The sequence below is a fragment of the Pseudomonas sp. 203-8 genome, from assembly GCF_020708595.1.
In the GTDB taxonomy this organism is placed as follows: domain Bacteria; phylum Pseudomonadota; class Gammaproteobacteria; order Pseudomonadales; family Pseudomonadaceae; genus Pseudomonas; species Pseudomonas aeruginosa.
This window is the reverse complement of sequence record NZ_JAJFDF010000009.1, coordinates 335,012-390,852: the sequence shown is the minus strand read 5'-3', so window position 1 is coordinate 390,852 and position 55,841 is coordinate 335,012. Positions and strand designations below refer to the sequence as shown.

The window sequence follows — 55,841 nt, the reverse complement described above, 5'->3', positions numbered from 1 at the left end:
ATTGAGCATGCGGCGCACCGTGGCTTCGAGTGCTTCGGCGGGAATCGCGTCGAGTCGTTCCTGGCGCTGGCGCAGCAGGGCCAGGAATTCCAGCTCGGTGGCTTCGAGCTGGCCGGCGCGGCCACGGAAGCGCTGGTAGGCGACCAGTTGCGGTAGCGCCTCGCGCAGGCGGCCGAGGGCCGGCAGGTTGCTCTGGTTGCCGGCGATGGCGCGGTGCAGCTGTTCCAGCAGTTCGTCGCCGAGCCAGTCGGCGAGCACCTTCAGTTTGTCCAGGCTGAGCTGGCGTGCGGCCTGGCGGATCAGCGCGGCGTCGAGGTCGCCGAGCAGCGCTTCGAAGCGCTGTTTCTCGCCGGTGAGGAGCACCGCGTCGAGCTGCTCGGCGCGCGGCGCTTGGGCCAGGCCACGAGCCAGGGTCTGGATCTCGCGCAGCTGCTGGCTGGCGTGGCCGGCCAGGCCGGTCAGTTCCGGACCGGCATCGGTGGCGACTGTCGCCAGCCCCAGGCTCTGTTGCAGCGCCGCCAGTTGCCGGCGCAGCGGCCGCCACTGGCGCTCCAGGTCGCAGGCGCCGAGGAGGGCGGCCAGGCGGCTGTCGTCGTCGGCCTCGCCGTGCTCGCGCAGGAAGCGCCGCAGGCGGCCGCGCCGCAGCAGGCGCAGCGGGTTGAGCCGAGCCAGCCAGGTGCGTGCCTCGAGCACCTGGCGGGCGTGGGCCTGGAAGCGTTCGAGGTTGTTCTCTTCGAGCATGGCGAGGGCCGGCGACAGCAGCGGCGCATGCCGTTCGAGGTCGAGCTGGCGCAGTTGCCGTTCGATCTGCTCGGCCTCCGCCAACAGGCCGTCGCCACGGCTCGGCTGTCCTGGTGCGGCGTCGCGGAACAGCGGCAGCCAGTGGGCCAGGCGCTGGCGCTGCTCCTCGCGCAAATTCAGCAGGGTACCGACCTGGCTTGCCAGCCAGGCGCGGTAGGGCGTCGGGTCGTCGACCTCGAAGCTCGCCGGGTGTTCGTCGAGGGCTTTCTGCCGGGCGTTCTCCGCTTCGCCGAAGGCGCGCAGGCTGTCGGCGAAGGCGTGCAGGGTGGCCTGGTCGGTGGCGAAGGCGCGCAGTTGCGCCAGCGGGCTGCCTTCGTAGCGGGCCGGTAGCCAGAGGCGGACCAGCGGCGCGCAGTTTTCCTCCAGGCGCGCCAGGCTGCCGATGTCCAGCGCCGCCAGGCGCTGGCGCAGGGCCGGGAAGTCCAGCGGCGGCGAGCCTTTCTCCAGCTCGATCAGTTCGCCGAGCAGGCGCCGGTAGCTCAGCCCGGTGGCCTCGTCCACGCGGTGCAGGCTCTGGTGGTAGCGGTCCAGTTCGCCTTCCAGCGCCTCGATACGCGCCGCCAGGCGCTCGCGCTGGCGCTCCCAGCCCTGGGCGCCGCCGGCGTCGGCGAACAGCGCTTCGAGTTGCTCGCGGATGTTGCGGATCACCGGTTCGCGGTCGCGGTTGACGTCGTTGAGCATGACGATGCGCTGGCCCAGGCCCTCGGCCACCAGGCGCTTGTGCACCACTTCCAGGGCGGCGTGCTTCTGGCAGACGATCAGCAGGCTGCGCTGGCGGCCGATGGCGTCGGCGACCATGTTGACGATGGTCTGGCTCTTGCCGGTACCGGGCGGGCCTTCCACCAGCAGCCCCGGGCTATGCCGGGCCTGCAACACGGCGGCCTCCTGGGACGGGTCGCTGGCCACGGTGAAGTAGCGCTGCAACTCCGGCGGGCTCTCGCGGGCTTCCGGCTCGCCGTTCTCGCGCAGGCGCAGCGCGGTCTCCAGGCCGGTGCCGGAGGGCGGCAGGCTCTTCAGCTGGCGCAGGTCCTCGCCGATCGCCTGGCCCATGAAGGTGACGTGGAACAGCACCGCGGCGCAGGCCAGTTGGTCCTGGTAGGGCGTGACCTCGGTGGAACTCGGCGGCAATCCTTCCAGCACCCGCGCACGCGGGGTGGCGAGCAGGCCGAAGGCATCCATCACGTCGGCGGCGCGCAGCGCGGAGCGGCCGAGCAATTCGTCGGCGACCTTGCGCCAGCGCTTGCACGGCTCGGGGCCGAGCAGGCTTTCCAGGGCCGGGTTGAGGCGCACTTCCTCGCGTTCGCCGTCGAAGGCCAGCGCCACCTGGCCGCGGCTGCCGACTTCCAGTTGCAGCTTCAGCGGCCACAGTAGCAGCGGCACGATGCGCGTGCGGGTGGTGCCGCGCGGGTCGCGGTTGAGCAGGAAGGGGAAGCCCAGGTAGAGGCCGTCGATGCCGGTGTCGCGCTTGTACAGCGAGCTTTGCCGGGACAGCGCGTTGAGCCGCACTTCCAGTTGCGGGTTGGCGAGGAAGCTGTCCGGGTCGAGGCTCACCGCGCGGGCGTTGCGTTGCAGCAGGTGGTCGAGCAGGGCGGCGGCGGGGCGTCGCGCGCTGTGCAGTTCGTTGAGGTCGATGCGTGGGGTGCTCTTGCCGATGCTCATGCGCACCAGCGGCCCGCGCATCACCGCGGCGACCACTTTCTTCTCGAAGAAATCGAGGATCTGCGACACGTACTGCTGCTTCTGCGGTTCCAGCCACTGTTCCGGCGGGATCGCCAGCAGCACCAGGACCCTCGCCAACGGCATGCGCCGCTCCAGGCGGAACTGCTCGGCCCATTCGTCGACCCTGGGCACGCCGCTGCGGGCGAAGCCGCTGATGCGTTCGTCGACGCGGCGGTACAACTCCTGCCGCGAGTGCTGCAACAGGCCGCGCGCGGTCTCCGCGTCGAACAGGTGCACATCGGCGTCGCGGGCCAGGCCGGCGGCTTCCTCGACGATCGCCTCGGCGGCACGGAACTGGCCGATGTTGGCGCTGAGCAGGACGATCAGGTCTTCCTCGGCGATCACCCGGCGCTCGGCCAGGGCCAGCAGGCCGGGGTGCTCGGTGTCCGGCAGGAGGCGCTGGCGCTCCTGCCACTGCGCGGCGAGGCGCGCCCGCGAGGTCGACAGCAGGTAGATGCGCAACTGTTCTTCTGCGAGTTCGATGTGCTGGTGCAGGGCGCGCTGGCGGACGTTCTCGGCGCGGGTCTTGAGCCGCGACAGCCAGCTTTCGGTGTGCAACTGTTCGAGCAGGTCGGGCACCGAGCCGCTGATCAGCCGGTAGCCCTCCAGCGGATGCTCCAGCAGCCAGCCGGGGGTGACGATCTCGCCGCGCTGGATCAGCGGGATTTCCGGGTTCAGCAGCTTGAGCGCCAGCATCAGCCGGAAGTCGTCCTCCAGCCCCTCGTGCTGGGCCACCTGGCGCAGGCCGGCGAGCAGCCTGGGCGACAGGCCGATGTGCTCGGCCCAGGTGACGATCGCCCCGCGCAGCAGGTGGTCGAGGGCCTCCGCCCAGTGCTCGGCCTGGGCCGCGGCCAGGGCGAAGACCGTCGGCTTGCGGAAGCGCCGTGCGCCGAGGGCGATGCTGGCGCCTTCGGCGTCGTCCTTTTCGCTGTCCGCCGAGGCCGGCGCGTCCACCGCCTCGCCGTTCAGCCAGGCCTGTACCTGCGGCCACTGCCAGCGCTGGTGGCGGTCGCGTGCAAGCAGGCCGCGCAGCAGCAGGTGCAACTGCGGGTCGAGGTCGTCGGGCAGCGCTACGCCGTTGGCCAGCACGTGGATCAGGAAGGCGTTGGCGTTGACCCCTTCGAAGCAGGCGCCGCGGGTCAACTGCTCCAGCAGGATCATGCCCAGGCTCCACCAGTCGGAAGCCGCCGCCACGCCGCCGGCGATCGCCTCGGGGGCCATGTAGCGGCTGGTCTCCAGCGGCGAGACGATATCCAGGTCGAATTCCGACAGGCGCGCCGAGCCGAAGCCGCTGATCACCAGGTCCAGCGGCTCGTGGCTGCGCACCAGCAGGCTGGCCGGGCGCAGGTCGCGGTGGCGCAGGCCGGCCTCGTTGAACACGTGCAGGGCGTGGCCCAGCTCGCGGACCACGTGGCGCACCGCCTCGCGGTCCTCCAGCACGGTGCCGAGCTCGGCGAGGCTGCCGCCGGTGAGTTCCTCGACCACTTCGTAGGCGCGCTCGTCCCAGCGGCCGGTGGCGAGGATTTCCGGCACGTGTTCACGCGGCAGGCGGCGGATCACGTCGTAGATCGCCGGGTCCGGCTCGGCGCCCGGGCGATACAGGGTGAGCACCGCCTGGCGGGCGCTTTCCGCATGTTCGGCCAGGTAGCGCTCGCGCACGCCGTCGCTGCTGGCGATCTGCCGCAGCAGGCGCCAGCCGTCGATCAGGGTTTCCGTGACGGCGGGCTGCGGCGTGGCCTCGGCCTGCATCGGCAGCGGGCCTTCGGCCGGCGCGGCGCCGCACTCCAGGCACATCAGGTCGCCGGGTTGCAGCGGGTGGCCGTTGGCGCAGAGCGGGGCGGACGCCGCTGGCGGCTCGCTGGCGGGCGGCGCGATGGCTTCCTGGGTCAGCACCGGCTGTGGTCGCCAGCCGGCGGGATGGATGGCTTCGGCGGAAAGGTCCCAGCCGCAGGGCTGGCCCTGGATCGAGCCTTCGCAGAAGATTTCCGAAAGCGAGCGTTCGCTCTGGCAGTTGGGGCAGAAACGTATCATCGGTATCGATCCATTCAGCGCGGCCGATGGGCGCTGACGCTAAGTTGGTGGCCCTGTTCGCGCAGCAGGTCCTGTAGCCGCAGCAGGTCGTCGCGGCGCGGGATGCCGGCCATCCACACGCTGCCGTCGTGGTCGAACATCAGGTCGAGGGCCTTGTCGTCTTCGCGCAGTGGCCGCTGGTAGCCGCCGAGGCGCGCGCGGCCGAGGTCGGTGAGCAGGCTCAGGCGCTGGTTGTCGCTGCCGCGCAGGGCCAGGCTCTGTTCGGCGTGCTGTTGGTAGGGGTCGCTGATCAGCGCGTCGATCAGCCCGGCGGCCTGTTCCAGTTGCGCGTGCAGATGTTCCAGCGGGTAGCCGCTGTAGACCAGGATGTCGGCGCGGCTGCGCTGGCGCAGTTCGCCGAGCAGGGCGAGGAGGGCAGCGAACTGCTCGAAGGGTTCGCCGCCGGAGACGGTGATGCCCTCGGCCTGCTCCAGCCATGGCTGGATGTCGGCGAGCAGGCGTGCCAGGGCGATGCGCCGCTGGCCCGGCCCCCAGGTATCGGCGGAGATGCAGCCGGGGCAGCGGATGCTACAGCCCTGGAACCAGATGCCCAGGCGCCGTCCCGGGCCCAGGGTGGTCACCGGGAAATGCACCCGCGACAGGCTCAGTTCCATCTCAGCGGCGTTCCAGGGTCAGGCCGTCGGCGTCCAGGGCGCTGATCAGGAAGCGCTCGCCCGGCTGCGCGTCCTGGTCGAACAGCGCCCGCGACAACGGGTTGAGCAGGCGCGCTTCGAGCTGGTTGCGGATGCCGCGGCCGCCGTTGGACAGGTCGCCCAGGCAGAGGTCGTGCAGCGCCTGGCGCGGCGCCTCGGCCAGTTCGATGACGAGGCGCTGCTCGCGGAGGTCGGCGAAGGTGCCGTCGACCATTTGGGTGAAGATCTGCTCGGCGACGTCGGCGCGGATGAAGTCGAAGACGATGATGTTCTCGCCGATCCGGTTGAGGATTTCCGGGCGGTTGAGAACCTGCTTGAAGTAGCGCTCGATCTCGCCGTGGACCTTGCCCTGCACCGCCTCGAAGGGCTCGCCGGGGAGCACGTTGGCGACCCGTTCGCCGTTCTCCCCCTGGCGGTAGATGCCCAGGTTCGAGGTGAACACGATCAGCGCCTCGGAGAAGTACACGCGATCGCCGCGCCCGGAGGTGAGCACGCCGTCGTCGAGGATCTGCAGGAACTTGTCGAGGATCCGGGGGTGGGCTTTCTCGATCTCGTCGAAGAGCACCACGCTGAAGGGTTTTTCGCGGATCGCGTTGGTCAGTTCGCCGCCGACGTCGTAGCCGACGTAGCCGGGCGGCGCGCCGATCAGGCGCTGGTCGGCATGCTCGGCGCTGAACTCGGACATGTCGAAGCGGATGTAGGCGCTCTCGTCGCCGAACAGCAGGCTGGTGACGGTCTTCGCCAGCTCGGTCTTGCCGACCCCGGTGGGCCCGGCGAGGAAGGCCACGCCGCGCGGGCGGTTGCCCTTGCGGCTGGCGCCGACCCCGGTCATCGCGCGCTTGACGATGTCCAGCATGTGGGTCACCGCGTGCTGCTGGCCCTTGACCCGGCGGCGGACGATCTCGTCGGCCTGGCGGATGCGCTGGCGGTCGATCTTCAACCAGGGGTCTTCGGTGACGCCGACCTTGTAGCGGCGCACGGCGTCGGCGATGCGTTCCATGGCCAGGCCTTCCACGCGCGCCAACTGGACGATGGCGTTGAGATCGAGGAGCAGCAGGCCTTCGGTGTTCTCGACGAAGGTTGCGGCGGCCTGTTGCAGGGCCTCCTCGGCGACGCCCGCGCCGCCGAGCCCGCGGAGCAGCGCCGGGGCCAGGGCCCGGCGCGCCGGCTGGTCGGGCTTCGACACCGGGATATGGCGCAGGCGCGGGTTGTCCACCAGCAGCCAGTCGGGCAGGTCGCCTTCCTTTTCCACCACCCACAGCACGCTGTTGAAGAACGGTTTGCGCTGTTCCCCGGCGGGACGGCTGCGGGCCTGGTGGGAGAGCACCAGGGCCTGGGTGAACAACTGATGCTCGGCGGCGCTCAGGGCGTCGTTGCGCACCGCCAGGCGCGAGGCGAAGTCGACGATCAGGGCGATCGGCTCGCCGCTACGGTTGACCAGGCGTTGCAGGGTCGCGCCGAGTAGGTCGATGCCGGCCGGCGCGGCGCCGTCCACCGGGGTCAGGCCGAGGTCGAGAAGCACCTGCGGAGTGGCCCCCGCCTCGCTGCCCGGCCGGCCGAGCACACGGAACCCGGCCAGCGGATCCCAGGCCAGCACCTGGGCGTAGCCGGCGTCCAGCAGGGCGTCGCAGAGGGTCTGGTTGAAGCTCTGCGCGGTGACCGTACCCGGCACCACTTCGCAGGCTTGCAGGTCGCGGATGTTCCCGGAGAGGACGAATTGACTCTTGAGGGGCAGGAAGCGCAGGAGGTCGCGCAACCAGCGTGGCTTTTCGAACAGTGCAGTCCCTGGCATCGATAGTCGCTCACAGCGTGTGTCGTGGCCACAGCATATTGCCCCGAGGGCCATGTCTCCAACCCTGATCTCGCCGGAGGCGACGAAAACCGCTACGAGTTCCGGGTGCCAGGCTTGGCGGAGCGCCTGCTCAACCGTCGTAGCTCCGGCAGCCCCAGCGGAACGCCTGCGCCGCCGCCTCGATCCCGCGGCCGATCACCAGGCGCGGCGGGCTTTCGTCGAGGCCGGGACGCGGCGGCAACGGACGGCTGTAGAGCACCTCCAGCTCGCCGAAACCATCCAGCGCGGCGCGTTCCGCCGGGTGCGGCGTCGCGCCCTGGCGCCGGGCGAAGTCTTCGAGGTCGCCCTCGGCGTAGGCCATCACCAGCACGCCGCTGTCGCCGCGTACCCGCACCGCGTTCACCAGACTGCCGTCGATGCGCAGCGGGGTGGCGAAGCGGTAGAGCAGGTCGAGGGTCTCGCCGGGCGCGCGATCCAGCACTTCGACGCCCTCGGCGCGCAGGCGCTCGGCGGTTGCGCGGTCGCGGCCGTCGGGGAAGTCGACGCGGCAGTGCAGGGCGTCGGCGAACAGCGCGGTCAGGTTCGGTGCTGGCGGGGCAGGGGACGTGCAGGCGGCCGGCAGGAGCAGCGCCAGGCCGGCGGCGAGACGGAGCAGGTAGGGGCGGGTCATGTAGCCTTCCGTTGGCGGACAGTGCGGTGGGAGAAATTGCCAGCAGACGCTTCCGCGATACTGGCGGCCTGCGCTCAGAGCAGTACGGGCAGCGCGTCTTCGCCCAGCCCCGCTTCCCTCAATCGAGCCCTGGCCCTGGCGGTCGCGCGCACGGCGTCTAGGTCGCAGCCGCGAGGAACATAGACCGGATCGAAGCCTTCGAGCACCAGGTAGGTGGAGGCCTGGCCGCGGGCATTCAGGTAGGCGTTGAAAGCCTGGTCGGCCGGGCGCAGAAAGACATCGCACCAGTACGGCAAGCGCTGCGCGAAGAGCGCCTTGGCGATCTCCAGGTGCTCTTCGAACAGTTCGTCCATGCTGCCTCTCTTCTCCTGCTGGAACAACGTCACTCTTCGCTGCGTCCGTCGCCTTCGCGATCCCTTTCATAGTGCCGTGCCAGCGGAAACGCCGGCAACCAGCCCTCGCGGCGGACGGTCCAGAGTTCGTAGGTGGGCTGGAACCGGTCGGGAGCGTCGAGGGCGCCGAGGCTGACCTCGATCTCGTCGGCGCTGCGTGAGAATACCGAGGAGCCGCACTGCGGACAGAAGAAACGCCCGGCATAGTCGCGGGTCTCGCCTTCTATGCTCACCGCCTCCTCGGGAAAGATCGCCGAAGCGTGGAATAGCGCGCCGTGGTGCTTGCGGCAGTCGAGGCAGTGGCAGAGCCCGACCCGGTAGGGGCGGCCGCTCGCCACCAGGCGGACCTTGCCGCAGAGGCAGCCGCCGGTGAATCGATCCATTTCGTGACTCCTTTGCAAGGCGTTGGGGCGTTCAGCCCTTGAAGGCCTTCTCTATGGTGGCGATATCGATCCTGCCCATCGTCATCATCGCCTCGAAGGCGCGCCTGGCCGCCGCGCGGTCGGGGCTGGCGATGGCTTCGCTGAGTACGCGCGGGGTGATCTGCCAGGAGATGCCCCACTTGTCACGGCACCAGCCGCAGGCGCTTTCCTCGCCGCCATTGTCGACGATAGCGTTCCACAGGCGGTCGGTCTCGGCCTGGTCGTCGGTGGCGACCTGGAAGGAGAACGCTTCGCTGTGGCGGAAGGCCGGGCCGCCGTTGAGCCCGAGGCAGGGAATGCCCATCACCCGGAACTCCACCGTCAGTACGTCGCCCTCCTTGCCGGAAGGGTAATCGCCGGGCGCGCGATGGACAGCCAGCACGGCGCTGTCGGGAAACGTCTCGGCGTAGAAGGTCGCGGCCTCCAGGGCGGCGCTGTCGTACCAGAGGCAGATGGTGTTCTTGCTGTTCATGGCCAGGTCTCCACGGGCGGGGTCGACCCCGCCAGTCTAGTCGGCTGGCGTGCGGCGACCTGGGCAGGCGCCGAACGGGAGGTCGCGCCGCGAGTGCCGATCTGCGCTACCCTATGCCGCGTTTCGCCCAGCCTCGCCGGGCTTTCCGGGCAGCGCCTCGGCGGCGCGCCCTCGACCATGCAAGGACAACCCATGGAAGCGGTCTCCGTCTCGCAGCATCTGGCTGCTCTGTTCGAATCCCACCGGATCGACTGCGTCGTGCACGGCGAATGGGTGGCGCCAGCCGGGCGGCTACCGGCGATCCGCGCCACCTGGTATGCGGGGGAAAAGACCGGACGGCTGGACGTCGATGTGCTGCTGGAGGACGAGCGCCAGTTGCAGGAAGCCTTCGCCGGCATCGGCAGCGCCGAGGACGGCTTGCAGGAAGCGTTGCGTAACTTCGCCTCCAACTCTTTCCACGTGCTGCTTTCCGCGCTCTGGGGTCAGGCCGAGGAGGACCAGGTGATGGTGGAGACCTGGGAGATCGGCGAGCGGCGTTTCGAGGTGCATATCGGCAACCTCGGCCTGCGCGGCGCCGAGGGCAAGGCGCCGCCGCTGCCGGCCGGGCTGTTCCCGAGCATCGAGCGGGCGATCCGCGCCGAGCCGCTGGACGCGCGCCTGCACTGGTTCCGGCATTTCTTCTGTGCCTTCGGCAACCAGCGCACGGTGGAGGCGCTGTTCGACAACCAGCCGTGGGAGGCCGGCATGCAGAACCTGGCCGCTCTCGACTGGCAGGATTCGCAGGGTTACTACAGCGTGCGCAACTTCCTCATGCTCAAGCCGCTGGCGTAGGCCGCCGCGTCGCCCTTCGACGAGTTCGACCCCTACCACACGACCAGCACTGCGACGATCCTGCGGCCCCTGGCCGACGGGACGATGCAGAATCGTTCTTCATCGGCAAGCGGCGCCATGACTTCCAGATGAGGCGCGCGCAGGACTGACACGCCGCGTTCAGCCGAGCAGGGCGGCCACCTGCTCGGCCGTGGCCTTGGCCGACTGCGGGTTCTGCCCGGTGACCAGGCGGCCGTCGACCACCACCTTGCTGGTGAACGGCAGCAGGCTTCTTTCGTAGAGCGCGCCGCGTCGTTTCATTTCTTCCTCGACGTTGTACGGCACCTTGCGGGCGACCCCGGCGAGCACTTCCTCGATCCAGGAGTAGCCGGTGAGGCGGCGCCCGGCGACCAGCAGGCGGCCATCGTCCAGGCGTGTGTTGAGCAGGCCGCAATAGCCGTGGCAGACCGACGAGACGATGCCGCCGCGCTGGTAGATCTCGCGGGTCAGGTGCTGCAGCCCGGCGTCGTCGGGGAAGTCCCACATCACGCCGTGGCCGCCGGTGAAATAGATGGCGTCGAACGCCTCCGCGTCGACCTGCTCGGGAGCGGCAGTGTCGGCCAGCAGCGCCAGGCGCGTCTCGTCGGCCAGCCAGGCCTTGGCGCTGGCGTCGGCGTGGGGCCAGCCGAGGGCGCGCGGCTCCAGCGGCGACTCGCCGCCGCGGGGGCTGACCAGGCGTTGCTGGTAGCCCCGAGCGGCGAAGATCTCGTAGGCATGGGTCAACTCCGACAGCCACAGCCCGGTGGGCTGGGTCGGATCGGCATAGTGGGCGACGTTGGTGACGACGTGCAGGATGCGCTTGGTCATTGCGTTGACCTTCCTCGGTGAGTGATCCCGTCGGCAGCCGGTTTCGGCAGGCTGTCCGGGTGGGTTGGCGTCACTCTAAGATTCAAGTCGACTTCAAGGTCAAGCGTCGGAAAGCCGCTGCTCCGCCGGCGTGGGAGAGGACGCCCGCGAGCGGGTTTGCCGTGGACGCCCGACCGTCTGTGGAGGGCCTTCCTCGCGCAGGCGCTCCAGCACGCGCTGGGTGTTTTCCGTGCACTGCAGACCGTCCGGCTTGTTCTCGATGCTTTCGATGGCCACCAGCAATTGTGCCTTGTTCTGTTCCAGGCGTCGTTGCAGGGCCTCGATCTCGGCCACCTTGCGACGCAAGCCTTCGAGCAGCTCGCCGTGCTGCCAGGCGCCGTCGCCGCTCGGCAGCAGGCGAGCGATCTCCTCCAGGGAGAAGCCGGCGCCCTGGGCGCCGGTGACCAGCTCCAGGATCCACACGGTGTCTGCCGCATAGTCGCGGTAGCCGTTGGCCTTGCGCTGCGAGCGGATCAGGCCGCTGGCCTCGTAGAAGCGGATGCGCGATGTCGCCAGGCCGGTGAGCTTGGCCAGTTCGCCGATTTTCATGTCGCACCTCGAAACGCGTTGACCTTCAAGCCTACTTCAAGCCTAGGGTGGTTTCACGGCCGGGCGACGAACTCGCCTCCATCGACGGGTTCGCCAGGCCGCATGGGCGCTACCGCCGGTCGCGTTTTCCTCGTCCAGGCGGCGCAACGCAGGCGGCTTTCTACTCTACACAGGGAACGGCGGCCGCAGGGTGGCGCCGTTGCCTGCATCCACACCGATCGGGAGAAGCGACATGGGTTACGTGACAACGAAGGATGGCGTCGAACTCTTCTACAAGGACTGGGGGCCGCGCGACGCCCAGGTGATCTACTTCCATCATGGCTGGCCACTGAGTTCCGACGACTGGGATGCACAGATGCTGTTCTTCCTCGCCGAGGGCTTTCGCGTAGTGGCCCACGACCGCCGTGGCCACGGTCGCTCCAGCCAGGTCTGGGACGGCCATGACATGGACCACTACGCCGACGACGTGGCGGCGGTGGTCGAGCGCCTCGGGGTGCGCGGGGCGATCCATGTCGGCCATTCCACCGGCGGCGGCGAGGTCGTCCACTACATCGCCCGCTATCCCGACGACCCGGTGCCGAAGGCGGCGATCATCAGCGCGGTACCGCCGCTGATGGTGAAGACCGAGGGCAATCCGGGCGGCCTGCCGAAGAGCGTCTTCGACGATCTCCAGGCGCAGCTCGCGGCCAATCGCGCGCAGTTCTACCAGGACATTCCCGCCGGCCCGTTCTATGGCTACAACCGTCCCGGGGCGCAGCCCTCGGAAGGGATCGTCCGCAACTGGTGGCGGCAGGGCATGATGGGCGGCGCCAAGGCCCACTACGATGGGATCGTGGCCTTTTCCCAGACCGACTTCAGCGATGACCTGAAGCGCATCGACATCCCGGTGCTGGTGATGCATGGCGGCGACGACCAGATCGTGCCCTACGAGAATTCCGGCGTACTCTCGGCGAAGCTGTTGCGCAACGGCACGCTGAAGATCTATCCGGGGTTCCCGCACGGCATGCCGACCACCCAGGCCGAGGTGATCAACGCCGACCTGCTGGCCTTCATCCGCGGCTGAGCGCGCCGGGTGCCGGGGCGCGCTCCCGGCACCCGGTCGGGGCCCGGGCTGCGCGGCAAAAAAAGCGTTGACCTTGAAGTCGACTTCAATCTTATCGTCGGGCCACTGTCCTCATGAGGTAGGCCCATGAACCTGTTCGACACGCTGACGCTTCCCAACGGCTCGACCATTCCCAATCGCCTCGCCAAGGCCGCCATGGAGGAGAACATGGCCGATGCCGCGCAGGCCCCCTCCGAACGCCTGATGCGCCTCTACCAGGCCTGGGCCGACGGCGGCGCCGGGCTGCTGATCAGCGGTAACGTGATGGTCGACAGCCGTGCCATGACCGGCCCCGGCGGGGTGGTCCTGGAAAACGACGCGCAACTGGAGAAATTCCGCCGCTGGGCGCGCATCGGGCGTTCCGCCGGCGCGCAGTTCTGGTTGCAGATCAACCATCCCGGCCGGCAGATGCAGGCCAATCTCGGCCAGCAGGCCTGGGCACCCTCGGCGGTGCCGCTGGAACTGGGCGGGATGTCCAGGCACTTCGCTACGCCGAAGGCGATGGACGAGGCGATGATCGCCGAGGTGATCCAGCGATTCGCCCGCAGCGCCGGCCTGGCCGAGCGGGCCGGCTTCAGCGGGGTGGAGATCCATGCCGCCCACGGTTACCTGCTCAGCCAGTTCCTCTCGCCGCTGAGCAACCGCCGCAGCGACGCCTGGGGCGGCTCCCTGGAGAATCGCGCGCGCCTGCTGCTGGAGATCGTCCGGGCGGTGCGCGCCGAGGTTGCCCCTGGCTTCGCGGTGGCGGTGAAGCTGAATTCCGCCGATTTCCAGCGCGGCGGCTTCAGCGCCGACGATGCCCGCGAGGTGGTACGGATGCTCGATGGCCTGGGCGTCGACCTGGTCGAGCTGTCGGGCGGCAGCTACGAGGCGCCGGCCATGCAGGGCGAAGCGCGCGACGGGCGGACCCTGGCCCGCGAGGCCTACTTCGTCGAGTTCGCCCGCGACATCCGCGCGGCGGCGCGGATGCCGGTAATGGTCACGGGCGGCATCCGCCGGCGGCCGGTGGCCGAACAGGTGCTGGCCAGCGGGGTGGACATGGTCGGCATCGGCACGGCGCTGGCGATCGAGCCGAACCTGCCGCGCGACTGGCGCGCCGGCAAGGATTCGGCGCCGCAGTTGCGGCCGATAACCTGGAGGAACAAACCCCTGGCCTCGCTGGCGAACATGGCCGCGGTGAAGTTCCAGCTGCGCAAGCTGAGCCGGGGCAGGGCGACCAACCCACGGGTGTCGCCGCTGTGCGCGTTGCTCGCGCAGCAGGCCGGCGCGCTCCTGCAGACCCGCCGTTACCGGCGGCTCATGCGTTCGCGCGCCGAAGCCTGAGCACCGTCAGCGCCTCAGGCGCCGTTGCGGTCGAGTTCGGCCAGCTTGCCCGGCAGGCCGAACCAGGCGTCGTGGTCGTCGGGCGCCGGCTTCTTGCGGGTGATCTGCGTCCAGTTGGGATGCGTGGCGAGTTCGCCGTTGAGGGCGATGAACTGCCGTTGCCCGAGCGGCACCTCGTCCTCGGCGCGAATCGCGGCGACCGGGCATTCCGGCTCGCAGAGCGCGCAGTCGATGCATTCATCGGGGTGGATGACGAGGAAGTTGGGGCCTTCGTAGAAGCAGTCCACGGGACAGACTTCCACGCAGTCGGTGTGTTTGCAGCGGATGCATTCTTCCAGCACGACGAAGGTCATGATCGTCCTCCCTGGCTCAGGCGTTCGTAGCGGCGGGCGTCGCCAGCCGTTCCAGGCGCGCCGGCACGTACTTGTGCCAGGGCGTGCCGGCGAGGAAGTCGCGCTGGGTGCAGTCGGTCACCTCGTTGGGCGCCACGCCCCGGCGCACCACCTCGCCCTCGGCGTTGCGGTAGTCCAGGCCCTGGCCGTTGGGCAGGGAGATATTGCCCGGCTGCATCATGTCGCTGATCTCCACTTCCGCCTCGACGTCGCCGCGGCGGGTCACCACGCGCAGCACCTCGCCGTCGGCGCAGCCCAGCGCCTCGGCGTCCTGCGGGCTGATGCGCAGGGTGCCGTAGCGCCCGCGGCGGTGCCAGCCGGTGTCGCGCACGGCGGTATTGCTGGTGTCGCTGCGCCGCTCGCCGGCGGCGAGGATGAACGGGTAGGCCGGATCGTGGGGTGGCGCGCTGTGGGCGAGCTTGGCCAGTTCCGGCAACAGTTCGGGGATGTGCAGGTTGATCCGCTGTTCGGGACGGGCGACGGCCTGCCAGCTTTCGGCGTAGGTGGTTTCGGCGAAGACCACCCCGGACGGGTTGTCGAGCATGGCCTGGAACAGGCGGTCGGCGGCCAGCGGCGGCAACCCGTCGAAGCCGGCGCGGGCAGCGGTCTTGCGGTTGTTCAGCACGTGCAGTTGGCAGATGCCCCAGATCGCCGCGGCCGCTTCCATGCCGGCGGGCAGGGTCGGGCCGAGGGTACGGTAGAGCAGGACCGGCGCGTATTTCATGACCTTGGGGCGGGTCGCCGCGGCGGCGAGGAAAGCCGCCGAGAACGCCTTGCGCCCGAGCTTCAGGGCCAGGCGCAACGGCCGGTAGTCTTTCTCGCCGAGCACCCCCATGGCTTCCAGCAGGCGGGCGTGGATCTCCGCTTCCGGCAGGGTGCCGGGGCGCGCCGGGAACAGCGGCGCGCGCAGATGGAAGGCGTTGCGCGGGAATTCCAGGTTGAAGAAGGTCGCCTCGGCTTTTTCGAACTGGCTCGCCGCCGGCAACACATAGTCGGCGTGGCGCGCGGTCTCGGTCATGGCCACGTCGATCACCACCGACAGCTCCAGGGCGCGCATGGCTTCGCGCATGCGCTGGCTATCGGCCAGCGAATGCAGCGGGTTGCCGGTCTCCACCAGCATGGCGCGGTAGCGCTTGGGATGGTCGGTGAGGATTTCCTCTGGAATCACGTTGCAGGGAATCAGGCCGATGATGATCTTGGCATTGGCCACCGGGCTGCGCTTCTCGACGCGTGGCGCGCCCTTCTTGCCCATCGAGGTATCGCCTTTGCTGGCCTTGGACAGCGAGAGGAAGGGCACGAAGGCGTTGCTGGTGCCGGGGCGCCCGTAATGGCCGGTGAGCAACCAGACCAGGCGTTGCAGGTAGCTGCCGAGGGTCGAGTGCAGGTTCATCTGCATGCCCAGGTCTTCCAGCGCCGATACGCTGCTGGCGCTGGCGATCCGCCGGGCGGCGGCGCGCAGCTTGTCTTCCGCCACCCCGCAGGTCTCGGCGCAGTAGGCCACCGGGATAGCGTTCAGTTCGTCGACGATGTGCTCGTAGCCGCTGGTGTGCTCGGCCAGCCAGTCGCGCGCCAGCAGCCCGTCCTGGACGATGATCCCGACCAGCGCCGCCAGGCACCAGGCGTCGGTGCCCGGACGGATCTGCAGGTGGAAGTCGGCCAGGGCGGCGGTTTCGCTCAGGCGCGGATCGATCACGATGATCGAGCGTGCGGGGTCCTTGGCCATGGCGTTGAGCAGCACGCGGGCGCGGGCGAAACCATGGGATTGCCAGGGATTCTTGCCGATCAGGATGGCCACCTCGCAATGCTCGAAGTCGCCGTGCACGCCGGTACCGAACATCTTGCCCTGGACCCAGAACTCGCCGGTCTTTTCCTGGGCCAGGGCGTTGGAGCGGTACTTCACCCCGAGGGCCTTCAGCGTGCTGTCGCCGTAGGCGCCGCCGAGGTGGTTGCCCTGCGCGCCGCCGCCGTAGTAGAGGATGCTTTCACCGCCATGCCTGCGCTTGATGGCGAGGAATTTCTCCGCCACCTCGCGGATCGCCGTGTCCCAGTCGATGGCTTCGTAGCTGCCATCGGGGCGCCGGCGCATCGGCGTGTCCAGGCGGTCGGCGCCGTTCTGGTAGTAGTCCATGCGCTGCGATTTCTCGCAGACGTAGCCCTGCGAGGCGGGGTGGTCGTCATCGCCGCGGATCTTGCTGATGCGGCCATTCTCGGTCTGCACTTCCAGCCCGCAGTTGAGGCTGCAGAGGATACAGGCGGTCTTCTTCCATTGCGGGGACGGCGTAGTCACGGTGTGTTCCTCGTTGTTGTCGTTGCCGGCGCAACCTGGGGCGCACCCCAGCCGTGCGGGCTTCGTTCTTTCGGGACTGCCTGACGCTGTGCTGCAAGGACGACGCGCGGGCGGCACACGGAACCCCGTCGTATCGGCCTTTCCCTCTCATGCTCGACGCTTCTACAGTTCCGAATCGGAACTTACTATGCGGGCGCTGATATGGGACCCGTCCGTAGTGCTGGTTTGTCCGATCCTGCCAGGAGCGCGCCGGGTCCATGACCTTTTCGGCCGGATACTAAGTTCCAATTTGGAACTGGTCAAGCTCCGAAGCGGCCCCCTAGAATGGACGGAGGTTTTTCCGGGAGAACCCCATGAAATGGCAAGAAGTCGGCGAAACGCCCTGTTCGATGGCGCGCAGCCTGGCGATCCTCGGCGACCGCTGGACGCTGCTGATCCTGCGCAACTGCTTTCTCGGCATGCGCCGCTTCGATGAGTTCCAGGCCAGCCTCGGGGTCACCCGTCAGGTACTGGCCGACCGCCTGAGCCGGCTGGTGGAGGCGGGCGCGCTGAAGAAGGTGCCTTACCAGGAGCGACCGCCGCGCTACGAGTACCGCCTCACCGAGATGGGCCACGACCTGCATCCGGTGCTGCTGGCCCTGGCCAACTGGGGCGACCGCTGGCTCGACGAGGGCCGCGGCGCTCCGGTGGAGTACGTGCACAAGGCCTGTGGCCACAAGTTCCGGCCGACCATGGTCTGCCCGGAGTGCGGCGAGCCGGTGGGGTCGCGCGATGTGACGGCGGTGCCGGGGCCGGGGTTCGCGGCGATGGCTGGCAAGCTCGCGCAGAACTGAATCCGCGCGCGCTCTGCCAAGGGCGGGCCGCGACCCGCTCGGTTCGCTCAGCCGGCCTTGCGGAAGACGAACATCAGCCCCACCACGATCAGCCCCATGCCCAGCAGGCTGAGCCAGCCGAGGCGGTTGCCGAAGACCATGAAGTCCATGATCGCGGTCACCGCCGGCACCAGGTAGAACAGGCTGGTGACGTTGACCAGGTTGCCCTGGGCGATCAGCCGGTAGAGCAGCAGGGTCGCGCCCACCGAGACCACGACGCCCATCCATAGCGCGGGGACCAGGAAGCCGGCGTTCCATTCGAACTCGAACGGCTGGAAGGGCACGAACGCCAGGCACAGGCCGAGGCCGGCGAGGTACTGCAGGGGCAGGGTGCCCAGCGGGTTCTCGCGGATGCCCTTCTGCATGATCGAGCCGCCGGTGACGCCGGCCAGCGCCAGCAGTGCGCAGAGGATGCCGGCCGTGGACATCCCGGCCAGGCCGATGCCCTGGTAGACCACCAGCACCAGGCCGGCCAGGCCCAGCAGCAGGCCGAACAGGCGCGCCGGCGACTGCCGGCGTTCGAGGATGACGGCGGTGAGGATCGGTTGCACGCCGAGGATGGTCGCCATCATGCCGGGAGTGACCTGCAGCTTCAGCGAGAAGATATAGAAGATCGGATAGACCCCCAGCATCACCAGGCCGGTGAGCAGGGCCTTGCCGCGCTCACGCGCGCTGCGCGGCGTGCGCAGCCTGAGCAGCGGGGCGAGCGGCAGCAGGCAGGCGAGGGCGATGCCGAAGCGGAACACCAGGAAGGCGAACGGCGAGGAATGCGCCAGGCCCCATTTCGAGGCGATGGCCCCGCTGCTCCAGAGCAGGACGAAGAGGCTGGTGCTGGCCAGGCCGGCCAGTGCGGATTTGTTCAGTGCAAACATGGATCTGCCACCTTGTAGTCGGGCATGCCGCGGGCTCGGGCCGGCGGCGGACGGCACGCTTCGGCAGCGGATGGCGCTGCTTGCGGCGGGCTGTGGAAGGGCGTTGGGGCGCTACCGCGCTCGTCAGGGACTGACGCCCGGCGGCGGGCAGGCGGCCGAACCGGGAGGGGGAGGCGGCGGCGAGGCGACTACAGGAGGGGAAACGCAGCCCAGGCTGGCGCACGGCTGGAGCGCGCCGACCTCGCCGGTGGCTACCGGAAGGGCGGGGAGCGAGCTGTGCGAGCGCTGGTTCATGGAGGCTATCCGGTCGATGAAGACAACGAGAGGGACTATAGCGGGCCGTCCGGGATTTGACGAGCCTGTGGGCGAGCCTTGCGCTAAAACGCCAGCCCGGCGACAAACCGGGCCGGCGCCGGGCTTCACTTGCCGGTCTTCACCGTGTTCCAGGTGCGCGTGCGCACGCGGTCGATCTTCTGCGGCATGGACTCGAGGGCGAACAGCTTGGCCATCTTCTCCTGCGGCGGGTAGATCGCCGGGTCGGCCTTGATCTCGGCGTCCACCAGCGGGTCGGCGGCCAGGTTGCCGTTGGCGTAGTGCACATGGTTGCTGATCGCGGCCATCACCTCGGGACGCAGCAGGTAGTTCATGAAGGCGTAGCCGGCCTTCTCGTCGGGCGCGTCGACCGGCATCGAGACCATGTCGAACCACAGCGGCGAGCCTTCCTTCGGCGTCGAGTAGCGCACTTCCACGCCGTTGTTGGCCTCCTTGGCGCGGGTCGCGGCCTGCAGGATGTCGCCGGAGAAACCGACCACCATGCAGATCTCGCCGTTGGCCAGGTCGCTGACGTACTTCGAGGAGTGGAAGTAGCGGATGTACGGGCGCACCTTCAGCAGCGCCGCCTGGGCCTGCTTGTAGTCGTCGGCCTTCTGGCTGTGGTGTGGCAGGCCGAGGTAGTTGAGGGTGATGGGCAGCAGCTCGGGGCCGTTGTCCAGCACCGCCACCCCGCACTTGCTCAGTTTCTGCATGTATTCGGGCTTGAAGAATATATCCCAGGAGTCCAGCGGCGCGTCGTCGCCGAGCACCGCCTTGATCTTCGCCGGGTTGTAGCCGATGCCGGTGGTGCCCCAGAGGTAGGGGAAGCCGTACTGGTTGCCCGGATCGTTGACCTCCAGGGCCTTGAGCAGCACCGGGTTGAGGTTCTTCCAGTTGGGCAGCTGGGACTTGTCCAGCTTCTTCAGGGCGCCGGCCTGGATCTGCTTGGCCATGAAGTGGTTCGACGGGAATACCACGTCGTAGCCGGATTGGCCGGTCATCAGCTTGCCGTCGAGGGTCTCGTTGCTGTCGTAGACGTCGTAGGTGGCCTGGATGCCGGTTTCCTTGGCGAAGTTCGCCACGGTTTCGGGAGCGATGTATTCGGACCAGTTGTAGATCTTCAGGTTGTCCGCGGCGAGGGTTGCGCCGCTGCCGCAAGCGAGGGCGAGGAGGGTGAGGGAAGCGATGCGGGTCTTCATTGTTGTAGGTGTCCTGTCGGCTGACGACAGCGTCGGCGACGGACTGGTTCGCCGCCGGCGCTCAGGGGGCGCCGGCAACGCTGGCCGGCACCCGGGTTTTATCCCGCGTTGCCGGAAGCGAGGAAAGGGGCGGCTTTTACCTGCGGGCCCGCAGACAGGCGCCGGCACCGCAGCGGGGCGTCGCTCCGCCCGCCTGCCTCAACTCAGGGCGACCTTGACCCCGAGGGCGATCAGCAGGCCGCCGAGCAGCTTGTCCACCACCCCCTGGGCCCTGGCCAGGCCGCGGCGCACCACCGCGCTCTGGATCAGCACCACCAGCAGCGGCCACCAGAGTGCGGCGAGGCCGACGATGATGCCGGCGTACCAGAGCTTCTCGGCGAAGCTGGAGTCCAGGCTCAGCACCTGGGTGAACACGGCGAGGAAGAACAGCGTGGCCTTGGGGTTGAGCAGGTTGCACAGGTAGCCCTGGAGGAACGCGCTCCAGTGGCCGACGCGCTGCACGCCGCCGACCGCCAGGTCGAGCGTGCCGCCGCCGCGCGAGCGCAGGGCCTGGATGCCGATCCAGATCAGGTAGACCGCGCCGGTGTACTTCAGCGCGTTGAACAGCCACGGCGTGGTGGTGATCAGCACCGCCAGGCCGGCGACGCAGTAGGCCATGTGGGTGGCCACGCCGAGGATCACCCCCAGCGAGGTCATCATCGCCGCCGAGCGCTGGTAGCGCGCCGCGTTGCGGATGATCAGGAAGAAGTCCGGGCCGGGCGAGAGCATGCCCAGGGTGGCGAGGGTGGCTACGAAGAGCGAGGTTTCCAGCATGATTCGATACGCCTGGCGCAAGGCGGCGCCGGTTCGCTGCGGCGCCGCGGGTCGGTGGTTACTGGGTCAGTTCCTGTTCGCTGAACAGGCCGTCGAAGAGCATGCTCGAAAGATAGCGCTCGCCGGAATCGGGGAGGATCACCACGATGGTCTTGCCCTGCATGTTCGGCTCCTCGGCCAGGCGCACCGCGGCGGCCATCGCCGCGCCGGAGGAGATGCCGCAGAGGATGCCTTCTTCCTGCATCAGGCGCAGCGCCATGTTCTTCGCTTCGTCGTCGCCGATCTTCTCGACCCGGTCGACCAGCGACAGGTCGAGGTTCTTCGGCACGAAGCCGGCGCCGATGCCCTGGATCTTGTGCGGGGCGGGCTTGACCTCCTCGCCGGCGAGGGTCTGGCTGATCACCGGCGAGGTCACCGGCTCCACCGCCACGGCGAGGATCGGCTTGCCCCGGGTGTTCTTGATGTAGCGCGAGACGCCGGTGAGGGTGCCGCCGGTGCCGACCCCGGAGACCAGCACGTCCACCGCGCCCTCGGTATCGTTCCAGATCTCCGGGCCGGTGGTCTTCTCATGGATCGCCGGGTTGGCCGGGTTGTCGAACTGCTGCGGCATGAAGTACTTCCCGGGATCCCCCGCGACCAGTTCCTCGGCCTTCTGGATCGCACCCTTCATGCCCTTCGCCGGTTCGGTCAGGACTAGCTCCGCGCCCAGCGCCTTGAGCACCTTGCGTCGCTCCAGGCTCATCGACGCCGGCATGGTCAGGATCAGTTTGTAGCCGCGTGCGGCGGCGACGAAGGCGAGGCCGATGCCGGTGTTGCCGGAGGTCGGCTCGACCAGGGTCATGCCGGACTTCAGTCTGCCGCTGGCTTCGGCATCCCAGATCATGTTCGCGCCGATCCGGCACTTCACCGAATAGCCGGGGTTGCGCCCTTCGATCTTGGCCAGGATGGTGACGCCGCGCGGGGCGATGCGGTTGATCTGGACCAGCGGCGTGTTGCCGATGGACTGCGCGTTGTCTGCGAAGATGCGGCTCATGATGGTGTCCTTGTCGCATGGAGAAAGATCAATCAGCCTATTCCGCCCCCGCCCGCGCGTCCAGACGCGTTCGAACCAGCGGCGCGCCGCGCGTGTCCACTGTCCAGGAGGGCCGTACCGATGAAGAAACGCTATGCCATTCCCCTGGGCAGCCTGGCGGCGCTGCTTCTGTTGTTGCTGGCGCTGCACCTGGCGCTGCCGTACCTGGTGCGCGACTACCTGAACGGCAAGCTGGCCGACATGGGCGACTACCGTGGGCACATCGCCGACGTCGACCTGGCGCTCTGGCGCGGCGCGTATCGGATCGACGGGCTGAGCATCGTCAAGGACAACGGCAAGGTGCCGGTGCCGTTCCTCGACGCGCCGAGCATCGACCTGTCGGTGAGCTGGCAGGCGCTCTGGGATGATCACGCAGTAGTGGCGCGGGTGGTCTTCGAGCGTCCGCAGCTCAACTTCGTCGATGCCGGCGGCGACCGCGACGCCTCGCAGACCGGTGCCGGCACCGACTGGCGCGAGCAACTGGACAAGCTGCTGCCGATCACCCTCAACGAGGTGCGGGTGGTGGACGGCACCCTGCGTTTCCGCAACTTCACTTCGAAGCCGCCGGTGAACCTGCACGCCTCGGCGCTCAACGCCAGCATCTATAACCTGACCAACGTGGCCGACGCCCGGGGCGAGCGGCCGGCGCATCTCGAAGGCACGGCGCGGATACTCGGCCAGGCGCCGCTGGAAGTGGCGGCGCATTTCGACCCGCTGAGCGACTTCGAGGACTTCGACCTGCGCCTGCGGGTCACCCGCGTCGAGCTGAAGCGGCTCAACGACTTCGCCAGCGCCTATGGCAAGTTCGACTTCAATGCCGGCACCGGCGACCTGGTGCTGGAGGCCCAGGCTAAGCGCAGCCAGTTGGATGGCTACATCAAGCCGCTGCTGCGCGACGTGGACGTGTTCAACTGGCGGCAGGACGTGGAGGATGGCGACAAGAACCTGTTCCGCTCGGTGTGGGAGGCGCTGGTCGGCGGTGGCGAGACGGTGCTGAAGAACCAGCGCAAAGACCAGTTCGCAACCCGTGTGAACCTGAGCGGTAATATCCACCAGCGGGACGTCAGCGCGTTCCAGGCGTTCCTCGGGATTCTCCGCAACGCGTTCGTCGAGGCGTTCAACGCTCGTTTCGAGCGTTCCCCGGCGACGCGCGACGACGACGGCTGAAGACGCGGGCGGAACGGCGGGTCGCGAGGTGGCCGGGCATTCAGTGACTGAATGACCCGTCTGCGTTCACAGTGCGCTTGTCCCCGCGTTATAGTCGGGTTTTCAAACAATACTGAACTGCCCGGTTTTCCAGCCAGGGCGTTACCGTTCGAGGATTTCCTGATGAAGTTCGAAGGCACCCAGTCCTACGTCGCCACCGACGACCTCAAGCTCGCGGTCAACGCCGCCATCACCCTGCAGCGGCCGCTGCTGGTGAAGGGCGAACCGGGCACCGGCAAGACCATGCTCGCCGAGCAGTTGGCCGAGTCCTTCGGCGCCAAGCTGATCACCTGGCACATCAAGTCCACCACCAAGGCCCACCAGGGCCTCTACGAGTACGATGCGGTAAGCCGCCTGCGCGATTCGCAGCTGGGCGTGGACAAGGTTCACGACGTGCGCAACTACATCAAGAAGGGCAAGCTCTGGGAGGCCTTCGAGGCCGAGGAGAGGGTGATCCTGCTGATCGACGAGATCGACAAGGCCGACATCGAGTTCCCCAACGACCTGCTGCAGGAACTCGACAAGATGGAGTTCTACGTCTACGAGACCAACGAAACCATCAAGGCGAAGCAGCGCCCGATCATCATCATCACCTCGAACAACGAGAAGGAACTGCCCGACGCCTTCCTGCGCCGCTGCTTCTTCCATTACATCGCCTTCCCCGACCGCGAGACGTTGCAGAAGATCGTCGACGTGCACTACCCGAACATCAAGCAGTCGCTGGTCAGCGAGGCGCTGGACATCTTCTTCGACGTGCGCAAGGTGCCCGGCCTGAAAAAGAAACCTTCGACTTCCGAGCTGGTCGACTGGCTGAAGCTGCTGATGGCCGACGAGATCGGCGAAGCGGTGCTGCGCGAACGCGACCCGACCAAGGCGATCCCGCCGCTGGCCGGCGCCCTGGTGAAGAACGAGCAGGACGTGCAGCTTCTCGAGCGCCTGGCGTTCATGAGCCGCCGCGCCAGCCGCTGAGTGCGTCGGCCCTTTCCGGGGAAAGGGCTGCGGGGCGGCACGCCAGACAGCGGAGGAACATCCCATGCTCAGCGGAAGTTGCCTGTGCGGCGCGGTAAGCTATGAAATCGACGCGCCCATCGAGTCGGCCAGTCATTGTCATTGCAGCCAGTGCCGCAAGGCCCACGGCGCGGCGTTCGCCACCTACGGCAAGGTGCGCCGCGAGGCGTTCCGCTATGTCGCCGGAGCGGACGCGGTGGCCGAATACCACTCGTCGCCAGGCGTCACCCGTACCTTCTGCCGCCACTGCGGATCGAACCTGCAGTGGCTTGGCGGCAACGAGGACCCGACGTACACCTCTATTGCCCTCGGCACCCTCGACTCGCCGCTGCCATCGGTAGCGCAGCGGCACATCTACGTGGGTTCGAAAGCCGACTGGTACGTCATCGCCGACGACCTGCCGCAAGAACACCAATACTGACCGGCGCTCGCGCGCCGGGATCAACGGACAACAGACGAGGTCGCAGCCATGCTGCTCAACCTGTTCAACGAAATGCGCGCAGCCAAGGTGCCGGTGTCGGTGCGCGAGCTGCTCGACCTGATCGATGCCCTGAAGCACCGCGTGGTGTTCGCCGACATGGACGAGTTCTACTACCTGGCGCGCACCATCATGGTCAAGGACGAGCGCCACTTCGACAAGTTCGACCGGGCCTTCGGCGCCTACTTCAAGGGCCTGGAGAAGCTCGACGACCACCTCAAGGCGCTGATCCCCGAGGAATGGCTGCGCAAGGAGTTCGAGCGCCTGCTGACCGACGAGGAAAAGGCGCAGATCCAGTCCCTCGGCGGCCTGGACAAGCTGATCGAGGAGTTCAAGAAACGCCTCGAGGAACAGAAGGAGCGCCATGCCGGCGGTAACAAGTGGATCGGTACCGGCGGTACCAGTCCGTTCGGCTCCGGCGGTTTCAACCCGGAGGGCATCCGCGTCGGCGACGCCGGCAAGCGCCAGGGCAAGGCGGCCAAGGTCTGGGACCAGCGCGAATACAAGAACCTCGACGACCAGGTCGAACTGGGTACGCGCAACATCAAGATCGCCCTGCGGCGCCTGCGCAAGTTCGCCCGTGAGGGCGCGGCGGAGGAGCTGGACATCGACGGCACCATCGACCACACCGCGAAGGACGCCGGGCTGCTCAACATCCAGATGCGCCCGGAGCGGCGCAACACGGTGAAGCTGTTGCTGCTGCTGGACATCGGCGGCTCGATGGACGCCCACGTCAAGGTCTGCGAGGAGCTGTTCTCGGCCTGCAAGACCGAGTTCAAGCACCTGGAGTATTTCTACTTCCACAACTTCATCTACGAGTCGGTGTGGAAGAACAACCTGCGCCGCAGCAGCGAACGCACCGCCACCTTCGACCTGCTGCACAAGTACGGTCCGGACTACAAGGTGGTGTTCGTCGGCGACGCGGCGATGGCGCCCTACGAAATCACCCAGGCCGGCGGCAGCGTCGAGCACTGGAACGAGGAAGCCGGTTACGTCTGGATGCAGCGCTTCATGGAGAAGTACAAGAAGCTCATCTGGATCAACCCCTATCCGAAGGACACCTGGAACTACACGGCGTCCACCGGCCTGGTCCGTGAACTGGTCAAGGAACAGATGTATCCGTTGACCCTGAGCGGCCTGGAGGAGGGCATGCGCTTCCTCTCGCGCGGTTGAGCCAACTGCCTGCGGGACCGGCGACAGGCGCGGCGGCACGCAACTTGCCTACCCTGTGTATCCCGTCCGCGCGGTAACAGCGCGGCGCGGCCACCGGTAACGATGGGCACGCCATGATCGACTCGACCTTCTCCCGCGCCACCTGGCTCAACTCGCTGCACATGTCGACCCTCACTCTCTCGCTGCTGGAGAAGGAAGGGTTCGCCCGCGAGCAACTGCTCGAAGGCAGTGGCATCACCCCCGCCGACCTGCTCGACCTGCGGCGCCTGATCAGCCCCTGGCAGGAGCAGCAGGTGTTCGCCAACGCCTGCCGGCTCAGCGACGAGCCGGCCCTCGGCCTGCGCCTGGGACTGCGCACGCGGATTTCCGCCTACGGCCTGCTCGGCTACGCGCTGCTCTCCGCGCCGACCCTCGGCGAGGCGCTGCGCATCGGCCTCAGCTATCCGGTCTTGCTCGGCACCTACTTCCACCTGTCGCTGGAAGTCGCCGACGGCCGCGCCTGGCTGGTGGCCACCGGCTACGGCGAGGACGAGGCGCTGCGGCCATTCAACACCGAGCTTTGCCTGGGCTCGCTGAAGGTCACCTGCGCCGACCTGCTCGGCCAGCCGCTGCCCTTGCTGGAAGCGGCCTTCGACTATGCCGGCGACGAGGCGATGGCGCGGGCCTACGCCGAGGGTTTCGCCTGCGAGTTGCACTTCGAACGCGAGCGCAGCGCCATCGGCTTCGCCGCCGAATGGCTGGAGCGCCCGTTGCCGCTGGCCGACCCGGTGACCCACCGGGAGATGCTGGAACAGTGCCGGCGGCAGAACATCGACCTGGCCGCGCGTCGTGCCTGGCTGGACAAGGTCCGGGCGATCCTCGCCGAGCGCTTGCAGGACCCGCCCGGCCTGGAGGAACTGGCCAGGCGCCTGAACTGTTCGTCGCGCAGCCTGCGCCGGCACCTTCAGCAGCAGCGCACCAGCTACCAGCAATTGCTCGACGAGTTGCGCTTCGCCCGCGCCAAGGAGTTGTTGCAGAGCGGCGACATGCCGATCTACCGGATCGCCGAGGAACTCGGCTTCAGCGAGACCGCCAGCCTGCGCCATGCCTTCCAGCGCTGGAGCGGCCAGCCGCCGAGCCATTTCCGCGCCTGAGCGCTCGCTCAGGCGGAGGGGCTGGTGTCGGCGTGGCGCCGTCGCCGTTCGTCCGCCACCTCACTCAGGGATTTTGCCGCGCCGTCGCCAATCCAGGCCATGAAGGCACGATCGAAGCGGAAGTCGGCGCCGCACAGCCCGACGAGGAAGCGCCGTACGTCCTGGGCGTTGCGCTAGTCGCGGCACACTGCGGTGTCGCGGGTGATGGTGTCGCCGTGCCAGCCGAAGACCATCTGTCGTTTCTCTGCGCGCGCTGGAGCGGGCAGGCCAACGATGGCCTGCCCACGGGCCGTCAGGATGCCGGCTCTTCGATCAGCCGGTCATAGGGCGGCAGGCCGCTGTATTGGCCCAGGGCTTGCTCGTAGGCGTTCTTCAGGTCGTCGGCGGCGAGGTCGTAGCCGACCAGCAACTGTTCGAGTTCAGCGGCGTTCTGCGGGTCGTCGTTCTGCAACTGCGCGTCGAGTTCGCGGGTGCGCGCGGCGACGCACTGGATCGCCACCATCAGGGTCTGGGGTTTCAGGTTCATGGTTCACTCCTAGAGCCCGCGGGCTTTTTCCCATTGGCGGCGGATGGCGTTGCGCACGAAGTTGTCCAGTTGGCCCATGAGGACCTCCCGGTACATCGGCTTGGCCGGCATGATGGTGTAGTGGGTGGCTTGCAGGCGCTTGTTGTAGCTGTCCTGCTTCACCTTAAGGTCCGGCGGGATGTCGGTGCCGTCGGGTATCACGAAGTCGCCGTCGGCGCGGCGCAGCACGCCGGCGCGGTCGAACACCGAGGTGCCGCCGGTGTCCGGGGCGTAGAGGCCGTCGCGGCCGGCGACGATGTCCGGCGCGCGGGCGGGGACGCCAGGGGTGTTGGGGCTGTCGAAGGTCGGATGCAGCAGCGGGGCGACTTCCGCAGCCTCGGCGAGTTCCTTGTCGGGATGCAGGTAGCGACCGACGTCGCCGTCGTAGTTGGCCTTGAATACCGCCCGGTAGAGGGTGAGGCTGGTTTTCTCGTAGTCGTAGGACATGCGTGGACTTCCCTGTGGGTTGCGTTCGCGGCGCCGCGGGTGCGCGGCATCGCTACCGGCCACCGTCCTTGTGGCGCCATCGGCGAGCAGGATAACAGCCGTGGGCGGATCCGCCAGGGGCAGGCGACGACCGTCGCCCGGGAGGCTCAAGGCCTGGCCGCGCCGTGCAGGTAATGGCGGATGCGCACCTCCACGCCGGCGCTCTGGAAGCGCCGGGCGGCGGCCTCGACCCGCAACTCGCCGCGGGTCACCCGCTGGTGGTGGCGCAGGTGCTCCAGCCAGGATTCGTCGATGAAGAACTCCAGCCACAGGCGACGGTTGCCGCTGTCCTGGACCAGCCCCCAGGACACCGCGCCGTTGCGCCGACGCATGGCGCGCACCTCGACCATCGCCGCCTGGAATGCCGCGGCGTCCTGTGGGTCGATGTCGTACTCGAGGGTGACCATCACCGGGCCGCGTTCCTGGTCCACCTCTTCGTCGACCAGTGGTGACGGCCAGTGCAGCGACGGCGCGAGGTCCTCGGCCTCGGTGACCGGCAGCCGGCAGCGCAGCGACGCGAACAGGCCGAGCAGCAGCGCGGCGCTGGCGCAGAGCAGGGCGAAGGTGATCGACAGGTGGCTGGCGACCAGACCCCACAGGGCGCCGCCGGCGGCCATGCTGCCGAAGAACACCAGGATGTAGACCGCCAGCGCGCGGGCGCGGACCCAGGCCGGCACGGAGGTCTGCGCGGCGACCTGCAGGCTGGAGAGCACGGCGATCCATGCCGCGCCGCTGAGCAGCATCACCGGCACCAGCAAATAGAGGTTGCGCAGCAGCGCCAGGGCCACCAGCACCAGTGCGTAGAGCACGCTGGAGAGCAGCACCAGGCGGTCGCTGCCGAGGCGTTCGCGCAGGCGCGGCAGGAACGCGGCGCCGAGCACCGCGCCGACGCCGACGCTGCCCAGCAGCAGGCCGAAGTCCATGGCGTTGCCATGCAGTTCGCCGCGCACGATCAGGGGCAGCAGCGACATGCCGGCGCTGGCGCCGAGGAAGAACGCCACCGCACGCACCAGCACCGATTGCAGTGGCCTCGAGCTGCGGCTGTAGCGCCAGCCGGCGCGCAGGGCGCCGAACAGGCGTTCCGCCGGCAGCACCGAGGGCACGGCCTCGCGTTTCCAGGCCAGCAGCACGGCGATCACCGCGAAGAAGGAGAGGGCGTTGAGGGCGAAGGTCAGCCAGGGGCCGACCAGGCTCACCAGCACCCCGGCGATGGCCGGTCCGACCGCCCGCGCCAGGTTGACCCCGACACTGGACAGCGCCACCGCCGCCGGCAGTTCGTCCTTGCCCACCAGTTCCGGAGTGGTGGCGCTCCAGGCCGGCATCATCAGCGCGGTGCCGATGCCCATGCACAGGGTCAGGCCGAGCAGCAGCCAGACGCTGGTCAACTGGAGCAGGGTGAGGCTGGCCAGCAGGGTGGCCACCAAGGCCATCCACAATTGCACGCCGAGCAGGTAGCGGCGCTTGTCGACGATATCGGCGAGGGCGCCGGCCGGCAGGGCCAGGAAGAACATCGGCAGCGATCCGGCGACCTGCACCAGGGCCACGTTCAGCGGGCTGGCGGAGAGCGAGGTCATCAGCCAGCCGGCGCCCACCTCGTGCATCCAGGTGCCGATGTTCGAGGCGATGCTGGCCAGCCATAGCCAGCGGAAGGTGGCTTGGCGCAGGGGACTCCAGGGTGAGGCGGCGGGTGCGGTCATGGTCAGAGCGAGCCTTTGAGTGGGTATTCGACGATCAGGTAGAGGCGGTCGATGTCGTCACCGGCCTGGGCCGCGTTGGCCCGGTGGCTGAGGTGCGAGACGTTCAGCGAGAGGTCCTTGAGCGGGCCCGAGGCGAACAGGTAGCGCAGGTCGAGGTCGCGCTCCCAGTGCTTGCCGCCGCTGCCCTGCAAGGGCCGGTAGCGGCCATCGGCGCCCAGCGGGTTGTAGGCGCCGCCGGCCGGCGCATGGCTGCCGTCGATGGCGCGGCCGCTGACGTAACGCGCCATGAAGCTCAGCCCCGGCAGGCCGAACGGGGCCAGGTCGAGGTCGTAGCGGGCCTGCCAGGAGCGTTCGCCCGGACCGTTGAAATCGGCGTACTTGATCGAGTTGGCGAGGTAGATGGAGTCACCTCCGACGAAGTCGAACGGCGTATCCCCATGGACACGCTGGTAGGCCAGGGAGAAACCCTGCGCGCCGACGCGGTACTTCAGTTGCAGGCTGTAGGCCAGGGTGTCGATCGCGCCGGCCCGGCTGCGGCCCTGGTCGCGCGTGCGATAGAGGTTGCCATCCAGGCTGAACGCGGCACGTTGCAGGTTCATGTTGAGATAGACCTGGCGCCAGACGTTGTCCAGTTGCGCGGCGAACAGCGAGCCGCTCAGGTTGTCGCTGGCCGCCAGGCTGGCGCCGGCGAAGCCGATGGCGCTGCCGGCGGTGCTCGCGCCGTAGCCGTCGAAGTCGCCATGGCCGGAGCTGGAGGCCTGTTCCTTGAAGGCGGTGAAGCGCCCGGCCTGGATCCGCACGCGGTCGAGGTCGTCGCTCTGCAGGAAGAAGCCCCTGGCGTACTGGGGTTGCAGGCGCTTGTCGCTGGTATCGAAGACCGGGGTCTCGACGGTCATCTCGCCGACCTTGAGCAGGCTCTCGCCGAGCCGCAGCTTGAGTGCGGCGCCGGCGTCGGAATACTCGCTGGCGTTATCGCCGGATGAGTCCAGCGGCAACAGGCCGGTGCCGGCATGGCCACGTCCGCCGTCGAGCTTGAAGCCGGCGAAGCCGTGGAGATCGAGGCCGAAACCGACGCGGCCGGGAGTATAGGCCGACTCCAGGTCGGCGATCAGGCCGTGTGCCCATTCCTTGCGGTAGCCGCGCCCGGCGTCCGCGCGGCGATAGTCGTTGTAGAGGAAGTAGTTGCGGTTGAGCAGGCGCCACTCCAGGTAGTCGGGTGCCTTGGCTTCCTGTGTCGCGGCGTGGCACGGCGAGGTGCCGCCCAGCGCCAGGAAAAGGGCCAGGCGGCCGACCGGTCGAACGCGGATCATCGGGAAAACTCCGGGCGAGGCGGGCCGCGAAGGGCCCGCCCGGGTACGTCAGAAAGCGAAGCAGGAACAGCCGAATGCGCCCCAGAAACCCTGGAAGTCGCTCACCGGTACGTTGGAGTGGCGCGCGCGGTTGTGCTCGTGGGCGTGTACCGCGCAGGCACCGACGCACTGGTGGACCTGGGCGGTCAGCGGCGCGCCTTGCCGCCAGTGGCCGGGTACCTTGGCCACCGGCGACCAGTCCGGCAGCACCGGCGGCGCCGGCGGACCGAGCTTGTCGAACTCGGCGGCGGCATAGACGACCTTGCCGTCGACCACCGTGAGCACCGACTCGATCCACTTGATGGCCTCTTCCTCGACGCCGAAGAAGTCCGCCGACAGCGCCGCCAGGTCGGCGAGCTGGCCAACCTTGATCTGTCCTTTCTTGCCCTGCTCGCTGGAGAACCAGGCGCTGCCGTGGGTGAACAGCTGCAATGCGGTTTCCCGCGGCAGGCCCTGCGGATACAGGGCCATGCCGCCGACGGTGCGGCCGCTGACCAGCCAGTACAGCGAGGTCCAGGGGTTGTAGCTGGAGACCCGGGTGGCGTCGGTGCCGGCACCCACCGGCACGCCCTCGGCGAGCATGCGCTGGATCGGCGGCGTGGCCTCGGCGGCCTTGGCACCGTAGCGGTCGACGAAGTACTCGCCCTGGAAGGCCATGCGGTCCTGGATCGCGATGCCGCCGCCGAGTGCCCGTACCCGCTCGATGTTGCGCGGGGTGATGGTCTCGGCGTGGTCGAAGAACCAGGGCAGGCCGTTGAACGGAATGTCGCGGTCGACCTTCTCGAACACGTCGAGCATCCGCGAGATCGATTCGTCGTAGGTGGCGTGCAGGCGGAACGGCCAGCGCTGCTCCACCAGGTGGCGGACCACCGGCTCCAGCTCCTGCTCCATGGTCTGCGGCAGGTCCGGGCGCGGTTCGAGGAAGTCCTCGAAGTCGGCGGCGGAGAACACCAGCATCTCGCCGGCACCGTTATGGCGGAAGAAATCGCTGCCCTGGCCGTACTTGACGCTGCCGGTCCAGTTCTTGAAGTCGGCGAGTTCTTCCTTCGGTTTCTGGGTGAACAGGTTGTAGGCGATGCGTACGGTGAGCTGGCCCTGGTCGGCCAGTTCGCGAATCACCTGGTAGTCGTCCGGGTAGTTCTGGAAGCCGCCGCCGGCGTCGATCGCGCTGGTCAGGCCGAGGCGGTTGAGTTCGCGCATGAACTGGCGGGTGGAGTTGACCTGGTATTCCAGCGGCAGCTTCGGTCCCTTGGCCAGGGTGGCGTAGAGAATCATCGCGTTGGGCCGGGCGATCAGCATGCCGGTGGGTTCGCCGCTGCTGTCGCGGACGATCTCGCCGCCGGGCGGGTTGGGCGTGTCCTTGGTGTAGCCGACCACGCGCAGGGCGGCGCGGTTTAGCAGGGCGCGATCGTACAGGTGGAGGACGAACACCGGGGTGTCCGGCGCGGCCTTGTTCAATTCCTCCAGGGTCGGCATGCGCTTCTCGGCGAACTGGAACTCGTTCCAGCCGCCGACCACCCGCACCCACTGGGGGCTGGGCGTGCGTTCGGCCTGGTTCTTGAGCATGCGCAAGGCGTCGGCCAGGGAGGGCACGCCTTCCCAGCGCAGCTCCAGGTTGTAGTTGAGGCCACCGCGGATCAGGTGCAGGTGCGAGTCGTTGAGACCGGGGATCACGGTGCGCTTCTGCAGGTCGATCACCTGGGTGGCGCTGCCGCGATGGAGCATCGCCTCGGCGTCGTTGCCGACGGCAAGGAACTTGCCGTCCTTGATCGCCACGGCGGTGGCGGTGGGGTTGTCGCGGTCCACGGTGTGGAAGCGGCCGTTGTGCAGGATCAGGTCGGCGGTCATGGAACCTCCTGGGTTGCTTGCGGGAGAAAGGCTGGCGGCGTTGGCGAAGGGCAGGGCGGACCACAGGACTCCGGCGGCGCCCAGCACCGAACTGGTAGTGAGGAAATGGCGGCGGTCCTTGCTCGGCGGATCGTGGCTCATGGCGTGCTCCTGGCAGCGGGGCGGAATCGGTCAGCGAGGGCGGCGGCGAGAGAGGCCACCGGACAGGATAGGTGCGGCGGGAAACGTACGGGACGAAAGAGCGGTTTTCCCGAATGACGCATCCTCCTGCAAGCGCAACTTGCTGGTGGTCGATAGCAAGTAAGGCGCGAGACATGTCCTGAACTTCATGGGGGCTTTTTCTTATAGGGCGGACTGTCGATTCTGCTAGCTGGTAATCCTTTTTTTATTGTCTCTGTGTGCGCTTTTTGTATGGATGTGTCGAATATTTTGAATATCGCCGTTCAACTTTATCCAGGGCCGCAGTTCAGTGATTTATTTTCTCGAAAAGTTTGTTTTTTCCAATATTCATGCTTCATAGTCTGGCCGGCCACGGGAAATTATCTGTTGGCCTGCGTGCTGTTGTGCGCAACAGCTGGAATTCATCGTTCGTTGTCAGGAAACAATCATGAGCCACTATCTCGAAGTTCTAACTCCGCAGAACAGCCAGATCATCTTCATCGACCAGCAGCCACAGATGGCATTCGGCGTACAGTCCATCGATCGCCAGACGCTGAAGAACAACGTAGTGGGCCTGGCCAAGGCGGCGAAGGTATTCGACATCCCGGTCACCATCACCACGGTGGAAACCGACAGCTTCTCCGGCCCGACCTATCCGGAGCTGCTGGCGGTGTTCCCCGAGCAGAAGATCCTCGAACGCACCTCGATGAACTCCTGGGACGACCAGAACGTGCGCGACTCGCTGGCCGCCGCGGGCCGCAAGAAGGTCGTGGTCGCCGGGCTGTGGACCGAGGTCTGCAACACCACCTTCGCCCTCTGCGCCATGCTCGAGGGCGGCTACGAGATCTACATGGTGGCCGATGCCTCGGGCGGCACCTCCAGCGACGCCCACAAGTACGCCATGGACCGCATGGTCCAGGCCGGCGTGGTACCGGTGACCTGGCAGCAGGTCCTGCTGGAGTGGCAGCGCGACTGGGCCCGCCGGGATACCTACGACGCCGTGATGGCCATCGCCAAGGAGCATTCCGGGGCCTACGGCATGGGCGTGGACTACGCCTACACCATGGTGCACAAGGCGCCCGAGCGGGTGACCCACGGCGAACGCATCGGCCCGAATCCGGCCAAGTGAATGCCGGCCGTGCCGCTCCGGTCCGCCGGGCGGCACGGCCGCGAAGGAGAACGAAGATGAAGCTCTACGTATTGTCGCTGGGCGCCGGACTGTTGGTGGGGATCGTCTACAGCCTGCTGCAGGTGCGTTCGCCGGCTCCGCCGCTGGTGGCGCTGGTGGGGTTGCTCGGCATCCTGCTCGGCGAGCAGGTCATCCCGGTCGGCAAGCAATTGCTCGGCGGTTGCGCGTTCGCCTCGGCCTGCGACAAGGCGGGTTCGGTCGGCCATGTGCTGGGGCAACTACCGGGTCGGCATCGCCTCGACCAGGCCGCTGGCCCGTCGGAAAAGGAAAAGGGTTGAGCGTTATATCATCGAGTAACAGCGCAGTAATCTGGTAGTTATCTTCGTCGGTTAGATTTCCCCGGAACGGCTCCCTCGGATTAATCTCTGGGGGAGCTTTCGTGCGTCGTTTTTCGCGTCGAGAGAAAAGTGTCACGAGATCATCAGGCGCATGGAATCAGGGGGAGTCATGACTGTTGCCATAGACAGAACAAAGGGCGACCAATCCACGCCAGGGAACATCATAAGGGGAGAAGGGTACGCCTTGATTCGCAATAGTGAGGCGACTCCCGATCCGGACAAGGTGATCCATATTCCTTGTGCCGATTCGTTTTCCGTCATCGTGCAGTTGCGCGATTTCAATTCCCATCGTCTCTGGAATGGAAACAAACTGGTTTTCGATGGCGGACATCCACGGAAAAGTATCTCCATCGCCTATCTTGGCGATGAAATAAAGTGCCAGCACCGGACAACTTACGACAATGTCCGCTTCATGTTGCCGCGCGCTTCGATAAAGGAGTTTCTCTACGAAGAAGGGCAACGCGCGTCCGCCGAGCCGGAGCGGATCATCGGTGTCGACGATCCGGTGGTCTATCACCTGGCGCTGGCGCTGCTGCCCAGCTTCGCCAGGGCGGGCGAGCGCAACGAACTGTTCATCGAGCAGGTCATGCTGGCGCTGTTGACCCACGTTCAGGATCGCTTCGCTTCGACCCAGGTCCCGGTCTGCACCGGCAAGGGCCTGGCGCCCTGGCAATTGCGCAGGGCCAAGGAGCTGATCGCCGGGCATCTGGCCGAGGGCGTATCGGTGGCGCGCCTGGCCGAGGAGTGCGGGCTCTCGCGCAGCTATTTCACCAAGGCCTTCAAGTGCAGCACCGGTGTTTCGCCCCACGAATGGCTGATGCGCATGCGCGTCGACCGGGCCAAGGAGCTGATGCTGGGCAGCGACGAACCGCTTTCGCAGATCGGCGTCGCCTGCGGCTTTTCCGACCAGCCGCATTTCTCGCGGATCTTTCTCCGGCTGGCCGGCGCCTCGCCCTCGACCTGGCGTCGGGTCAAGCGGCAGCGCACCGACGCAGCGCTCTGAACCGCGACCGTGCGTGACGGACGGTACGGAAGCCGCCGGATGCTCGGCTAGAATGCCCTGGCTTCGGCGGTCGCCACCGGCCGCCCACTTCGCAACGGAACAGGGAATCGCAGATGAAAGCAGTACGCCAGGGTCGCGGCGTAACGGGGTTGCTCATGCTCCTGGCGCTGGCCGGGTGCAGTTCGCGGTCGGCGGAGCCGCCGCCGCCCAACCCCGACGAAGTACGGGCGAAGATCGTCCGCCTGATGCCGGCCACGGTGCGCGATCGCCAAGGGTGGGCCAGCGATATCTACGCGGCCTTTTCCGCCCAGCAGATCTACCCCAGCGACGAGAATCTCTGTGCGGTGCTGGCGGTGACCGAGCAGGAGTCCACCTACCAGGTCGACCCGCCGGTGGCCGGCCTGGGCAGGATCGCCACCCGCGAGGTCGAGCGTCGTGCCGGCAAGCTGCACGTGCCGGCGTTCCTGGTCAGCTCAGCGCTGAATATCAAGTCGCCCGATGGCCGCACCTACAGCCAGCGCCTGGCCGCGGCGCGCACGGAGAAGGAACTGAGCGAGACATTCGACGATTTCATCGCCATCGTGCCCATGGGCGGCAAGCTGTTCGGCGGCTTCAACCCGGTACACACCGGCGGGCCGATGCAGGTCAGCATCGCTTTCGCCGAGCAGCACGCGGACGGCTATCCCTATCCGCTGGACGGCAGCATCCGCCGCGAGGTGTTCAGCCGGCGCGGCGGCATGTATTTCGGCATCGCCCACCTGCTTGGCTATCCGGCGGACTACCCGGCGCCGCTGTACCGCTTCGCCGACTTCAACGCCGGCTGGTATGCCAGTCGCAACGCCGCGTTCCAGAGCGCGGTGAGTCGCGTCTCGGGGATTCCGCTGGCGCTGGATGGCGATCTGATCCGCTACGGCACGCGCACGCCGGGCTCCACCGAACTGGCCGTGCGCAGCCTCGGCAAGCGCCTGGACATGAGCGACGCGGCGATCCGCCGGGCGCTGGAGCAGGGCGACAGCCCGGAGTTCGCCGACAGCGCGCTGTACCGCAAGGTCTTCGCCCTGGCCGAAAGCGCCACCGGCAAGACATTGCCCCGCGCCGTGCTGCCGGGGATCACCCTGGAGAGCCCGAAGATCACCCGCAAGCTGACCACCGCCTGGTTCGCCAAGCGCGTCGACGAACGCTACCAGCGCTGCATGGCGCGCGTGCGGAAACGCTGAGTCCATCGTCGCGTGGGTCGAACCTGGCGCCGCCGCGGGAGTCTGCCGTCCTGTCAGCCAAGCTCATGGAGAAGCAGCGTATGAAGACCCGATACAGCGCCGAGGCACCGGCGCGCGACGAACTGGACCGGCTCGCCGGTCCGACGCTGGTGGAGTTCGGTACCGACTGGTGCGGCCATTGCCAGGCCGCCCAGCCGCTGCTGGCGGAAGTATTCAGCGACTATCCGGAGGTCGGCCACCTGAAGGTCGAGGACGGTCCCGGGCGCCGCCTGGGGCGCTCGTTCCAGGTCAAGCTGTGGCCGACCTTCGTCTTTCTTCGCGACGGCCGGGAGGTGGCGCGGGTGGTCCGCCCCGGCAGCGCCAGCGTGCTGGAAGAAGCGTTCGAGAGCCTGGTCGGCGAGGGCTGAGGACCCGGCCCGCGGGCCGGGCGGCGTTCAGGCCGGCATCGCGTGATCCACCTGTTCGCGGATCTCCTGGTAGCGCAGTTCCATCAGCTTGCGCTGCTCGCGCCGGGCCAGGGCCTGGGCGTAGCGGCGTTTCTCGATCGCGGTCTCCGGTTCCAGCGGACGCACCGCCACCGGCCGGCGCTGGTCGTCCATCGCCACCATGGTGAAGAAGCAACTGTTGGTATGGCGCACGGTGCGCTCGTGGATGTTCTCGGTCATCACCTTCACCCCGACCTCCATCGAAGTGCGCCCGGTGTAGTTCACCGAGGCGAGGAAGGTCACCAGTTCGCCGACATGGATCGGCTCGCGGAAGATCACCTGATCCACCGACAGGGTCACCACGTAGCGTCCGGCGTAGCGCTTGGCGCAGGCAAAGGCCACTTCGTCGAGGAGCTTGAGCAGCGCGCCGCCGTGGACGTTGCCGGAGAAGTTCGCCTTGTCGGGGGTCATGAGCACGCTCATGGTCAGTTGGTAGCTGCCAGGTTCCATCGTTCACCTATCACGCAAGTTGGTCACGGGCCATTGCAGTGGGCCGGCGGCCGCTCTGCGGCGGCCTCTGGCGATAGGGTAGGGAGAAACGCCGGCGCGATTAGCACCGCAGTCGACAATGGTGTTTTCCGCGAAACGGGCTTGCGGCGCCGCTCCGTATGCGCCAAGGGCTAGTCGCGGGAGCCGCCGCGTCCTTCCCGGCTGGCATCCATCCAGCGCAGCACTTCTTCGCCGAACTCCGGTGGCGCGATACGCCCCACCCGGCGTACCAGGTCGAGGATGGTCTGCTGGGCCAGCGCTTCTTCCATGCGCTTCTGCGCGGTGAGCATCACCGCGTGGATCGAGCAGGTGTTGCGGGTCGCCCAGGAAGGCGGGTTGCCTTCGAAGATCGCGCAGCGCTCGCGGACCTCGCGGCATTCGAAGATCGATTTGTCGCCGTCGATGGCGCGGACCACGTCGAGCACGCTGATTTCGTTGGCCGGCCGTGCCAGGCGGAAGCCACCGCGCACGCCTTCGGTGGCAGCCACCAGGCCGGCCTTGGCCAGGCGGGTGAAGACCTTGGCCAGCAGTTCCGGCGGCACGCCCTGCAACTCGGCGAGGGTGCGTACGCTGGACTCGCGGCTGTCGCCTTTCTCGTCGGCGAGGAACAACAGGCAGTGGATGCCGTATTCGACGCCGGCGCTATAGAGAGCCATCACTAACTCCGATAGAAATATTCGCAATATTCTGCGCGGTTTTCAGGTCGCTCACAAGGACAGGTCGTTCGCTGTCTTCCGCCTCGAAGCGCTCTATCTCCGATCCTTTTCGTATGTTTTCGACGTCTTTTCCTCTCTTTCACGGCGAGGGGCGATTGCCTGTCGGAACGCTTTTCGGGGATTGATCTTCTTAACTACGACAAATATAGTCGTAGTTGCGGAGAGGCTTTTCTCCGGATATCCCGTCCTTTCCCTCCAGGAGCCCCCAATGAAACAACGTATCCTGATCGTCGGTGCCGGATTCGCCGGCATGTGGAGCGCGCTGAGCGCAGTGCGCCAGCTCGACCGCCAGGGCCGCGACGACGTCGAGGTCGCGGTGCTCGCGCCGCAGCCCGAGCTGCGCATCCGCCCGCGTTTCTACGAGCCTGACGTGCAGCGCATGGCGGCGCCACTGGGCGAATTGTTCGCCGCGGTCGGCGTGCGTTTCGTGCAGGGCAGCGCGCAGCGCATCGACGTGGCCGGCAAGTGGGTGGAGTACCGCGATGCCGAGGGCACGCTGGCGCAACTGGACTACGACCGCCTGGTGCTGGCGGCCGGCAGCGGCGTGTGGCGTCCGGCGAGTGTCGTCGGCATCGACGCTGCCTTCGATGTCGACCAGTTGGAAGACGCCCTGCGCCTAGAGGCACACCTGCATGCCCTGCGCGACTTGCCGGATTCACCGGCACGCAACACCGTGGTGGTCGCCGGCGGCGGCTTCACCGGCATCGAGACCGCCACCGAGATGCCGGCGCGCCTGCGGGCGATCCTCGGCGAGAAAGCGGCGCTGCGAGTGATCGTGGTCGACCGCGGCGCCGCCATCGGCGCATCGATGGGCGCGGACCTGAGCGGCTTGATCGCCGAGGCCTCGGCGGAACTGGGCGTGGAGTGGTGCCTGGGGCGTTCGGTGGCGGCGGTGGATGCCGAGGGCGTGACGCTCGACGACGGCCAGCGGATCGAGGCGAAGACCGTGGTCTGGACCGTGGGCGTGCGGGCCAGCACCCTGACCGGGCAGATTCCGGGCGAGCGCGATGCCCAGGGTCGCCTGCATGTCGACCGCAACCTCAAGGTGCTCGGTCTCGACGATGTCTACGCCACCGGCGACGTGGCCCGCGCGGCTACCGACGACCTCGGCAACCATGCCCTGATGACCTGCCAGCACGCCATCGCCCTGGGTCGCTCGGCCGGCAATAACGTGGCCGCCGACCTGCTCGGCGTCGAGCCGATTCCCTACAGCCAGGTGAAGTACGTGACCTGTCTCGATCTCGGCGGCTGGGGCGCGGTGTTCACCGAGGGCTGGGACCGCCAGGTACGGTTCGTGCGCGAGGAGGGCAAGAAGATCAAGACCGAGATCAATGGCGTGTGGATCTACCCGCCGGCGGCGGACCGCGCCGTGGCGCTGGCGGCGGCCGACCCGCTGATTCCGGTGGTAGCGTAGGGCGATTTTCCCTCACCCCAACCCTCTCCCGCAGGCGGGAGAGGATGCCGTGCAGCGTAGAGGGATGCAGCGGCGCGCGGATGCCTGGCTTCCGGTAGGGCGAATAACCGCGAAGCGGTTATCCGCCGTTGCCTCGGTTCTCTTGGGAGCGTGCGTCTTCAGCGCTGGCGTTCCACCGCCGGACGGGCGAGCAGAAGGCGCAACGAGGCCCCCAGCGTTTCGCCATGACCCAGGCCGTCGAGCGGCTGGAAGTCCAGCGTGAGCCCGGCAACCCGGCGCAGGTCATCTACCAGCCGCGCCATCGCCTGGCCCGGCTCGGCTTTCAGCGAGCCGCGCGGGCTGGCCGGTTCGGCGCTGCCGCGCCAGAGCAGGAGTTCCGCGCGCTTTCCGCGCAGGCGCTGTTCGAGCCCCGCTCGTTCGCCGAGGATCGCCCCGTCGCGCCACCACAGCGACGGGCTGGCCGCGGCGTAGCGGGCGAACTCGCCGGGACGGGTGAACAGTGCGTGGAGCACCAGCAAGCCGCCGTAGGAGTGTCCCCAGAGGGTTTGTCGCGCAGTGTCCAGGGGCGCCTGCGCCGCCACGGCCGGGCGCATGCCGTCGCGCAGCAGGCCGAGGAAGGCGTCGGCGCCACCGCTGGGCAGGCCGTTGAGCGGGTCGCGCTGATCGGCCTGGCCGGGACTCGCGGGGGTGTAGTCGAAGGTACGCCCGGCGCGGTCGATGCGCAGCGGCGTGCGGTAGCCGATGGCGACCAGCAGCGGTGCGTCGCCGTCGGCCAGGCGTCTCAGGGTTGACTCGTCGAGGGCGCCGACGGCGGCGTTGCCGTCGAGCATCCAGACCACCGGGTAGCCGGCGGCGGGCGGTGCCTGCAGCGGTCGGCCGAGCCACAGCCGGTAATGCCGCTGGCCATCGACGGAATCCAGGTCCACGGCGCTGAAGCGATAGGGCAGGTCCTGGCGTTGCAGCAGGCTGCGGTCCATGGTCGCCTCGGGGTCCGGTTGCGCCAGCGGCGCGCCGCCGGGCAGGGCCGCCGCCAGGGCGAGGCCCAGGGCGGCGACGAGCAGGGAGGTTCTCATCAGGCTTTCTCGTTATGGCTCAGAACGACGCGGTCAGGCTGGTATAGAAGGTCCGTCCGGGCTCGTTGTAGGTCGCCGCGCCGGCCCCGTCGATGCCGACCACGCCCTGGGCATTGCCGGCGCGGAACAGGCGCTTGTCGAACAGGTTGTCGACGCCGGCGCCGAGGCTCAGGTTCTTGCTCAACCGATAGGTGCCGCCGAGGCCGGCGATGGCGTAGGGCGAGAGCTGGTCGTTGGCGCTGCCGGTGACACGGTCGCCGTGATAGTCGTATTTCTTCGGCTTCTGCTTGCCGTACCAGGTGACCGTGGCTTGCAGCGAGAGGTCGTCGGTGGCCTGCCAGTCGAGCATCGAGTTGAGGGTGTAGCGCGGCGTCACCGAGAGCACGTCGCCGGTTTCCTTGTTCTTCGATTGCAGCATGTAGGTGAAGTTGTTGCTCCACTTCAGGCCGTCGGCCAGGGGCAGGGTCAGGGTGCCTTCGAGGCCCTCGACCACCGCCTTGGGCACGTTCTCCCACTGGTAGATCGCCGCGTTGGCGTAGTCGCCCTTGCCGCCGCTGGCGTGGTCGACCGGTGACAGGCCGGATTCGATCTTGTTCTTGTAGTCGTTGCGGAAGTAGGTCAGCCCCGCTACCAGGCCGTCGTGGCTGTATTCGATGCCCAGTTCCTTGTTCACGCTGGTCTCGGCCTTGAGGCCGTCGTTGCCGCGCAGGTAGCAACTGGTGCTTTGCCCGTAGCAACCCTGGCCACGGCTGTAGAGCAGGTAGTCGGGGTTCAGCTGGTACAGGTTGGGGGCCTTGTAGGCGCGGGCGATACCGGCCTTCAGGGTGACCCGCTCGGTGAGCGCGTGGGACAGGTTCAGCGATGGGCTCCAGTTGTCGCCGACGATGTCGTGGTGGTCCCAGCGCAGGCCTGGGGTGAGCATGGTGCCGGGCATCAGCTCGATGTTGTCCTCGGCGAACAGCGAGAAGATCCGCGCCGAGGAACTGCTGCTGCGGTTCTTTCCGGCGAGACCGGGGATCGAGCCGCCTTCCTCGGTGTTCTGGGTGTTGGAGCTGGGGTCGTCGAGCTTCTGCTCGGTCCACTCGCTGCCGAGGGTCAGGGTCTGCTCGTAGCCCAGGTGCAGCGGCAGGTTGACCTCGCCGTGGGCGGTCAGGTCGCGCAGGGTGGCGGTGTAGAAGCCGGCGTTGTTGGGGTCGAAGATACCTTCGGTGCCGCCGGCCAGGCCTTCGTTGATCCGGCTGTTGCGGGTCTTCTCGTACTGCAGGTAGGCCAGCGAGCTGCCGAAGTCCCATTCGCCGCGATGGGTGACCGAGTAGGTCTCGCGGTACATGCGGTTGGTCTCGTGGCCGAGCATCTGCTTCACGTAGTTGTTGCTGTTGGTGTTCTGCGTGTCGCCGGTGTAGATGTTGCCCTGGCGGCTGAAGCCGGCCTCGAACTCGAGGGTCTGCTCGGGCGTCAGGCGCCAGCTGAGCAGCCCGTCGATGTCCTTGTTGCGCACGCCTTCGCGACCGGCGGGGAGGGTGCCGGCCTGCTTGCCGGTGCGGTTGGATTCGTGGCCGGCGTTGATGTCCCAGTCGTCCGAGTCGGTCTTGGCGATGTTGCCGTAGACGCGGTAGCTGAGGTTTTCCGTGAGCGGCCCGTTGAGACCGAAGCTCATCCGTTCGCTGGCGCCTTCGGCCTTGTGTTGCGGGAAATTGCTGTAGACGCTGAGATTACCGTGGGTTTCCGCGCCGGCCTGCTTGGTGATGATGTTCACCACGCCGCCCGCCGCGCCGTTGCCGTAGCGCGCCGCCGCCGGGCCGCGGATCACTTCGATGCGCTCGACCTGGTCGGCCGGCACCCAGTTGGTGTCGCCGCGGCTGTCGCGCTCGCCGCGCCAGCCGTAGCGCACCGAGTTGCGCGAGCTGACCGGCTTGCCGTCGACCAGGATCAGGGTGTTCTCCGGGCCCATGCCGCGGATGTCGATCTGCCGGTTGTTTCCACGCTGGCCGCTGGAGCTGTTGCCGGTCAGGTTGACCCCCGGCATGGTCCGGATGATCTGCGACAGGTCGTTGCTCGGCGGTCGCTTGGCGATGTCCTCGGCGGTGATGATGGAAACCCCCGGCGCCTGCTTGGTTTCCTCCTGGGCGGTGGCGACCACGGTCTGCTCGCCCAGCTCGATGACGGAGCCGTCGCCCTGGCCGGCGGCGTGTACGGCGTTGGCGAGCAGGCAACTGGACAGCAGCAGGAAGGGAACGGCGGGAAGGGCGCGTGAGGACATCGGTGATCTCCGGGCAATGCAGCGAAATGCAAGAGATCACAAATGATATTTATTGTTATTTGAGAGTAAAGCGCATTAACTTTCTAAACACTTCGCCCTCAGGCGGCCGCCGGCAGCCACAGGTGCAGGCACAATCCGGGCTTGCCGTTGCTGGCCCAGAGCCGGCCGCCCTGTAGCTCGATGGCGCGCCGGGCGATCGCCAGGCCGAGGCCGAAACCTTCGCCGGCGCTATCGTCCAGGCGCTGGTAGGGGAGGAAGATGCGTTCCAACTGGTCTTCCGCCACGCCAGGGCCCTGGTCCTGCAGGCGCAGGTGCCAGAAGTCGCCCTCGCGCTCGCCGTCGAGGCTGACCGTGCCGTCCTCGGGCGAGTGACGGATGGCGTTGCGCAGGAGGTTCTCCATGGCCTGGGCCAGGCTGTCCAGGTGGACCTCGACGCGACAGTCGACGCCCAAGCGGCAGGGTAGCCGCGCCGGGTCCCAGCCGCTTTCGAAACAGGCGTCCTCGCGCAGCGCTTCCCACACCGACAGCGCCAGCACCGGCTCGGTGGGTAGTTGCGGGCGCTCGGTGTCCATCCAGGCGAGGTCGAGGGTGTCTTCCAGCAGTCGTTGCATGTCGCCGATTTCGCGATCCAGGCGCTGGCGCAACTGCTCCGGCGGTAGCTCGCTGTCGTGGGCGATGCGCAGGCGCGCCAGCGGCGTGCGCAGTTCGTGGGACAGGGTGCGCAGCAGCAGGCGCTGCTGGGCGAGACTCAGGCGCAGGCGCTCGGCCATGTGCTCCAGGGCCTGGGCCAGCTCGCCGAGTTCGTCGCGGCGGGCCGCCAGCGGTGCGGCGAGGGGAGTGCTTTCCAGTTCGTCGGCGCGCAGGGCGTCGGCGCGATCGCGCAAGCGGTTCAGCGGCACCACCAGGTGGCGATAGAGCAGCAGGCCGAGCAGGGCGGCCAGCAAGGTCGGGACTATGCCGTGGGTGACCAGGTGGGTCCAGGGGGTCAGTCCGCCGGGCAGCAGGCGCTCCGGTAACTGGATTACCAGCCGGCCCTGCTCGGGATGTCCGGGGAACTCGATGCTGACGTACGGCAGTTCGTCCTGCAGGCGCCGGCTCATCGGCCAGTCGAGCTTGCGCATGAAGGTCAGGTGGCTCGACTCCTCGGCGCTTAGCGGCGTGCTGCCGAGGCTTTCCAGGTGCGGTCCGACCAGCGCCACCCAGGTATCTTCCTTCGCCGACAGTTCCTTGCGGAAGCGTTCGGCGCCCGCGGCGCCCTCTCTGCGCCAGGCATCCTCCGCCTGCCGCGCGTAATCCGCCAGGTAGTGGCGGTCGGCCGGGGCGAGGAAGTAGGTGCTGCGCTCCACCGACAGGCCCCAGGTGTAGATCAGCCAGGTCAGCAGCAGGCAGAAGCCGACCTGCAGCAGCGCCAGTTTCCATAACAGCGGGTGCCTGCGCATCAGGGGTGTTCCGTCTCCACCAGCAGGTAGCCCTGGCCGCGCACCGCCTGGATCTGCAGGTGACGGACGGCGACCACGGCGAGCTTGCGCCGCAGGTTGCAGACGTGCACGTCGAGACCGCGGTCGAGGCGCGTGTAGCTGCGGTGCAGCACGCTCCGGTAGAGGAACGGCTTGCTCAGCGCCTCGCCAGCGTGTTCGCGGAGCGTCGCCAGGAGGCGGTACTCGGATGGCGTCAGCCCCGCCGGAAGGCCCTGGTGGAGCACATCCTGGGCCTGGTCGTCGAACACCAGCCGGGTATCCCGCCGCTGCGCCAACGGCAGGCGGTCCAGTCGTACGCGGCGCAGCAGGGCGTCGGTGCGGGCATCCAGCTCGGCCAGGCTGAACGGCTTCGGCAGGTAGTCGTCGGCGCCGCGGGTGAAGCCGCTGATGCGATCCTGTTCGGCGCCCAGGGCCGACATCAGCATCACCGGCGTGGCCTGCTCGCGGCGCAGCGACTCCAGCAGCGCCAGGCCGTCGAGGCCGGGTAGCATGATGTCCAGCAACACCAGGTCGAACGCTTCGCGCCCGGCGGCTTCCAGTCCGTGCGAGCCATCGCCGCAGACGGTTACGCGGAAGCCGCGCCGGCGGAAATGCGCGTCGAGATCCTCGCGTAGGCGCGGGTCGTCTTCGACCAGCAGCAGGCGGGGAGATGGGATTGAAATATGAGAATGATTCACGTTCGTGAATATCTCATTTTTGCCGGGTATCGGGCAATGGGCCAATGCGCCGCAGCGTGCTCGGAGCGGAAATACTTTTCGACAAAGCCGTCGTTGCTTCGGCTTTGGTTCTGGCTTAGGGTCGGCGGGTCCGCAGGAGGCGGGCAGGAGTGTCGTGGCTATTGGCCAGCCTTTCGCGACGGCACTGGGTTGTACGATCATCTGGCGCGCTGCTGGCGCGTTGTTCGGGCCGCCCGCCGCAGGTGACTATCAAGGAAGATTCCCCATGCTGTTCTCCCAACACACCCGCCTGGTACACGTGGACTCCCCGCTGGGACCCGAGGTCCTGCAACTGCAACGGCTGGAGGGTCGCGAAGAGCTGGGCCGGCTGTTCAGCCACGAGCTCGAACTGGTCTCGAGCAATCCCGCCTTGCCTCTGGATGCCCTGTTGGGCAAGCCGATGAGCCTCGCGCTGGAACTCCCCGGCGGCAGCCGGCGGTATTTCCACGGCATCGTCGCGCGCTGTAGCCAGGGCGCCGGCGCCGGCCAGTTCGCCAGCTACCAGGTCACCCTGCGGCCCTGGCTGTGGCTGCTGACGCGCACCTCCGACTGCCGCATCTTCCAGAACCAGAAGGTCCCGGACATCATCAAGCAGGTGTTCCGCGACCTTGGCTTCTCCGACTTCGAGGACGCCCTGAGCCGCTCCTACCGCGAGTGGGAATACTGTGTGCAATACCGCGAGACCAGCTTCGATTTCGTCAGCCGGCTGATGGAGCAGGAAGGCATCTACTACTGGTTCCGCCACGAAAAGAAGCGCCACATCCTGGTGCTCTCCGATGCCTACGGCGCGCACCACAGCCCGGCCGGCTACACCAGCGTGCCCTATTACCCGCCGAGCCTCGGCCATCGCGAGCGCGACCACTTCTTCGACTGGCACATGGCGCGCGAGGTCCAGCCCGGCTCGCTAAGCCTCAACGACTACGACTTCCAGCGTCCCGGCACCCGCCTGGAAGTGCGCTCCAATGTCGGGCGCGCCCATGCCGCGGCCGACTACCCGCTCTACGACTACCCTGGCGAGTATGTGCAGAGTCAGGACGGCGAACACTATGCACGGACCCGCATCGAGGCGATCCAGACCCAGTACGAGCGAGTTCGCCTGCGGGGATGCGCCAGGGGTATCGGGGCGGGCCATCTGTTCCACCTGAGCAACTACCCGCGCCTGGACCAGAACCGCGAATACCTGGTGGTTGGCGCCGAGTACCGGGTAGTCCAGGAACTCTACGAGACCGGTAATGGCGGGGGCGGCGCGCAGTTCGAGAGCGAGCTGGACTGTATCGACGCCGGCCAGGCTTTCCGCCCCTTGCCGTCGACCCCGGTGCCGGTGGTGCGCGGCCCGCAGACCGCGCTGGTGGTCGGGCCCAAGGGCGAGGAGATCTGGACCGACCAGTATGGCCGGGTCAAGGTGCATTTCCACTGGGACCGCCACGACCAGTCCAACGAGAACAGCTCCTGCTGGATGCGCGTCTCGCAGGCCTGGGCCGGGAAGAACTGGGGCTCGATCCAGATCCCGCGGATCGGCCAGGAAGTGATCGTCAGCTTCCTCGAAGGCGACCCGGACCGGCCGATCATCACCGGGCGGGTCTACAACGCCGAGCAGACGGTGCCCTACGAGCTGCCGGCGAACGCTACCCAGAGCGGCACCAAGAGCCGTTCGAGCAAGGGCGGCACGCCGGCCAACTTCAACGAGATCCGCATGGAGGACAAGAAGGGCGCCGAGCAGTTGTTCATCCATGCCGAGAGGAACCAGGACATCGAGGTCGAGAACGACGAGAGCCACTGGGTCGGCCACGACCGGACCAAGACCATCGACCACGACGAGACGGTGCATGTGAAGCACGATCGCACCGAGACCGTGGACAACAACGAGACCATCACCGTGCATGCCAACCGCAGCAAGACGGTCGACCGCAACGAGACGGTCAGGATCGGCATGAACAAGACGGAAACCATCCTCATGGCCTCGTTGCAGAACGTCGGCATGGGGCGCATGGAAAACGTCGGGCTCGGCTACAGCCTGAACGTCGGCATGATGATGAACACCGTGGTCGGGCTGAACCAGAGCACCCAGGTGATGAAGAAGAAGACCTTGTCGGTGGGCGATAGCTACGAAGTGAGCGTGGGCGGCAGCGACGATGGCTCTAAGATCACCCTGGACGGTCAGAGCATCACCCTCGGCAGCCAGCGCATCGAGCTGACCGCCGACCGCGAGATCCTCTTGCGCTGCGGCCAGAGCACGATCCGCCTGACGCCGGGGGAGATCGAGATCCTCTCGCCCAATGTCGATATCAACTGTTGAGCGGCGGGCGGATGTCCTGTCGCGGCTTTTCCCAAGGAAGGATGGATAGATGAGCGGCCTACCGGTTTCCCATGTCGGCGAGAAAGTCTCGGGAGGGGTTATCTCCACCGGCTCGCCCACCGTGCACGTCGGCAGCAGCGCGGTCGGCCTGGCCGACCGGGTGTCCGCCTGCGTGCCGTTGGTGGGCAAGCCGGTCAACCCGATGCTCGGCAGCAAGCTGCTGCCGGAAGAGGTCGATTTCGCCCTGGCGGCGCCGGACACCTTCACCTTCGCCCGTGGCTACCTGTCGAGCAACCCCCGTATCGGCCGGCTCGGCCGGGGCTGGTGGCTGCCGGGCGAGAGCATGCACCTGGAACTGAGCGAAGACGCCTGCGTGCTGGTCGACGCCCAGGGCCGCCGGATCGGCTTTCCTGCGCTGGCTCCCGGCGCCCAGCATTATTCCGGCAGCGAGGAGCTGTGGCTGCGCCGCGGCGGTTCGAGCGGCGGCGAAGCGCAGGCCTGGCGCGGGCGCTGGGCGGCGGTGCCGGCCGAACTGCAGACGCAGGAGGGCTCCGTGCTGGTGCTGTCCGGCCACAGCTACCTGCATTTCCAGCGTTGCCCCGACGGTATCTGGCGCCTGCAGGCCAGCTTCGGCCGCGCCGGCTACCGCACCGAGTTCCGCTGGAGCGGACGTGGCCTGCTCACCGGCGTGCGCGACAGCGCCGGGCGCAGCTATGCGCTGGTCTACCAGCAAGCCTGCGAGCCGAGCGAGGGCGACGACGGCCTGCGTCTGTTCGGCGTGATCCTGGCCAGCCACGACGGACCGCCTCCGGACTACATCGATCCGCAGAGCCCGGGGCTCGACTGGCTGGTGCGCTACCAGTTCAGCGACAGCGGCGATCTGATCGCCGTGCGCGACCGTCTTGGCCAGGTGGTCCGGGTATTCGCCTGGCGCGAGCACATGCTGGTCGCCCACGGCGAACCGGGCGGGCTGGAGGTTCGCTACGAGTGGGATGTCCATGCTCCGCACGGGCGGGTCGTGAAGCAGATCGAGGCGGGCGGCCTGACCCGTACCTTCCGCTACCTGCGCGATGCCACCGAGGTCAGCGACAGCCTCGGCCGCGTCGAACGCTACGAGTTCGCCGGCGAGGGCGGGCAGCGGCGCTGGACCGCGCTGGTCAGGGCCGACGGCAGCCGTAGCGAGTTCGACTACGACCTGTTCGGCCGCCTGGTCGCCATGCGCGATCCGCTGGGACGGGAGACGCGGCGCCGGCGCGATGGCCAGGGGCGGATGCTCGAGGAGGAGTCGCCGGGCAAGGCGCGCTATCGCAAGCGCGTCGACGAAGAGACCGGGCTGCTGGTCGAGCTGGAGGACGCGATGCAGCGCCGCTGGACCTTCGAGCGCGACGAACGGGGCAATGCGACGACGGTGCGCGGCCCGGCCGGCAGCACCCGCTACGCCTACGAAGACCCGCGCCTGCCCGACCGGCCGACGCGAATCGTCGACCCGCGCGGCGGCGAGCGGCGCCTGGAGTGGAACCGCTTCGGCCTGTTGGCCGCGTTGACCGATTGTTCCGGCCAGGTCTGGCGTTACGACTACGACAACGAAGGACGTTTGGTCGCCAGCAGCGACCCGCTGGGACAACTGACCCGGCGCCGCTACGACCCGCTGGGGCAACTGATCGGCCTGGAATTGGCCGACGGCAGCGCCCTGAGCTATGAATACGACGCCCTTGGGCGGCAGACCCGTATCGCCGATGCCGAGGGGCACGCCACGCTGTTTTCCTGGGGGCACGGCGATCTGCTGGTGCGGGTTTCCGACGCCGGCGGCGGCGAATTGTCCTACCTGCACGACGAAGCCGGCAGGCTGGTCGCCCTGACCAACGAGAACGGCGTCCAGGCGCAGTTCCGCTACGACCTGCTGGACCGTCTGGTGGAAGAGACCGGCTTCGACGGTCGTCGCCAACGCTATCGCTACAACGCCGCTGACGAACTGATCGCCCGCGAGGATGCCGACGGTCGCGAGACCACCTATGCCTACGACCGCGACGGCCGCCTGGCGAGCATCCGGGTTCCCGCCACCGAGCACGCACCGGCCCTGGTCGAGCGTTACCGCTGGTTGGCCGACGGCCGCCTGGCCAGCGCCGGCGGGGCGGATTGCGAGGTGCGCTACACGTACGACGAGGTCGGTAACCTGCGCCTGGAAAGCCAGGTACATGCCGACGGTTGGGTCTACAGCGTCGAGCACAGCCACGACGCGCTAGGCGTGCGCCAGACCAGCCGCTACGGCGACGCGCCGCCGGTCGCCTGGCTGACCTATGGCCCGGGTCATCTGCACGGCGCGCTGGTCGGTGCGGTCGAGCTGGCCTTCGAGCGCGATGCCCTGCACCGTGAGGTGCGTCGCGACGCCCGCCGCGACGGGCAGGATGACGCGTTGTTCACCCAGGAGCGCCAGCACGCGCCGCTGGGACGCCTGCAGCGCAGCCGCCTGCGTCTGGCCGGCGGTTTCGACTGGCAGCGCGGCTATCGCTACGACGGACTTGGACAACTGGTCGGCATCGACGACAACCAGTATCCGTCGGTGCGCTACGAATACGACCTCGGCGGTCGCCTGCTGGCCAGCCGGCGCGCTGGCGCGGCGGCCAGCACCTACCGCTACGACGCCGCCGGCAACCACCTGGAGGGCGTCGGCGAGTACGCGCGCGAGGACGCTCGCCAGGCATTCGCCGAGAACGAACTGTACCGCTCCGGTTTCAGTCGCTCCGAGGCGCGCGCGAACCAGGCCGGCGAAGGCCCGGCGCGCTGGGCCGGCAACCGCGTGGAGAGGATCGCCGGCAACCGCTATCGCTTCGATGCGCTGGGCAACCTGGTCGAGCGTATCGGCGCCGACGGCGAGCGCCTGCGCCTGGCCTACGACGGCGCGCAGCGCCTGGTCCATCTGACGCGCGATTACGCCGACGGTACGCGGCTGGAGGCGCGCTACCGCTACGACGCGCTGTCGCGACGGATCGCCAAGGTGGTGCTGCGCGACGGTGTCGAGCAGCAGGTGCGCTTCGGTTGGGACGGCGATCGCCAATGCGCCGAAGCCTTTGCGCGGGAACTGCGCACCACCGTTCACGAACCGGGCGGTTTCGTCCCGTTGCTGCGCCTGGAGCAGGCCTGCGAGCCCGATCCCCCGGAGCTGCTGCAACTGCGCCAGGCGTTCGCCGCCGAAGGCCAGCCGCTGCCGGCGCAATGCGTGCCGGCGCTGGGCGAGGCGCGGATCGCTTTCTTCCACACCGATCACCTCGGTACCCCCCTGCAGCTGAGCGACGAACGTGGCCAACTGCGTTGGCAGGGCGTTCCGGACGACTGGCGGGCGGTAGCGCCGGAACGACAGCCGGGTGCGCAGCCGATCCGCTTCCAGGGGCAGTACCACGATGAGGAAAGCGGCCTCTACTACAACCGCTACCGTTACTACCTGCCGGAAGCCGGGCGCTATGCCAGCCAGGACCCGCTCGGCCTGGGCGGTGGCCCCAACCCCTATGCCTACGCGCTGAACGCGCCCACGCTGGCCTACGATCCCACCGGCCTGATCATCCCGCTGGTGGTGATCGGCGCCTTCGCCGCCCGCGCCGCGATCGGAGCGGCGCTGGGCGCCGGCATCGAGCTGGGGATGCAGACCGGCAAGCAGGTGCTGGGGCAGATGAAGGACAACTGGGACAGCGATCGCGACCTCACCGATATCAAGTGGAAGTGCATCGACATCAACTGGAAACACGTCGGCGCCTCGGCGGCCATCGGCACCGTGGCGCCGGGCATGCTCAGCACCGGCAAGACCGTGGTGCAGTCCGCCAAGGCGATCAGGACCCTTTCCGGACAGGCGGCCAACACCGCCAACCGCGCCGCCAAGCTGGCCGCGCGCAAGGCCGCCCATGCCGATACCATCAAGAAGGCCGTGGCCACCCAGGCCGCCTGGCAGACGGGCAAGCAGATCGTCAAATGCCCACTGAAGGACGAAGAAGAGGAGTGCCCGCCGCAATGATCAAGCATTACCTGCTGATGACCCTCGTCTGCATACCGCTGGCGTTGCTCTATGTCTGCCTGGAATGGTTCTTCGGCAACACCTGGGTGACCGTCGGGGTGTTCTTCGGCGTGCTCGTCGTGCTGCGCCTCGGGCTCTACCTCTACCGCCGCTCGAAGGGCATCAGGGACGGCTACCTGGACGAGTGAGGCCGACCCGGCATCGCGGAGCATCGACCCATGCAGGGCCTCTTCGTCAATGGCTCCGCCAGTCTTCCGCCGCCGATGCTGTCGCGCAGGCGCTGCTGGCGGCGTTCGCCTGGTAACCTGGCGAACTGCCTGTCTTCTTTGCCAAGGTCCGAGGAGCCGACCATGCACGACCTGCCTACCTACGACGATGTGATCGCCGCCGCCGCGCGGATCGCGGGGCATGCCAACCGCACGCCGGTGATGTCCTCGCGTACCCTCGACGAAGAACTCGGCGCGGAAGTCTTCTTCAAATGCGAAAACCTGCAGCGCATGGGAGCGTTCAAGTTCCGCGGCGCCTTCAACGCGCTGTCGCGGTTTTCCGCCGAGCAGCGTGCCGCCGGGGTGGTGGCGTTCTCCTCCGGCAACCACGCCCAGGCCATCGCCCTCTCGGCGCGCTTGCTGGGGATCCCGGCGACCATCGTGATGCCGGCCGACGCGCCGGCGGTGAAGATCGAGGCGACCCGTGGCTACGGCGGGCAGGTAGTGCTCTATGACCGCTATACGGAAGATCGCGAGCAGATCGGCCGCGACCTGGCGCAGCGCCATGGCCTGACCCTGATCCCGCCCTACGATCACCCCGACGTGCTGGCCGGGCAGGGCACCGCGGCCAAGGAACTGTTCGAAGAAGTCGGTCCGCTGGACGCCTTCTTCGCGCCCCTCGGCGGCGGCGGCTTGCTCTCCGGCTGCGCCCTGGCGATCCGCGCGCTGGCGCCGGCCTGCCGGATCTACGGGGTGGAGCCGGAGGCCGGCAACGATGGCCAGCGTTCGCTGCGCAGCGGCGCCATCGTGCATATCGATACGCCGCAGACCCTCGCCGATGGCGCCCAGACCCAGCATTTGGGCAATCTCACCTTCCCGCTGATCCAGCGCAACGTCGATGACATCCTCACCGCCAGCGACGCCGAACTGGTGGATGGCATGCGCTTCCTCGCCGCGCGGATGAAGCTGCTGGTCGAGCCCACCGGTTGCCTCGGCCTGGCCGCCGCCCGCCAGCGCAAGGACGAATTGCGCGGCAAGCGGGTCGGGATCCTGCTCAGCGGCGGTAACGTCGACCTGGCGCGTTTCTGCGCCTTGCTCGGCGGCTAGCCGGCCGCTAGAGGCCGAGTCCTTCGCTGGCTGCCCAGCGCGCCATCAGGCGGTTCGACGGCAGGCTTTCGTCGAGCAGCTTGCGCGCGCTTTCCACCCCCGCGACCGGCAGGCCCTGCGGGTCGAGCAGGCCGATCTGCACCAGCACGCCGGCCTGGTCCCAATAGATGTGCTCGTGGTAAAGGCGGTCGCCGCGAAAGCGCACCACGCCGAGCATGGGGATTTCCACGAAGCGCCCGGTGGGTGGGACGCCGGGCAGCAGCCAGTCGATCTCGCAGCTGTGGGTGAAGCGCATGACGAACTCGTCGACCACCTGCAGCGCCCCCACCGTCCGCGAAATCGGCGTGAGGGTCATGTCCGGCGGGTTGCCGTGGATGAAGTGATGGCGGTAGAAGCGGCTCAGTTCGCGCTGGCCGACGCCGCCGGTGAGGGTCGGGACATGGTTGACGTAGGGCTCGGCGACCATGGTCGCCATGGTCGCGGCGACGTCGCGGGTATCGAACTCGTGGCGCACATGCTCGTCCCACAGCGCGGAGAGGTCGAAGTTCGGCCCGATCTCCCGCTTCAGGGCGGCGATGCTGCGTTCGTGAGCCATCAGGTAGGCCGGTTTGTCGAAGTGCATGCCGCCGACGCGGGCGAAGGCGTGATCGACGCCGGGGTAGAGGTACAACTCGGTCTTGGGCAGGTTGCGCAGGCAGGGCAGGATCGCGTCGCGGGCCTGCTGCGGGCAGTAGGCGTCCTGTTCGGCGAAATGCAGCACCAGCCGGCCCTTGATCTGTTTCGCCTCGTCGAGCAGCGCCTCGATGCCCATGCCGTAGTAGCCCACCGAGCAGGAGACGTCGGTGCGCGTCGCGGCGAGGTAGGCCAGCTTGCCGCCCATGCAGAAGCCGACGAAGCCGATCCCGGCGTGGACCACCTCCTCGCGTTGGCGCAGGTGCTCGATACAGGCGGCGATGTCGTCCACCGCGGCGTCCAGATCGATGCGCTGGAACAGCTCGATGGCCTTGGCGAAGGCCGCTTCGTCGTAGCCCAGGTCGACCCCCGGCTGCAGCCGCCAGAACAGGTCGGGGACCAGGGCCACGTAGCCCTCTTCGGCGTACAGGTCGGCCACCGCGCGCATGTTCGCGTTGACGCCGAAGATTTCCTGACCGATCACCACGCCCGGCCCCTTGCCGCTGGCGGGGAGCGCGAGATACGCGTCGAACCGGCCGCTGCCGTCGGACGCGGCGATGCTGACGTACTGTCCCATGCCTGGATTCCTCATCGGGTTGTTGTTGGAGTGGGAAAACGGGAAAGCGAAGCGAACCAGCCTAGTAGGAACCGGTCGGCGGGTCATTGGCTATCCGCATGCTGGCGGGAGGGTATCCGGATTGTCCGGGAGCGAGGGGCGGGAGGCGGCGCGCTCCTCGGCGAGCCGCTCGCGGATACCGCTCAGGCCCGCTGGCGCTGCCAGGGCGGGCCAGCGGCGAACCGCGCTTCCACCCATTGGCGGAACGCGCTGGTCGCCGCCGTGGCGTAGCGCGCCGAGGGGCGCACCAGGTAGACGCCGGCGTCGGCGTCCAGTTGCCACTCCGGCAGCACCCGTACCAGCCTGCCGGCTTCGAGGTCGCGGCTCATCAGCCACTCGCCGGCGGCGAAGATGCCCAGGCCCTGGCGTGCGGCGCAGAGCAGGGCTTCGTTGTCGTTGCTGACCATCGAGCCGCGTACCCGCACGGGCTGCTGTTCGTCCTGGCGGGTCAGCTTCCATTCCGGGTACGAGTGCAGTCCGCTGAAGCCGAGGCAATTATGTGCCGCCAGGTCGGCCGGGATACGCGGTACCCCATGCCGCTTCAGGTAGTCGGGAGCGGCGCCGAGGATGCGCCGATGGGCGCACAGCCGCCTGGCCACCAGGCGGCTGTCGGCCAGTTCGCCGACCCGGATCGCGAGGTCGAAGCCTTCCGCGATGATGTCGACGAAGCGCTCCGAATAGTCGGTTTCCAGCACCACCTGCGGATGCGCCAGGGCGAACTCCGCCAGCAGCGGACCGAGCCAGAGCCGGCCCATCGCCGACGGCAGGGCGATGCGCAGGCGTCCGCGCAGTTGCGCGGCGCCCAGGCTGGCTTCGTGCTCGGCCTCGTCGAGCAGGTCGACGGCCTGGCGGAAGCGGCTCGCCAGGCGCTCGCCTTCATCGGTGAAGCGCAGTTGCCGGGTGGTGCGTTCGACCAGGCGGATGCCGAGGCGACGCTCCAGTGCGCCGAGCCGCTTCGAGAGCACCGAGGGATGGCGTTGCAGGGCGCGGCCGGCGGCGGCGAACGAACCGTGCTCGGCCAGGGCCAGGAGCGTGGCGACTTCATCGGCCTGCCGGCTGTCGAACGGTTGCATGCATGCGCCTCTTGCGGGTGGGTCAGGGCAAGAGTACCAGCGCGCCTTGCGAGCGTCCCTCCAGCAGATCGGTATGCGCCACGGCCGCCTCGGCCAGCGGGTAGCGCCGCCAGACCTGGGGCTGGATGACACCGTCTGCATGGGCGCGCAGCACAGCCTGCGCGCGTAGCCGGTATTCCTCCGGGTTGGCGGTGTGGGCGGCGAGCGAGGGACGGGTGAGGAACAGCGAACCCTTGGCGTTGAGGGTGGCGACTTCGACGGCTGGCGGCACGCCGGAGGTAGCGCCGAAGGACACCAGCAGGCCGCGCGGACGCAAGCTGTTCAGGGATGCCTCGAAGGTAGCGCGACCGATGGGGTCGTAGACCACATCGACCTTGCGCCCGGCGGTCAGCTCGGCGACCTGGGCGGCGAGACTGGCCGCGTCGAACACCAGCACCTCGTCGCAGCCGGCAGCCCTGGCCCGCTCGACGCTTTCCGCCTTCGACACCACGCCGATCACCCAGGCGCCCAGGTGCCGGGCCCAGGCCGCCATCAACTGGCCGACGGCGCCCGCCGCGCCGTACAGCAGGATGCGTGTGCCGGGCCCGACGGGGTAGGTGGCGTGCAGCAGGTAGTGCGCGGTGATGCCCTTGAACAGCAGCGCCGCCGCGTCCTCGAAAGCGAGTCTGTCGGGCAGCTTCAGCAAGCGCTCGGCGGGGTAGAGCCGGGCGCTGGCATAGGCGCCCAGCGGGCCGGTGGCATAGGCGACGCGGTCGCCCGGCGCCAGTCCGGAGACTCCCGGACCCAGCGCGGCGACCACTCCGGCGCCTTCCAGGCCGAGGCCGGACGGCAGCGGAATCGGTACCGCTCCCGAGCGCTGGCCGAGGTCCAGCGGATTGACGCCGATGG

General features: G+C 68.0%; 49 protein-coding genes and 1 pseudogene (2 of these 50 running past the window's edge). 19 read left to right on the top strand and 31 right to left on the bottom strand.

Going from position 1 to position 55,841, the window contains the following annotated elements:
• From LJF27_RS22695 to LJF27_RS22665, 7 genes are all read right to left on the bottom strand, one after another.
• Positions 1-4,551, bottom strand: partial view of an AAA domain-containing protein gene (locus LJF27_RS22695; protein ID WP_025921110.1) — the 5' portion only. 1,746 nt of this gene lie to the left of the window's left edge; only the first 4,551 of its 6,297 coding nucleotides appear in the window; the start codon lies at positions 4,549-4,551; the stop codon falls past the left edge of the window.
• 14 nt (positions 4,552-4,565) lie between these two features.
• Positions 4,566-5,204, bottom strand: coding sequence for a 4Fe-4S single cluster domain-containing protein (locus LJF27_RS22690; RefSeq protein WP_023116926.1), 639 nt, complete (start codon positions 5,202-5,204; stop codon positions 4,566-4,568).
• Between the two features lies 1 nt (position 5,205).
• Complete coding sequence (locus LJF27_RS22685; RefSeq protein WP_025921109.1) at positions 5,206-7,089, bottom strand: AAA family ATPase; 1,884 nt, start codon at positions 7,087-7,089, stop codon at positions 5,206-5,208.
• A 76-nt stretch (positions 7,090-7,165) separates the two neighbouring features.
• Positions 7,166-7,705: a hypothetical protein gene (locus tag LJF27_RS22680; protein ID WP_003114394.1), complete on the bottom strand. Its 540-nt coding sequence runs from the start codon at positions 7,703-7,705 to the stop codon at positions 7,166-7,168.
• Between the two features lie 74 nt (positions 7,706-7,779).
• Positions 7,780-8,058 (bottom strand): hypothetical protein, encoded by a 279-nt coding sequence (locus tag LJF27_RS22675; RefSeq protein ID WP_003114393.1) that lies wholly within the window; start codon positions 8,056-8,058, stop codon positions 7,780-7,782.
• 29 nt (positions 8,059-8,087) lie between these two features.
• A complete protein-coding gene (locus LJF27_RS22670) occupies positions 8,088-8,480 on the bottom strand; it encodes a GFA family protein (protein ID WP_003114392.1) in 393 nt (130 codons plus the stop codon).
• Between the two features lie 31 nt (positions 8,481-8,511).
• Positions 8,512-8,991, bottom strand: coding sequence for a VOC family protein (locus tag LJF27_RS22665; protein ID WP_003114391.1), 480 nt, complete (start codon positions 8,989-8,991; stop codon positions 8,512-8,514).
• A 192-nt stretch (positions 8,992-9,183) separates the two neighbouring features.
• Between LJF27_RS22665 and LJF27_RS22660 the strand changes: the two genes are divergently transcribed.
• The gene (locus tag LJF27_RS22660; protein WP_003116690.1) at positions 9,184-9,822 is read left to right on the top strand and encodes a DUF6348 family protein; all 639 of its coding nucleotides are present in this window, start codon (positions 9,184-9,186) and stop codon (positions 9,820-9,822) included.
• Between the two features lie 159 nt (positions 9,823-9,981).
• On the opposite strand, the gene LJF27_RS22655 is transcribed toward LJF27_RS22660, so the two are convergent.
• Positions 9,982-10,668, bottom strand: a complete 687-nt coding sequence (locus tag LJF27_RS22655; protein WP_003114389.1) for a type 1 glutamine amidotransferase domain-containing protein — start codon at positions 10,666-10,668, stop codon at positions 9,982-9,984.
• A gap of 99 nt (positions 10,669-10,767) precedes the next feature.
• Positions 10,768-11,256: a MerR family transcriptional regulator gene (locus LJF27_RS22650; RefSeq protein ID WP_003116691.1), complete on the bottom strand. Its 489-nt coding sequence runs from the start codon at positions 11,254-11,256 to the stop codon at positions 10,768-10,770.
• Positions 11,257-11,488: 232 nt separating this feature from the next.
• Between LJF27_RS22650 and LJF27_RS22645 the strand changes: the two genes are divergently transcribed.
• The gene (locus tag LJF27_RS22645) at positions 11,489-12,319 is read left to right on the top strand and encodes an alpha/beta fold hydrolase (protein WP_023116925.1); all 831 of its coding nucleotides are present in this window, start codon (positions 11,489-11,491) and stop codon (positions 12,317-12,319) included.
• Positions 12,320-12,445: 126 nt separating this feature from the next.
• Entirely contained in the window at positions 12,446-13,681 is a 1,236-nt protein-coding gene (locus LJF27_RS22640; RefSeq protein ID WP_003101540.1) for an NADH:flavin oxidoreductase/NADH oxidase family protein, read from the top strand.
• Between the two features lie 14 nt (positions 13,682-13,695).
• Here the strand turns inward: LJF27_RS22640 and fdxA are convergent, their stop codons facing one another.
• Both fdxA and LJF27_RS22630 read right to left on the bottom strand, forming a co-directional pair.
• Positions 13,696-14,034, bottom strand: coding sequence for a ferredoxin FdxA (gene fdxA / locus LJF27_RS22635; RefSeq protein ID WP_023116924.1), 339 nt, complete (start codon positions 14,032-14,034; stop codon positions 13,696-13,698).
• Between the two features lie 16 nt (positions 14,035-14,050).
• The gene (locus LJF27_RS22630) at positions 14,051-16,360 is read right to left on the bottom strand and encodes a molybdopterin oxidoreductase family protein (protein WP_003090579.1); all 2,310 of its coding nucleotides are present in this window, start codon (positions 16,358-16,360) and stop codon (positions 14,051-14,053) included.
• Between the two features lie 353 nt (positions 16,361-16,713).
• Between LJF27_RS22630 and LJF27_RS22625 the strand changes: the two genes are divergently transcribed.
• Positions 16,714-17,193: a winged helix-turn-helix transcriptional regulator gene (locus LJF27_RS22625; RefSeq protein ID WP_003090577.1), complete on the top strand. Its 480-nt coding sequence runs from the start codon at positions 16,714-16,716 to the stop codon at positions 17,191-17,193.
• 47 nt (positions 17,194-17,240) lie between these two features.
• On the opposite strand, the gene LJF27_RS22620 is transcribed toward LJF27_RS22625, so the two are convergent.
• The 4 genes from LJF27_RS22620 to cysK form a co-directional block, all read right to left on the bottom strand.
• The gene (locus tag LJF27_RS22620) at positions 17,241-18,104 is read right to left on the bottom strand and encodes a DMT family transporter (protein WP_003116695.1); all 864 of its coding nucleotides are present in this window, start codon (positions 18,102-18,104) and stop codon (positions 17,241-17,243) included.
• Positions 18,105-18,523: 419 nt separating this feature from the next.
• Entirely contained in the window at positions 18,524-19,615 is a 1,092-nt protein-coding gene (locus LJF27_RS22615) for a polyamine ABC transporter substrate-binding protein (protein WP_003090575.1), read from the bottom strand.
• 198 nt (positions 19,616-19,813) lie between these two features.
• The gene (locus LJF27_RS22610) at positions 19,814-20,428 is read right to left on the bottom strand and encodes a LysE family translocator (RefSeq protein ID WP_003090574.1); all 615 of its coding nucleotides are present in this window, start codon (positions 20,426-20,428) and stop codon (positions 19,814-19,816) included.
• A gap of 58 nt (positions 20,429-20,486) precedes the next feature.
• Entirely contained in the window at positions 20,487-21,461 is a 975-nt protein-coding gene (gene cysK / locus LJF27_RS22605) for a cysteine synthase A (protein WP_003090573.1), read from the bottom strand.
• 120 nt (positions 21,462-21,581) lie between these two features.
• On the opposite strand from cysK, the gene LJF27_RS22600 reads away from it, so the two are divergent.
• From LJF27_RS22600 to LJF27_RS22580, 5 genes are all read left to right on the top strand, one after another.
• On the top strand, positions 21,582-22,667 hold the full coding sequence (locus tag LJF27_RS22600; RefSeq protein WP_003451818.1) for a DUF748 domain-containing protein: 1,086 nt from the start codon (positions 21,582-21,584) through the stop codon (positions 22,665-22,667).
• A 162-nt stretch (positions 22,668-22,829) separates the two neighbouring features.
• Complete coding sequence (locus tag LJF27_RS22595) at positions 22,830-23,675, top strand: AAA family ATPase (protein WP_003090571.1); 846 nt, start codon at positions 22,830-22,832, stop codon at positions 23,673-23,675.
• 64 nt (positions 23,676-23,739) lie between these two features.
• On the top strand, positions 23,740-24,135 hold the full coding sequence (locus LJF27_RS22590) for a GFA family protein (RefSeq protein ID WP_003101529.1): 396 nt from the start codon (positions 23,740-23,742) through the stop codon (positions 24,133-24,135).
• A gap of 48 nt (positions 24,136-24,183) precedes the next feature.
• Complete coding sequence (locus LJF27_RS22585; RefSeq protein ID WP_003101527.1) at positions 24,184-25,365, top strand: vWA domain-containing protein; 1,182 nt, start codon at positions 24,184-24,186, stop codon at positions 25,363-25,365.
• A gap of 113 nt (positions 25,366-25,478) precedes the next feature.
• Positions 25,479-26,498, top strand: a complete 1,020-nt coding sequence (locus LJF27_RS22580; protein ID WP_003101519.1) for an AraC family transcriptional regulator — start codon at positions 25,479-25,481, stop codon at positions 26,496-26,498.
• A gap of 8 nt (positions 26,499-26,506) precedes the next feature.
• On the opposite strand, the pseudogene LJF27_RS22575 reads toward LJF27_RS22580, so the two are convergent.
• The 6 genes and pseudogenes from LJF27_RS22575 to LJF27_RS22550 all read right to left on the bottom strand — a co-directional run.
• A pseudogene (locus LJF27_RS22575) lies at positions 26,507-26,659 on the bottom strand (DUF6434 domain-containing protein); the annotation flags it as partial.
• A gap of 131 nt (positions 26,660-26,790) precedes the next feature.
• Positions 26,791-27,024, bottom strand: coding sequence for a type IV secretion system immunity protein Tsi2 (gene tsi2, locus LJF27_RS22570; RefSeq protein ID WP_003114383.1), 234 nt, complete (start codon positions 27,022-27,024; stop codon positions 26,791-26,793).
• A 9-nt stretch (positions 27,025-27,033) separates the two neighbouring features.
• Positions 27,034-27,510: a type VI secretion system effector Tse2 gene (gene tse2, locus LJF27_RS22565; RefSeq protein ID WP_003101516.1), complete on the bottom strand. Its 477-nt coding sequence runs from the start codon at positions 27,508-27,510 to the stop codon at positions 27,034-27,036.
• Positions 27,511-27,656: 146 nt separating this feature from the next.
• Entirely contained in the window at positions 27,657-29,246 is a 1,590-nt protein-coding gene (locus tag LJF27_RS22560) for an MFS transporter (protein WP_023116923.1), read from the bottom strand.
• A gap of 2 nt (positions 29,247-29,248) precedes the next feature.
• Positions 29,249-30,556 carry an OprD family porin gene (locus tag LJF27_RS22555; RefSeq protein ID WP_023116922.1) on the bottom strand — a complete coding sequence of 436 codons (1,308 nt, stop codon included), beginning with the start codon at positions 30,554-30,556 and terminating at the stop codon, positions 29,249-29,251.
• Between the two features lie 48 nt (positions 30,557-30,604).
• On the bottom strand, positions 30,605-32,443 hold the full coding sequence (locus LJF27_RS22550) for an amidohydrolase (protein WP_003101513.1): 1,839 nt from the start codon (positions 32,441-32,443) through the stop codon (positions 30,605-30,607).
• 607 nt (positions 32,444-33,050) lie between these two features.
• Between LJF27_RS22550 and LJF27_RS22545 the strand changes: the two genes are divergently transcribed.
• Together LJF27_RS22545 and LJF27_RS22540 are read left to right on the top strand one after the other, a co-directional pair.
• The gene (locus LJF27_RS22545) at positions 33,051-33,731 is read left to right on the top strand and encodes a hydrolase (RefSeq protein WP_003090561.1); all 681 of its coding nucleotides are present in this window, start codon (positions 33,051-33,053) and stop codon (positions 33,729-33,731) included.
• A gap of 56 nt (positions 33,732-33,787) precedes the next feature.
• On the top strand, positions 33,788-34,069 hold the full coding sequence (locus LJF27_RS22540; protein WP_003101509.1) for a XapX domain-containing protein: 282 nt from the start codon (positions 33,788-33,790) through the stop codon (positions 34,067-34,069).
• 157 nt (positions 34,070-34,226) lie between these two features.
• Here LJF27_RS22540 and LJF27_RS30475 read toward each other — a convergent pair whose 3' ends face one another.
• On the bottom strand, positions 34,227-34,460 hold the full coding sequence (locus LJF27_RS30475) for a hypothetical protein (RefSeq protein ID WP_223290715.1): 234 nt from the start codon (positions 34,458-34,460) through the stop codon (positions 34,227-34,229).
• Here LJF27_RS30475 and LJF27_RS22530 point away from each other — a divergent pair.
• The 3 genes from LJF27_RS22530 to LJF27_RS22520 all read left to right on the top strand — a co-directional run bounded on the left by LJF27_RS22530 (position 34,353) and on the right by LJF27_RS22520 (position 36,756).
• On the top strand, positions 34,353-35,132 hold the full coding sequence (locus LJF27_RS22530) for an AraC family transcriptional regulator (RefSeq protein WP_223290709.1): 780 nt from the start codon (positions 34,353-34,355) through the stop codon (positions 35,130-35,132). The genes LJF27_RS30475 and LJF27_RS22530 overlap by 108 nt on opposite strands.
• A 113-nt stretch (positions 35,133-35,245) precedes the next feature.
• On the top strand, positions 35,246-36,349 hold the full coding sequence (locus LJF27_RS22525) for a DUF1615 domain-containing protein (RefSeq protein WP_003122578.1): 1,104 nt from the start codon (positions 35,246-35,248) through the stop codon (positions 36,347-36,349).
• An 80-nt stretch (positions 36,350-36,429) separates the two neighbouring features.
• Positions 36,430-36,756 carry a thioredoxin family protein gene (locus LJF27_RS22520; protein WP_003101499.1) on the top strand — a complete coding sequence of 109 codons (327 nt, stop codon included), beginning with the start codon at positions 36,430-36,432 and terminating at the stop codon, positions 36,754-36,756.
• Between the two features lie 27 nt (positions 36,757-36,783).
• Here LJF27_RS22520 and LJF27_RS22515 read toward each other — a convergent pair whose 3' ends face one another.
• Positions 36,784-37,284, bottom strand: a complete 501-nt coding sequence (locus LJF27_RS22515) for an acyl-CoA thioesterase (RefSeq protein WP_003090555.1) — start codon at positions 37,282-37,284, stop codon at positions 36,784-36,786.
• Positions 37,285-37,454: 170 nt separating this feature from the next.
• A complete protein-coding gene (locus tag LJF27_RS22510) occupies positions 37,455-37,979 on the bottom strand; it encodes an RrF2 family transcriptional regulator (protein WP_003090553.1) in 525 nt (174 codons plus the stop codon).
• 268 nt (positions 37,980-38,247) lie between these two features.
• On the opposite strand from LJF27_RS22510, the gene LJF27_RS22505 reads away from it, so the two are divergent.
• Positions 38,248-39,453, top strand: coding sequence for an NAD(P)/FAD-dependent oxidoreductase (locus LJF27_RS22505; protein WP_003122579.1), 1,206 nt, complete (start codon positions 38,248-38,250; stop codon positions 39,451-39,453).
• Positions 39,454-39,611: 158 nt separating this feature from the next.
• On the opposite strand, the gene pfeE is transcribed toward LJF27_RS22505, so the two are convergent.
• The 4 genes from pfeE to LJF27_RS22485 form a co-directional block, all read right to left on the bottom strand.
• Positions 39,612-40,526 (bottom strand): ferric enterobactin esterase PfeE, encoded by a 915-nt coding sequence (pfeE, locus tag LJF27_RS22500; protein WP_023116921.1) that lies wholly within the window; start codon positions 40,524-40,526, stop codon positions 39,612-39,614.
• 19 nt (positions 40,527-40,545) lie between these two features.
• Entirely contained in the window at positions 40,546-42,786 is a 2,241-nt protein-coding gene (pfeA, locus tag LJF27_RS22495) for a siderophore enterobactin receptor PfeA (RefSeq protein ID WP_003090548.1), read from the bottom strand.
• A gap of 98 nt (positions 42,787-42,884) precedes the next feature.
• A complete protein-coding gene (gene pfeS / locus LJF27_RS22490) occupies positions 42,885-44,225 on the bottom strand; it encodes a two-component system sensor histidine kinase PfeS (RefSeq protein ID WP_015502780.1) in 1,341 nt (446 codons plus the stop codon).
• On the bottom strand, positions 44,225-44,941 hold the full coding sequence (locus LJF27_RS22485) for a response regulator transcription factor (protein ID WP_003113402.1): 717 nt from the start codon (positions 44,939-44,941) through the stop codon (positions 44,225-44,227). Before LJF27_RS22485 ends, pfeS begins: the two co-directional genes overlap by 1 nt.
• A gap of 265 nt (positions 44,942-45,206) precedes the next feature.
• Between LJF27_RS22485 and tssI the strand changes: the two genes are divergently transcribed.
• From tssI to LJF27_RS22465, 4 genes are all read left to right on the top strand, one after another.
• Entirely contained in the window at positions 45,207-47,276 is a 2,070-nt protein-coding gene (tssI, locus tag LJF27_RS22480; RefSeq protein ID WP_023116920.1) for a type VI secretion system tip protein TssI/VgrG, read from the top strand.
• A 49-nt stretch (positions 47,277-47,325) separates the two neighbouring features.
• Positions 47,326-51,279, top strand: coding sequence for a type VI secretion system effector Tse5 (gene tse5, locus LJF27_RS22475; protein WP_023116919.1), 3,954 nt, complete (start codon positions 47,326-47,328; stop codon positions 51,277-51,279).
• Complete coding sequence (locus LJF27_RS22470) at positions 51,276-51,467, top strand: hypothetical protein (protein WP_003090543.1); 192 nt, start codon at positions 51,276-51,278, stop codon at positions 51,465-51,467. Before tse5 ends, LJF27_RS22470 begins: the two co-directional genes overlap by 4 nt.
• 162 nt (positions 51,468-51,629) lie before the next feature.
• Positions 51,630-52,592: a threo-3-hydroxy-L-aspartate ammonia-lyase gene (locus LJF27_RS22465; protein WP_003090528.1), complete on the top strand. Its 963-nt coding sequence runs from the start codon at positions 51,630-51,632 to the stop codon at positions 52,590-52,592.
• Between the two features lie 7 nt (positions 52,593-52,599).
• On the opposite strand, the gene LJF27_RS22460 is transcribed toward LJF27_RS22465, so the two are convergent.
• From LJF27_RS22460 to LJF27_RS22450, 3 genes are all read right to left on the bottom strand, one after another.
• Positions 52,600-53,841: a dienelactone hydrolase family protein gene (locus LJF27_RS22460; RefSeq protein ID WP_003113399.1), complete on the bottom strand. Its 1,242-nt coding sequence runs from the start codon at positions 53,839-53,841 to the stop codon at positions 52,600-52,602.
• 182 nt (positions 53,842-54,023) lie between these two features.
• A complete protein-coding gene (locus tag LJF27_RS22455; RefSeq protein ID WP_023116918.1) occupies positions 54,024-54,953 on the bottom strand; it encodes a LysR family transcriptional regulator in 930 nt (309 codons plus the stop codon).
• A gap of 22 nt (positions 54,954-54,975) precedes the next feature.
• Positions 54,976-55,841, bottom strand: partial view of a quinone oxidoreductase family protein gene (locus LJF27_RS22450; RefSeq protein WP_023116917.1) — the 3' portion only. It continues 109 nt past the right edge of the window; 866 of the gene's 975 nt are visible here — the last part of the coding sequence; its start codon lies off the right edge, out of view — the gene reads right to left on this strand; the stop codon is at positions 54,976-54,978.

Bases quoted from the DNA above. Each gene is read 5' to 3' on its own strand.
- LJF27_RS22675 (WP_003114393.1), bottom strand. From the start codon at position 8,058: ATGGACGAACTGTTCGAAGAGCACCTGGAGATCGCCAAGGCGCTCTTC.
- LJF27_RS22515 (WP_003090555.1), bottom strand. From the start codon at position 37,284: ATGGAACCTGGCAGCTACCAACTGACCATGAGCGTGCTCATGACCCCC.
- LJF27_RS22550 (WP_003101513.1), bottom strand. From the start codon at position 32,443: ATGACCGCCGACCTGATCCTGCACAACGGCCGCTTCCACACCGTGGAC.
- tse5 (WP_023116919.1), top strand. From the start codon at position 47,326: ATGAGCGGCCTACCGGTTTCCCATGTCGGCGAGAAAGTCTCGGGAGGG.
- LJF27_RS22510 (WP_003090553.1), bottom strand. From the start codon at position 37,979: ATGGCTCTCTATAGCGCCGGCGTCGAATACGGCATCCACTGCCTGTTG.
- fdxA (WP_023116924.1), bottom strand. From the start codon at position 14,034: ATGACCTTCGTCGTGCTGGAAGAATGCATCCGCTGCAAACACACCGAC.
- LJF27_RS22545 (WP_003090561.1), top strand. From the start codon at position 33,051: ATGAGCCACTATCTCGAAGTTCTAACTCCGCAGAACAGCCAGATCATC.
- LJF27_RS22640 (WP_003101540.1), top strand. From the start codon at position 12,446: ATGAACCTGTTCGACACGCTGACGCTTCCCAACGGCTCGACCATTCCC.
- LJF27_RS22690 (WP_023116926.1), bottom strand. From the start codon at position 5,204: ATGGAACTGAGCCTGTCGCGGGTGCATTTCCCGGTGACCACCCTGGGC.
- pfeA (WP_003090548.1), bottom strand. From the start codon at position 42,786: ATGTCCTCACGCGCCCTTCCCGCCGTTCCCTTCCTGCTGCTGTCCAGT.
- LJF27_RS22540 (WP_003101509.1), top strand. From the start codon at position 33,788: ATGAAGCTCTACGTATTGTCGCTGGGCGCCGGACTGTTGGTGGGGATC.
- pfeS (WP_015502780.1), bottom strand. From the start codon at position 44,225: ATGCGCAGGCACCCGCTGTTATGGAAACTGGCGCTGCTGCAGGTCGGC.
- LJF27_RS22470 (WP_003090543.1), top strand. From the start codon at position 51,276: ATGATCAAGCATTACCTGCTGATGACCCTCGTCTGCATACCGCTGGCG.
- LJF27_RS22645 (WP_023116925.1), top strand. From the start codon at position 11,489: ATGGGTTACGTGACAACGAAGGATGGCGTCGAACTCTTCTACAAGGAC.
- LJF27_RS22655 (WP_003114389.1), bottom strand. From the start codon at position 10,668: ATGACCAAGCGCATCCTGCACGTCGTCACCAACGTCGCCCACTATGCC.
- LJF27_RS22555 (WP_023116922.1), bottom strand. From the start codon at position 30,556: ATGATCCGCGTTCGACCGGTCGGCCGCCTGGCCCTTTTCCTGGCGCTG.
- cysK (WP_003090573.1), bottom strand. From the start codon at position 21,461: ATGAGCCGCATCTTCGCAGACAACGCGCAGTCCATCGGCAACACGCCG.
- LJF27_RS22460 (WP_003113399.1), bottom strand. From the start codon at position 53,841: ATGGGACAGTACGTCAGCATCGCCGCGTCCGACGGCAGCGGCCGGTTC.
- LJF27_RS22620 (WP_003116695.1), bottom strand. From the start codon at position 18,104: ATGTTTGCACTGAACAAATCCGCACTGGCCGGCCTGGCCAGCACCAGC.
- LJF27_RS22520 (WP_003101499.1), top strand. From the start codon at position 36,430: ATGAAGACCCGATACAGCGCCGAGGCACCGGCGCGCGACGAACTGGAC.
- LJF27_RS22455 (WP_023116918.1), bottom strand. From the start codon at position 54,953: ATGCAACCGTTCGACAGCCGGCAGGCCGATGAAGTCGCCACGCTCCTG.
- LJF27_RS22525 (WP_003122578.1), top strand. From the start codon at position 35,246: ATGAAAGCAGTACGCCAGGGTCGCGGCGTAACGGGGTTGCTCATGCTC.
- LJF27_RS22560 (WP_023116923.1), bottom strand. From the start codon at position 29,246: ATGACCGCACCCGCCGCCTCACCCTGGAGTCCCCTGCGCCAAGCCACC.
- LJF27_RS22680 (WP_003114394.1), bottom strand. From the start codon at position 7,705: ATGACCCGCCCCTACCTGCTCCGTCTCGCCGCCGGCCTGGCGCTGCTC.
- LJF27_RS30475 (WP_223290715.1), bottom strand. From the start codon at position 34,460: ATGTCCGCCATCGAAAACCAGTTTGTTTCCATTCCAGAGACGATGGGA.
- LJF27_RS22615 (WP_003090575.1), bottom strand. From the start codon at position 19,615: ATGAAGACCCGCATCGCTTCCCTCACCCTCCTCGCCCTCGCTTGCGGC.
- LJF27_RS22505 (WP_003122579.1), top strand. From the start codon at position 38,248: ATGAAACAACGTATCCTGATCGTCGGTGCCGGATTCGCCGGCATGTGG.
- LJF27_RS22660 (WP_003116690.1), top strand. From the start codon at position 9,184: ATGGAAGCGGTCTCCGTCTCGCAGCATCTGGCTGCTCTGTTCGAATCC.
- LJF27_RS22625 (WP_003090577.1), top strand. From the start codon at position 16,714: ATGAAATGGCAAGAAGTCGGCGAAACGCCCTGTTCGATGGCGCGCAGC.
- LJF27_RS22670 (WP_003114392.1), bottom strand. From the start codon at position 8,480: ATGGATCGATTCACCGGCGGCTGCCTCTGCGGCAAGGTCCGCCTGGTG.
- LJF27_RS22585 (WP_003101527.1), top strand. From the start codon at position 24,184: ATGCTGCTCAACCTGTTCAACGAAATGCGCGCAGCCAAGGTGCCGGTG.
- LJF27_RS22465 (WP_003090528.1), top strand. From the start codon at position 51,630: ATGCACGACCTGCCTACCTACGACGATGTGATCGCCGCCGCCGCGCGG.
- LJF27_RS22665 (WP_003114391.1), bottom strand. From the start codon at position 8,991: ATGAACAGCAAGAACACCATCTGCCTCTGGTACGACAGCGCCGCCCTG.
- LJF27_RS22580 (WP_003101519.1), top strand. From the start codon at position 25,479: ATGATCGACTCGACCTTCTCCCGCGCCACCTGGCTCAACTCGCTGCAC.
- tssI (WP_023116920.1), top strand. From the start codon at position 45,207: ATGCTGTTCTCCCAACACACCCGCCTGGTACACGTGGACTCCCCGCTG.
- LJF27_RS22590 (WP_003101529.1), top strand. From the start codon at position 23,740: ATGCTCAGCGGAAGTTGCCTGTGCGGCGCGGTAAGCTATGAAATCGAC.
- LJF27_RS22685 (WP_025921109.1), bottom strand. From the start codon at position 7,089: ATGGCCCTCGGGGCAATATGCTGTGGCCACGACACACGCTGTGAGCGA.
- tsi2 (WP_003114383.1), bottom strand. From the start codon at position 27,024: ATGAACCTGAAACCCCAGACCCTGATGGTGGCGATCCAGTGCGTCGCC.
- LJF27_RS22650 (WP_003116691.1), bottom strand. From the start codon at position 11,256: ATGAAAATCGGCGAACTGGCCAAGCTCACCGGCCTGGCGACATCGCGC.
- LJF27_RS22595 (WP_003090571.1), top strand. From the start codon at position 22,830: ATGAAGTTCGAAGGCACCCAGTCCTACGTCGCCACCGACGACCTCAAG.
- LJF27_RS22600 (WP_003451818.1), top strand. From the start codon at position 21,582: ATGAAGAAACGCTATGCCATTCCCCTGGGCAGCCTGGCGGCGCTGCTT.
- LJF27_RS22610 (WP_003090574.1), bottom strand. From the start codon at position 20,428: ATGCTGGAAACCTCGCTCTTCGTAGCCACCCTCGCCACCCTGGGCATG.
- pfeE (WP_023116921.1), bottom strand. From the start codon at position 40,526: ATGAGAACCTCCCTGCTCGTCGCCGCCCTGGGCCTCGCCCTGGCGGCG.
- tse2 (WP_003101516.1), bottom strand. From the start codon at position 27,510: ATGTCCTACGACTACGAGAAAACCAGCCTCACCCTCTACCGGGCGGTA.